Here is a 54,991-nt window from a genome sequence, read left to right on the forward strand (position 1 = left end):
TCGAATCCCGCTGGGGTCACCAACCGCACGAATGCCCCCGGTTATCCGGGGGTTTCCGCGTTCCTGGCGATGGGCCGTTTCCAGGCCCTACGCGGCCTTTGGCAACAGATTGGCAACGTCCGATTGCATCGCGGCGCGATCGATCGCCGTGGCAACGCTGTCCAGTTCGTCATCGAACAGGTCGGCGTACACGTCACCGCGTCACCGCGGCCGAGGCGTGCCCGAGCATCCGCTGAACCGCCTTGACGTTCGCCCCGCGCTGAACGCCAGCGACGCGATTGTGTGGCGCAGCTCGTGCGGCGTGAGGGCCCTTGATCCCGACCGCGGCGGCGTCATCGAACCAGCCGACGCCGTCCAGGGCGAGCGCGTGAACGGTCGTGTGGTGGATCCCGAGCAGCGCTGCCGTCTCCTCCTCGGAGTAGAACAGCGGCCCCGGCCCGGTCTGCACGACGCCCTCAGATCCCTCGCTCATGCAGGCCTCTCTTCGCGTATCAGAGAGACACCCCGAGCAGGTAGCAGGTCGCCACCACCGTCGTGAGGGCCGCCTTCGCGCGGCGGTGCTTGGTCAGCAGCCAGTCCGGGAAGAAGGTCGCCTCGCGCAGCTTCGGGATCGCCACGTCGAGGGTCCCGACCCGGGTGTCAAGGTCCCGGTGGCGGTACCCGTTGCGCCGGTTGGTCCGCTCGGAGGTGCGGGCGCCGTATTCGGCGCCGCAGACACTGTCGGCCTGCGCCGAGAGCAGCGCGTTGACGAACGTCGCCAACAGCTCGCGCATCAAATATCCGGGCTGGCCTGGGCCAGCTGCTCGTCCAGGAACGTGGAAGGGTCGATAATGGGGTTCGCGGTCATCGCTGTGCACTTTCTTCGAGGCGGTCGTGAGAGATCACTCGAAGGATTACGCGGTGACCGTACCTACGTCTGCAGGACACGCTCCCCGGGATCGTCGTCCACCAACGTTATGGACTCAACTCCAACAATGAACAGGAACGAGGGGCAGATGGCGGAGCGACAGCCGGGCGCGGCCGTGTACGCAGACGACCTCACGGCGAAGGCACGAATCCGCAACGCCGCCCTCGAACTCTTCGCCGCGCAGGGCGTCGACGCCACCTCGCTGCGCGCCATCGCCGCCGCTGCAGGCGTGACCGTCGGCCTCATCGTTCACCACTACGGAACCAAGGAAGCGCTCCGGGAATCCGTCGAGCTCGGCATCGTCCAGCAGTTCGCCGAGACCATCGCGTCCGTGCCGCTCGCCAGCCGGCCGGCAGACGAGATCGCGGCCGCGCGCGACCACGCCGTCGCCGACATGCTGTCCGCGAACCAGGCGATCGTCGACTACCTGCGCCGAGCCATTCTCGATGGCCGCGCCGAGCGCGGCGACCTGGTCAGCCGGCTCAGCCAGCTCTCCGCCCAACAGGTCCACGACCTGCGACAGGCCGGCGTCGCCTCCACGAAACACGCCGTCGGCGAACAGGTCATCACGATCATGGTCCGACAACTCGGGCGACTGTTCCTCCAGCCGCTCGTCGACCGCATCGCCGAGGAGTTCGACGACGACATGGGCTCATCCAAGAAGCCACAGCTCGTCGTGGACGTCACCCCCTGACCCGAGCACCGGGGCTGACTTCCGGCGGTGCGTCCTTCCGCCCACAAAGGCGCATATCCGCGGCGCCTTTGTGGGCGCCGGTTTTCGTTATACGATTTTGTCATGGTGAGTGATGACCAAGTGACCGAGGAGCGGATTCGGAAGTGGGCAGACGAGGTCGAGGCCGGGAATGACGTCGCGGAACTGAAGCGCCGCGGGCGGGGCCGTCCGGGGCGCGGGGCCGAGCCCACGCAGGTCATCGCCGTGCGGCTCACGGCCGAGGAGATCGCGGCGCTCGACGCGTACGCCGCGCGGGAACACGTGACGCGCTCAGAGGCGATTCGTCGCGCTCTGGGCGGCCACGCCGCGTGAAGGTGTCCACCGCAGTGCGCTCAAGCACGGGGTGTACTGGATGAGGTCGCGGTTCAGGCTGCCGACCTGTCGCTGTGGATCGAGCCCCTAGAGGAAGAGGAATGGCCACACCGCGAGCTGCGGCTCGGGTTCGACACCAGGCACGACTGCTGGAGACTGTTGTGCGACCATGTTGATCATTTCGCGCGCCGGATCATCGTGGCGGGCGCGGGCCTCAAGGTCACCGACATCGACATTTCAACCGAGATGCTCCGAGTAGCGCGCAGCCACAACCTAGACCTCCCCTTCGCAGCGGCATCACTCACCCAGCTCCCGCTGGCCGACGGCGTGGCCGCACGGGTCTTCTGCTGGTGCGTGCTGCACTACGTCCCGGACGATGACTTCGCGATCGCCGTTCGAGAACTGGCCCGCGTCGCCGCTCCGGGCGGTTTCCTCATGCTCGGTGGCGGTCATGGTCACCGTCACGCGAAATTGGCGGAGACCCTCGATCCAAAGCCGCGTCACAGCGCCGCCTGTCCGCGCGGGACTTTCACGGACATGTTCGGTGAGCGCGGGGCGACATACGCGGCGGGTCTGCGTATGGCCTGCGGCCCAGTTGGCACCCGATGGAAGCGTTGACGCGTCCTGAGTCTCCCGGATGGCTGGTTGTTTACGCGACCTCCGGGTCGAGGGTCACGGTCTTCCGCCGCGCAGGGCCAGGGAGGGATAGGTGCCGTAGCCTACGCGTTGAACGGATCTGCGGGTCGTGAGCGTCGCCCGCTCAGGTGTAAGGCGAGACCAGGAACACCACTGCGATGGCGTGCAGAACAGCGTGTCAATCTGAGTTGACGGCACTCTGCTGGACCGCTCGGGAGCGCACCAAGGATTCGACGTGGAGTTCGAGTACGGGTCGGTGATGTTGGTTGGCGAGCGCCCCGTAGATCGTGACCAGTGATCGTCCGGGACCGGCGGGGTCGACGGACCGGATGACGATGGTGCACGTCAGCGTGTCTCCGGCGCGGACCGGGCGCAGGAAGCGCATGTTGTGGATCTCTTTGCCGGCAACGACGTCGTATCGCTGGTAGACGCCGGTGGTGGCGAGCCTCTGGAAGATCGACGCGGTATGCAGGCCGCTGGCGATGAGGCCTCCGAAGTCGCTGTGCTCGGCGAGATCGCGGTCGATGTGGAAGTACTGGGGGTCCCACGTCGTGGCGAAGTCGACGATCTCCTCCTCGGTCACCTCATAGGAGCCGCAGTCGATCTCCTCCCCGACGGGCATGTCCTCGGCGGGAAGTAGGGCGGGTCCGGTGCTCGATGTGTCGCGGAAGGTCATAGGGATCGGGCCACCAGTTCCTTCATGATCTCGTTGGTACCGCCGTAGATCTTCTGCACGCGGGCGGCGGCGTACATCCGGGCGATGGGGTACTCCATAATGTAACCGTAGCCGCCGAAGATCTGCAGGCAGCGGTCGACGACCTTGTTCTGGATGTCGGTGCACCAGAACTTCGCCAGGGAGGCGCCAGCTGCGTCGAGCTCGCCGGCGACGTGCCTGGTGATGCAGCTGTCGACGAGGGTTCGGGCGGCGAGTGCGTCGGCAGCGCACTCGGCCAGGACGAAGCGCGTGTTCTGGAAGGAGAGCAGGTCCTGCCCGAAGGCCTCCCGCTCCTTGGCGTAGGCGACTGCCTCACGGACGGCGGTGTCGGCGGCGGCGGCGGCGGTGACGGCGATGATGAGCCGCTCCTGGGGTAGCTGCTCCATCAGCTGCTGGAAGCCCCGGCCCTCGACGCCGCCGAGGAGGTTGGCGGCCGGCACTCGCATGTCGACGAACGACAGCTCCCGCGTGTCCTGCCCGTGCATCCCGATCTTCTCCAGGACCCTGCCCCGCTGGAAGCCGGGCAGGTCCCTCGTCTCGGCGACGATGAGCGACAGGCCCCGCCCCCCCGGCTCGTCGCTCGTCCGTGTGACGATGACGAGCAGATCGGCGTGGGTGCCGTTGGAGATGAACGTCTTGGAGCCGTTGATGACGTAGTCGTCGCCATCGCGTATGCCGCGGGTGCGCACCCGCTGCAGGTCCGAGCCCGTGGTGGGCTCGGTCATGGAGATGGCGCCGACGAGGTCACCGGAGGCCATACCGGGCAGCCAGCGCCGCTTCTGCTCCTCGGTGCCGAATGCGGCGAGGTAGTGGGCGACGATCGTGCTGTGGACGCTGTTGGCCCAGGCGTCGTCGGCGACCCGGGCCTGTTCGGCGGCGATGACGGCCTCGTGCGCGAACGTGCCCCCTCCCCCGCCGTACTCCTCGGGGATGCTGATGCACAGCAGCCCGGCGGCTCCGGCGGCGCGCCAGAAGTCGCGGTCGACCATGTGCTGCTCGGCCCAGCGCGCCTGGTTGGGCACGACCTCCTTCTGCATGAAGGTCCGGGCCAGCTGCTGCAGGTCAGCAAGGTCCTCGGTCAGCCAAGGAGACCGGTAGTCGTCGAGAATCATCTGGGTCGTCCTATCTGCCGGTGAAGGCGGGGGTGCGTCGGTCGGTGAAGGCGGCGACGCCTTCCTGCGCATCGGACGTGCCAAGCGCGAGCAGGAAGTTGCGTCGTTCGTGGGCGAGGCCTTGGTGGAGCGGGAGGTCGTTGGCCCGGCGAGCCGAGTCGACGGCATACGCGACGGCTCGTGGGGCGTTTTCGGCAATCTGGCCGGCGAGCTCGAGAGCGCGGTGGAGGACCTGGTCGTCGTCGACGAGGTCCGCGACGAGTCCTGCGGCGTAGGCCCATTCCGCGTCGACCGGCGCCCCGGTGGCGAGCATGCGCATCGCCTTGGCCTTGCCCACGGCGTGGACCAGGCGCTGCGTGCCGCCCGCGCCGGGGATGACGCCAAGTTTGACCTCAGGTACGGCGAAGCGTGCCGATCGCCCGGCTACAGCGGTGTCGCAGGCGAGAACGAGCTCGCAGCCGCCGCCGAAGGCGAGCCCGCGGACTGCTGCGATCGTGGGGACCCTCAGGGTGGCCACGGTGTCGAAGAGCCGGTCGAAGGGTAGCGTGTCCAGCGGCGAGGCCCCGGTCATGCCGGGGATCTCGCTGATGTCGGCGCCGGCGCAGAAGGCCTTCGCCGACCCGGTGAGCACGACTGCGCGAACGGCCTCGTCTGCGGCGGCCTCTTCCAGGCGGGTGGCGAACTCGGCTACGAGCGCGCGGCTCAACGCGTTGAGGGCGGAGGGCCGGTCCAGCGTGAGCACCACGGTGGTGCCGTGGCGCTCGACGGTCACGAGCTGCTCAGGCATTGCCGTGGTCTCCTTCGTAGGTTCCTGCGTATGCGGCGCGGATCCGCTTCTTGTCGAACTTGCCGACACTCGTGCGGGGGATCTCCGAGACGATCTCGATCGCGTCAGGCAGCTGCCAGGAGGCGAAGGCGCTGGAGAGGTGGTCGCGCACCTGCTCGAGGGTGACCTCCTGACCCCGCCGGGGGACGATGAGGACGAAGGGTCGCTCCTGCCACTTCGGATGGGCCAACCCCACGACGGCGGCCTCGGCGATCGCCGGGTGGCTCAGCAGCAGGTTCTCCATGTCGATCGAGGAGATCCATTCCCCACCGCTCTTGATGACGTCCTTCACCCGGTCGGTCACCTTCAGGTAGCCGTCCGCGTCGATCGTCCCGACGTCGCCGCTGCGCCAGTAGCCGTCGTGGAACCGGTCGGCCCGGTCGTCCTCGGGCATGTTGTGGTACGTCTGGGTGATCCACGGGCCGCGCATGCAGATCTCGCCCGGCGTCACGCCGTCCCAGACCACGTCGTTGCCGATGCCGTCGACGAGCCGGATGTCGACGCCGGTGACGGGCAGGCCCTGCTTGCGCTTGAGTTCGAACAGCTCGTCCTCGCTGAGGCGCTCCCGAACGCTCGGCTTGTACCGGTTCATCGTCACGAGCGGTGTAGTCTCGGTCGCGCCGTAGGCGTGGACGATCTCGGCGCCCGTCAGGTCGTGGAAGCCGCGCATCATCGACAGCGGCGGCTCGGTCGCACCGGACATCATTCGCAGCCGGGACAGATCCGGCTTCTCCTCGAGCGTCTCGATGTAGTGCAGCATCGGCAGGAAGATCGCCGGCGCGCCGTTGGCGACGGTGACACCCTCGGCGATGATGGCGTCGGTCAGCGGCTTGGTGTCCTCGGCGGCGTAGCGGCCGGGCAGGACGATCTTGTTCGCCATCAGCGTTGCCGCCTGCGGCAGGCCCCACGCCTGGCCGTGGAACATCGGGGTGATGAGCATGGTGCAGTCGTCGAGGACCATGCCGATGTTCGTGGCGATGGCGTAGGAGTGCAGGTAGATCGCCCGGTGCGAGTAGTAGACGCCCTTGGGCCGGCCGGTGGTGCCGGTCGTGTAGCAGGCGCCGTACGCGGAGTGCTCGTCGACCTCCGGCCAGGCGATGTGCCCGCTCGCGGCGGCGACGAGGTCCTCGTAGTGGTGGACGTTGGGCAGGCTGGTCTCGATCTGCGAGAGCGGCTTGTCGCTCATGACGACCCAGGCGCGCACCCCGGGCAGCCGGGGGGCGACCGCCTCGGCGACCGGCAGCAGCGACTCGTCGACGCAGATGACGGAGGTGCCGCTGTCCTCGATGACGAACGAGAGGTCCTCCGGCGCCAGGCGCAGGTTGAGCTGGACCATGACCGCCGCGAGTCCGGGGATGGCCCAGTACAGCTCGTAGTGGCGGCGGCTGTTCCAGTCGAGGATGCCGACCCGGTCACCGGGCTGGACGCCGAGGCCGTGCAGGGCGTTGGCGCCGCGGACGACCCGCTCGTATGCCGCGGCATACGTGTAGCGGTCCCACTCCCCGTCGGGGCGGCGGTAGACGATCTCCCGCTCGGGGTGCGTGCGTGCCGCGTGGCGGATGAGGGTCGTGGTGTTGAGCTGGACGTCGTCCCCCATCGTGGAGGGGTAGCCGGTGACGATGGTGCGGCTCGGGGATGCTGTAATCATGGCGTTCTCCTTTAGCGTGCGGTCATGCGCAGGGCTCCGTCGAGGCGGATCACCTCGCCGTTGACCATCTGGTTTTCGATGATGTGGACGGCGAGGGCGGCATACTCCGTCGGGTCGCCGAGTCGTGCGGGGAAGGGCACCTGCTGGCCGAGGGAGTCGCGGGCGGCCTGGGGCAGCACGCCCATCATCGGGGTGAGGAACAGGCCTGGCGCGATGGTGGCCACGCGGATTCCGTAGCGGGCGAGCTCGCGCGCGATGGGCAGGGTCATCGCGACGACCCCGCCCTTGGACGCGGAGTAGGCTGCCTGACCGATCTGGCCGTCGAACGCGGCGACAGAGGCGGTGTTGACGATGACGCCACGTTCTCCGCTGGGGCCGGGGTCGGACTGGCTCATGGCAGCGGCGGCGAGACGGATGACGTTGAAGGTGCCGGCGAGGTTGACCTGGAGGACCTTCATGAAGAGGTCCAGCGCATGCGGGCCGGTCTTGCCGAGGACCTTCTCGGCCACACCGATGCCCGCACAGTTGACGACACCCGAGAGCGGTCCCGGCTGCTGGGTGGCGACGTCGACGGCGTGGGCCACCGCGTCGGGGTCGGTGACGTCGGTCTCGACGAAGACCGAGCCGGCGGGTGCGGTCCCGGCCAGGTCGGCGACGACAACGTGCGCGCCTCGCTCGAGCAAGGCGGTGGTGGTGGCACCGCCGAGCCCGGACGCGCCGCCGGTGACGAGGAAGGTGCGGTTGCTGATGTCCATGACGGTTCTCCTCAGGCGATGCGCTCGATGATGGTGGCGTTGGCCATGCCGCCGCCTTCGCAGATGGTGAGCAGCCCGTATCGGGCCTGCCTGCGCTCGAGCTCGTTGACGAGCTGCGTGAGCAGGCGTGCGCCGGTCGAGCCGAGCGGGTGGCCGATGGCGATGGAGCCGCCGTTGACGTTGAGCTGGTCCTCGGGGTACCCGAACTCCTCCCGCCACAGCAGCGGCACCGGCGAGAAGGCCTCGTTGACCTCGACGAGGTCGATGTCGCCGACGGCCAGGCCCGCCTGGTCCAGGGCCTTCTGGGTGGCTGGGATGATCGCGGTGAACTGGAGCACCGGGTCGTCCGCGGCCACGGCCATCGAGACGATCCGTGCGCGGGGGCGTAGGCCGGCTGCCTCGGCGGCGGCGCGCTCGGCCACGAGCAGGGCGGCGGCGCCATCGCTCATCTGCGAGGCGTTGCCGGCGGTGATGACTCCGTCCGGGGAGAACGCGGGCTGAAGGGCTGCGACCCGTGCAGGGTCGATGTCGGATCGGATGCCCTCGTCCCGGACCATGGGCGCGATCGTGCCGTCCTTGTGTGTGCCGTCGAGGGGCACGAGCGCCGACGCGAAGTGGCCGGCGTCGGTCGCCGCCGCAGCGCGCAGGTGGCTCTGCACGCTGAACGCGTCGAGCTGGTCGCGGGTGAAGCCCCATTTCTTGGCCACGAGCTCGACGGACGGGCCCTGTGCGGGCAGGTCGCCGCCGAACCGGGCGAGGGCCCGTTCGCCGTACCAGTCGCCTCGTCCGCCGCCGGGGACGAAGAGCGGGCCGAGGTCGACCCGGCTCATGGACTCGACGCCGGCGCCGATGGCGAAGTCGTACTCGCCGGACCTGATCGCCTGGGCCGCGAAGTGAACAGCCTGCTGCCCGGAGCCGCACTGCCGGTCGATGGTCGTGCCGGGCAGTCCGATGGGCAGGCCCGCGCCGAGCAGGGCGTTGCGGGCGACGTTGCCGGTCTGCTCGCCGCGCTGGATGGCGCAGCCGACGATAACGTCCGAGAGACGATCCGGGTCCACGCCCGTGCGCACGGTGAGTTGGGCGAGCGTGTGCGCGAGCAGGTCGACGGGATGCCAGGTGCGCAGCTGGCCGCCGCGCTTGCCGACGGGTGTGCGGACGGCGTCGACGATGACGGCTTCACGGGTCATGGTTGAGCTCCTTGGTAGCGGGTGCGGAAGGTGGTCAGGGCGTGGTGGAACTCGGGCGTGGAGGCGTCGGCGACCTGCGCGGCAGCCTCGCGGTGCCGGGCGTCGGCGAAGGTGTCGTCCCACGTCGTGTCGAGCAGGTGCTTGGTGCGGGCCTGGGCGGAACGGGAGAAGGCGGCGAGAGCCGACCGGCCGGGGCGAGGTTGCACCCGGCGCCGACGGCGGAGCCGCGGACCTTCGCGATGACCGGCTGGGGCAGGTCGCGCAGCGCCGGGATGATGGTGTTGAACTCGGCCATCGCGTCGCCGAGCCGGTCGGCGTCGAGGTCGATCGGGTCGGCGCCTGCGCAGAAGCTGCCACCGGCCGCTGTGAGCACGACGACGCGCGGGGCATCGTCTTCGGCGACGTCCGCCAGCGCGGCCAGCAGATCGTGCGCCGAGCCAGTGCTCAGTGCGTTGCGGCGTTCGGGGCGGGTGAGTTCGATCCTGGCGACCGGCCCATCGACGGTCAGCCGCAGGGTCTGCCACGTGTGCCGCCCGGGCGGGTGGGCGAGGGAGCGTTCGCAGGCGCGTGGTCTGGATGGCTCAGCCATGGAGCTTCTTCCGGATGCGGTGCTTGAGAATCTTGCCCGACGGGTTGCGGGGGAGCTCGTCATCGCGCAGGTCAGCAAGCGTGAGCTCGGCTCCGTCCCGTGGCGTGACGGCGACGACCTTCTCGCCGTACTCGTCGTCCGGGCGCCCGACGATGGCGATGTCCCCCACGGCCGGGTGGCCGGCCAGGGCGCTCTCGACCTCGGCGGAGTACACGTTGCGGCCCCAGTGATGATCATGTCCTTGAGCCGGTCGACCAGGGTGATGTACCCGTCCTCGTCCACGCTGGTCGAGTGGCAGAGCGGCGCGGCGTGCAGCATCCGCTTCCCCTCGTGCAGATAGAGACCGAGCGCCGTGTTGATCCCCACCCACACGATGCGGTGCTGGTCGAAGAGCGCGCCCTTGGGCCGGCCGGTCGTGCCCGAGGTGTGGATGATGAGCGCGTCGTCGTCCTCGGCGACCTCGACATCGAGCGGGTTCCCGGACTGCGTGGACGACGCTGTGAGCACGTCGTCGAAATCGTCCGCCTCCCCCAGCGCGAGGGCAGGTATGCCGCCCGGCCCCTCCTGCTGTGCCTGCCATCCGCGGACGTTCGAGACGAGCTCGGGTCCGAACAGGAGCAGCCTCGCTCCGGAGTCCGTGACGAAGTGGTCGACTTCGGGTGGCGCGGAGCGCGGATTGACGGGCACGACGATGGCCCTGAGCCGGAGCCCGGCGAAGAGCGCGACGACGAAGGCATCGCTGTTCCGCGAGAGCAGCGGGACCCTGTCGCCCTTGCTCAGGCCGTGCCCAGCCAGCTCGCGCGCTAGCTGGTTCACGCGTCGGTCGAGCGCGGCATGGGTCAGCGATGTGGAGCCGAACTGGACCGCGATCCGTTCAGGAACGCGAGTGGCCGTTCGGGAGAGGACTCGGGCGAGGCTGCGGATGGCGGGCTCCTGGCGGGTGAGGGATCAGTCGTCGGACCCGGTGTGGGACCGGGCAGGCGTCGAGTGCGCGGCGACGGGATGCACATCGTGGACCGCGACGATGGGGATGTCGAGCGAGCGGCCCAGCGACTCCCAGTGCGCGCTGGACTCCGTCGCGAAGCGGGCTGCCAGCTCTTCACGGGTACGGCCGACGGCACCGGCCAGGCGCTCGGCGAAGTGGGGTTCGATCGCGCCGACGGCCACGTGCCCGTCCATGGTCGCGTAGATGCCGTATGCCGGCAGCCCCCCGCCGAGGACGTCACCCGGGCCGGTGAGTCGGTGGCGGACTGCGGCCCCCGCATGGAAGGCGACGTCATCGAGCACGACCCGCTCGTGCACGGCCGCGCCGATGTCGCTCCGTCGGCCAAGGCCGGCAAGTGTCGCAGTCACGGCTCGCTCCGCTCCCAGCACGTCGACCAACGGCACCAGCGGCATCGACGGAGGGAGCAGGGTGCCGTGGGCCGCCTGGTAGGTCAGGTCGTGGCCGGGCTCGTCCGCGCGGTCACCGTCGTACCCGACGATCTCCACGTGCACCAGGGCGTGCCGCTCCACGCTGGCGCCCAAGTCCAGGCGATCAGACGCAGAAGGCCGCATCGCGGTCAGCAGTACGTGGGCGGTACCCAACAGCCCCTCCAGGTCCGAGCGGCCAGCAACGTCCTTGAGATCGAGGGCGATGACCTCCTGGCCAGCCACGAGCTCGTCGTACCAGCCCGGCGCCACCAGCTGGAGCGGGTCGCCCGCGGGCGGCTCGACCTTGGTCACCGACGCACCCATCGAGGCGAGGCGGGCGGCCGCCAAGGGACCTGGAAGGTTCACCGCGAGCGAGAGGACCCTGACGCCGGCAAGCGACCCTGCATCTGGACTCACCGACACGCTATTGCTCCTTCGCAACCCCGGCTATCTATACAGTTGTATAGCAACTGGTACGGTTGTGCAATAGCTAGGATCGAGCGGATCGACACCAAAGCACTGCGCGCCGCCGTCGCGCGGGAGCGGACCGCCTCACCCGAGGGCGGGAAGCGAACCGGCTGCACGTCGTCGCCGCCGACGTACGCGACGCACGCGAGCAGTTCACGGCCGCGCTCGAGCGCGGCCGTGCCGATCGCGGACTGACCGAGGCGACCGAGCGGGCGCAACTCGCCGTGGCGGGAATCGTCGCGGGCGAGCCAGTACGAGAAGTGAACGCCGAGCGCGTCCGGCTCACAGAGCGAATCGAGGACGCGGAGAAGCGGGAGGCGTGGTGGTCAAAGGCCGCCGGCCGGCTCGACCACCACGCGGACGAGCACCGCGCCGCCGACGGCGAGCCGCACACGAAGCTCCCCGCTGCACGGGAGCACGCCGAAACGGTGCGTGCCGAGACGGTGGCCCCGTTGGTCGAGCACGCCTTCGAGGACGCGGGGGCGCTCATGGCCGCGCTGGACCGAGCGAGCGAAGCCGATGATCCGCCAGCCGACTCCGCCGCCGCAGCGCCGCACGCACCCAGCAGGCCGCAGGACAGGAATCCTGCTAAGCGGCGGCCGATGTGCGCGAGCGTTGGGGATCGACGCCCGCCACCCCGCCGCGCGTCCCGAGCTGGGCGCAGGAGGACTATGCGCAGCGCGCCGAGCAGGATCGGCAGGTTCTCGCCCAGATCGAGGCCCTACCGCCCGCGCAGGCAGCAGCTCTGATCTGCGAGCGCGCCGAAGCCGAACGCCTCGCGGCGGCGGCGCTGGCAGAGCGCGCAGCACGGCTGGCAATGCCGGAACGCGACACTCACAGTCCGACTCGCGGCGGGCCGGAGCGGGGCCGCGGGATCAGCCTGTAGCGGGTTTAGGGAACCCGCTCGGCAAGGGCGTCGTCTCCGCGGCGATGATGCAGAACGGCCACGACTTGCACGAACCGTTCTTCCTCGAACAGGCGATACCAGACGAGGTAGCGGAACGTCTCGGTGCTGACGTGGCGCAGCCCGAACCGGCTGGCGGGCGGCTGGTGCGCGTGTTCCGCTATCCAGTCCATGACCGCCTCGATCGCGTCGAGACAGCGTTCCGTCTCGTGGGGAGCCTGCTCGTCGTAGTACGCCTCGATGTCAGTGAGGTCACGCTGAGCATTGGCGAGGAGTCGAACGGTGTAACTCACGTAGTCCGACGCGCGCGACGGCGCGCCTTCAACTCGTCGAGCGTGATGTAGTCGTCGGGGTTTGCGTCAGCCTCGGCGACGCGCTGCTCCAAGATCGCCCACTGACCGGAGGGCACGTCATCGCCGAGCTTGGCCTGGATCACGTCACGAAGCTCTACCAGCTCGGATGGGCTGAGCCGTTCGACCTGTTCCATGAGCGCCGTGTTCACCATCCTCCTATGATACCGGGTAGGCCCGACGTCAGACAGGATAGAGCCGCATGGAGTGCTGACGACCCCCGCGTCACGAACTGCGATCGATAGGATTCGGGCATGGTGGTGGACTAAGAGGTCGCGCCGGTAGGTGACGGCGTGGCGTTGAGGTGACGCGGGCACGAGACCTGTTGGTCACGGTTGTGTGAAGAACTCGCTGGTTTCCAGGACGCCTCGTGCCCGCCGTTTCATCATCGATCATTGAACCGATCGGGCACCAGTTCGAAGCACTCATCCCGCCGGTCTTGGATGAGCATCCGCTGGGCTGTCACCGGCCTCGCGTGCCGGACCGGGTCGTGTTCGACAAGCTCGTGCAGGTGCTCGTGCTCGGCGCCGCGTACGTCAAGGCCGTGGACGGGTGCATCGTCAAGGCTCCGTGCGGTGGCGAGGCCGCGGGCCGTTCACCGGTGGATCGCGGCAAACAGGGCACGAAACGCTCGGTCCTCGTCGACGGGAACGGAATCCCGATCGGCTGCGTGGTCGCTGGCGCGAACTGTCATGACTCACCACTGCTGGCGCCGACGCTGGAGAAGCTCGACCGGTTCGAGTTCGACCTCCCCGAACGGATCACCGTGCACCTGGATGCCGGCTACGACTCCAGCAAAACCCGCGACCTGCTCGATGTCCTCGGCTGCGACTATGTCATCAGCAAGAAGGGCGAGCCGCTCCAGGCCGGGAACCCGATGGATCGTAGAGAGAACGAACTGCTGGCATACACGCGGGTTCCGGAAACTCCAGATCTGCACCGAGGTCCGAGCCCGCGTGATCGACGCGTTCATCGCCCTCGCCACCACGATCATCACCACAAGACGCCTCATCCGAGAAGCCTGGACCCGCTACCGCTGGGACAACCGACCCACCCAAAAACCATGACCTACCGGCGCGACCTCTAAGCCGACGACGGCATGATCTGGGAGAAGAAGCTCGTGGGTCGTCCCAAGGGCACCGACTACTCGCAATCGCGTATGGGCGCTCCCGGAGACAAGAGTCCTCTTCTACGATCGGAAGGGGACTCCAGCCTCGACACGCAAGCGATCATTCGTGACCTTGATGACGAGGACGGCGAAGACGGCGAAGACGGCGAAGGGGGCGACTCGATCAACCCCGTCGTTGCGCTGGGATTGATCGCCGCGGGTGTGGTCGGAACCCTCGCCTACCAGCGATTCGTCAAGCCGAAGGTCGACGAGTACAGGGGAATGCGGTGCGCTCATCGCAGAGGAGATCGGCGGGACCGTCTCCGAGCCCGACATCGGGCGGCTCCCGACCAGGTGGATCTTGACGGAGGGGCGGAGACGGCGGGCTAGGCCGCTGGATCGCCCGGCCGATGCGTCCAAGGATGCTGCGGGGCTGTCCCGGTGCTCCAGTGTTGAGCGCGATGCGGCGGTGGACCTGCTGTTCCTGCTGCGTCCTCTTGCAGTCGCCGGTATGCGGGCACGGTCCGCGGGCCGAGGTAGCCGCGCCGTGCGTAGGCCGCGCCAAACGCCGCTTCGTAGTCTGCCAGCCACCGCGCGGCCTCGGCCGTGGTGAGCTGCAGGTTGTGCTCGCGGCGCAACGTTTCGGCTGCCGTGGGCTCCAGTGCCCAGGCGCCGACCTGGGTGCGGCGGTTGTCGTAGAGGCGGCGGTGCCGAGCGTAGATCTGGATGCGGGCGACGGCGAGTGAACCGGTTCTTGGCAATGGCTCCCTCATCTGCGAGCGACGCGGTGCGAGCTACCGCATTCGCACTCGACGCCGCTCGTTGACGCGCTACCTGGGGGTCTGTCCCGAGCGCTGCGTGCTGGCGACCGCCCCGAGCTCACTCCTGCGCGGAGGGGCGCGCCGCCGGCGTACCAGCACCACCACACCCCAGACGACGCCGCCGATCACCGCGAGCACCGCAATCCAGGGGATGAGGAACCCGAGCGCCACGACGATGCCGTTGAGCGTTGCGACCAGGCCGTTCCAGCCGGCCACGAGGCCGTCCCAGAAGCCGGCGGGGTTTGCGTCGGCCGCCTCGTGGCGGACAGTGAATGAGACGCTCAGCGACGACATCGCGACCTGGTCTTCGAGGCTTTCCAGCTGCTGCTGGTAGGACTCGAGCGTTGCCTGTCGCTCGGCAAGCGCGGACTCCGCAGCGATGAGGTCCGAAACCGATCCTGCCTGCGCCATGAGCTCGAGCAGGCGGTCGACGGATGCCTGCGCGGCATCCGCCCGTGCCTGCAAGTCAACCACTTGGTCGGTGACATCGAACCGGTCAATGGAGGATGCCGTGACCTCGCCGACCTGCTCCAGGTCGCCCATCGCGTCGGCGAGGTCATCGGCGGGAACCCGCACGATGATCCACCCGTTCGTCACGGCGACGCCCGGGTCGGCCAGATCGACGGGCGCTCCCGTGTAATCGGACCCGATACTCATCGACTCGACGTACCCGCCGCGCCTATCGGCTGCGGTCGCGATCTGGTCAGCAGCGGCACGAACGTCGTCGACCACAACGGTGGCTGATGAGGAGGCGATGATCGAACGACCGGATTCGCCGATGGCCGAATCCATCGCCTTCCCACCGACGGAACTGTCGACGACCGCTCCGTCCGTGAGTGCGATCTCACCTCCCGACATGCCGCCGTCCACGGACATGTCTGCGGACACGGTGCCCGCTGCTGCGCCCTCATTCGTGCTCAGCCCGCTGAGAACGGTCGGCGCGATGATGGCGGCGACGGCCACCACGGCAGCTGCAGCCGCACCCGCCATCCACACTCGGCCCTGAGCCACAGAGCGTCGAACGGATGCCGCGCGCTCGCTTTCGATAGCGGTGAAGACGCGGTCTTCCAGGATTGCGATGCGGTCGTCATTCATGAGAGGAAGCTGGTCTGCGGCGGGACGCTGGGGGTTCTCGGTGTTCATGTGCTCTCCTGGGCGACGGTCCGCAGACGCCTGCGGACGCGGGAGAGACGGTTGCGGACAGCGCCGTGCGGGATTCCGAGATGCTCAGCTGCGGCGCTGTAGGCGTAGCCTTCGGCCGCGCACAGGCGCAGGATCTCACGGTCGGTGTCAGAGAGGGTCGCGATCTCGGCGGCGATCAGGCGAAGGTATTCCTCGTCGATCATCTGCTGCTCGACATCCACCGTCGCCGGGAGGGCCTCATCTGCCACCGCGCCGGCGTGCTCACGATCCCTCCACTGTGCGCGCATCCGGTTCGCCGACTGGAAGCGGCAGATCGTTGCCAGCCACGGCAGCAGCGAGTCTGACGCCAGGTCGAGCTCCGGGAGCTTGCGCCAGGCGACGACGAAGGTTTCCTGCACGACGTCCTCGGCGTCTGAGGGATCGCCCAGGAGCCGGTGCGCGATCCAGTACACCGGCCGAACGTAGGCGCGATACAACAGTCGGAAGGCTTGCTCGCTGCCGCCTGCGGCTCGGGCGACGAGTTCGGCATCGCCCGTGGTCACTGAATCGGTCATCGGTTCCCCTGTATCGCACCGCGAGTCGGCGCGCCTCATTGTCTCTCACCCCGTCAGTGTCGGCATCCGGCGATTCGTCTCACGGCGTCGACATCGAGAAACCACAGGAGCGGTGCTCGGTCCTCGGGCTCATCGTCGCAGCGTTGGTGTTCGCCCCGTCGCCCGTCGAGGGGTTCGGCACGAGCAGATCGGGCTTCTGCCGTGGCGTCGCCGATGCCCGCTAGCCGTTGTGCTGGTGCTGCTGGCGGGTTTCGGCGCTGCGGCGCTGGCCGGAAACGCTCTCGCCGGGAATCGCGATCGCGGTGGCTGCCGCGGCGTTTCATATCGCGGTGCGCGGCAGCAGACGTCGGGGGTTCACTGACGGGGCATGCGTGACGGTGCCTATCGTCCTGCTGGCCCTGCTCGGATCGGTGGGAAGCATCGTCGACCCCCGGTTCACGTCGGCGACGCCCAGCTCGTGATCCTCGCCTATGAGTCGGCGCTCGTGACGTCCGGCGGGTAGTCTGGGGGAGCGAGAGGGAGTATCCCGTTCTTGCGCGTTCGTCATCACGGGCCGACGGCCCCGGGCGCGCACCGTCACCTGGCGGGGGAGAGACTTTCGATCCCTGCACCTGCCCGCCTGCCGTGAAAGGCCCTCGTGGATCTCACCCTCCCGCTCTGGTTCGAGATCGGATCGCTCGTCGTTCTGACGCTGATCCTGCTCGCCGACCTCCTCATCATCCTCAAGCGCCCCCACATTCCCTCGACGCGTGAATCGACGCTCTGGGTGGTCTTCTACGTGACCCTCGCTCTGATCTTCGCTGGGGGGATGTGGCTGATAGCCGGTGGCGAGTACGCCGGTCAGTTCGTTGCTGGTTGGCTCACCGAATACAGCCTGTCGATCGACAACCTGTTCGTCTTCGTGCTCATCATGGGCCAGTTCGCGGTGCCGCGCCGCTACCAGCAGGAAGTGCTGATGGTGGGCATCATCATCGCCCTCATCCTGCGGGGACTGTTCATCCTCGCCGGCGCCGCCATCATCGAGAATTTCAGCTGGGTCTTCTACATCTTCGGCGCGTTCCTGGTCTGGACCGCGTATCGACAGGCATTCCCCGGCGCCGACCACGACGAAGACGTGAAGAAGGAGAACTTCGTCGTGCGTTTGGTGCGGCGCACCGTCGACATCAGCGACCATTATGACGGCGCGAAGATCCGCACGACGGTCGACGGGAAGCGGATGTTCACACCGATGATCATCGTGTTCGTCGCGATCGGCGTGACCGACCTCATCTTCGCGATCGACTCGATCCCCGCGATCTTCGGCATCACCCAGAGTGCCTTCATCGTGTTCACCGCGAACATCTTCGCCCTCATGGGCCTGCGCCAGCTCTACTTCTTGCTCGGCGATCTGCTCGACCGCCTCCGCTACCTGCACTACGGCATCGCCTTCATCCTCGCCTTCATCGGGGTGAAGCTGTTCCTCCACGCCATGCACGTCAACGAGCTGCCATTCATCAATGGGGGAGAGCCGATCGACTGGGCCCCCGAGATCTCGACGCTCATGTCACTCGGCGTGATCGTGATTTCGATGGTTGTGGCCACCGCGGCAAGCCTCCTGGCGTCTTCGCGCGAGCGTCGAGCTGAGGCTCAGGCACACGCTGCCGGCGCGGCGGATGCGGCATCCGCCGTCGCGCACGAGAAGGGCACACCTTCGACGGTCGACCCGTCCGCGCCAGCCGATCGCCCCAACGAGCGTCCCTGATACCGGTGGTATTCTGAGCGAATGCGGATCGCTCGCCTCCTTCTTAGCGGCCGCGACGGGTCCTAGTTCTCAGGCCATCCCCGTCGCGGAGTTTCGTCGCGGGCTTGAACCACACCTCCTGGAACGAAAGAGCTCATGAGCGAATCCACCGTCGATGTCGGCATTCCCGATCACCCCCGCACCCTGGCCGAAAAGGTCTGGGACGACCACCTGGTCGTGAAGGGCGAGAACGGTCAGCCCGACCTCATCTACATCGACCTGCACCTGGTGCACGAGGTCACGAGTCCGCAGGCCTTCGACGGGCTTCGCGCCGAGGGTCGCCCGGTGCGACGCCTCGACCTGACGATCGCCACCGAAGACCACAACACCCCGACGCTCGATATCGACAAGCCGATCGCGGATCTCACCAGTCGGACCCAGATCGAGACGCTGCGCCGCAACGCCGAGGAGTTCGGCGTTCGCCTGCACTCGCTTGGCGACAAAGAGCAGGGCATCGTCCATGTTGTCGGCCCTCAGCTCGGCCTGACGATGCCCGGCATCACCGTCGTCTGCGGCGACTCGCACACCTCGACCCATGGCGCGTTCGGCGCGATGGCGTTCGGCATCGGCACGAGCGAGGTCGAGCACGTTCTCGCTACCCAGACGCTGCCTCTGAAGCCCTTCAAGACGATGGCGATCACCGTCGAGGGGGAGCTCAAGCCCGGTGTGACGGCCAAGGACATCATCCTGGCGGTCATCGCGAAGATCGGCACCAACGGGGGCCAGGGGTACGTCCTCGAGTACCGCGGCTCTGCGATTCGGTCCCTCTCCATGGAGGGACGGATGACGATCTGCAACATGTCGATCGAGGCCGGTGCCCGCGCGGGCATGGTCGCCCCGGATGAGACCACCTTCGCCTACCTCGAGGGGCGTCCCCACGCGCCGAAGGGCCAGGACTGGGAGGATGCCGTCGCGTACTGGCGAACGCTGCCCAGCGACGAGGGCGCCGTCTACGACGCCGAGGTCTTCATCGACGCTAACGAGCTCGAGCCCTTCGTCACCTGGGGGACCAACCCCGGTCAGGGCGTGTCGCTCAGTGACCGCGTACCCTCGCCCGAGTCGTTCACCGACCCCAACGAGCGTGCCGCGGCCGAGCGTGCCATCGAATACATGGACCTGGTCCCCGGGACGCCTCTGAAGGAGGTCCCGGTGGATGCCGTGTTCATGGGTTCGTGCACCAACAGCCGCATCGAAGACCTTCGCGCCTTCGCATCGATCATCCAGGGGCGCACAAAGGCCGAGAATGTCAGGGTCATGGTCGTTCCGGGATCGGCTCGGGTACGACTCGAGGCCGAGGCTGAGGGTCTCGACAAGGTCTTCACCGACTTCGGCGCCGAGTGGCGCTTCGCGGGGTGCTCGATGTGCCTGGGCATGAACCCCGACCAGCTGGCGCCCGGTGAGCGGTGCGCGTCGACCTCCAACCGAAACTTCGAGGGTCGCCAGGGCAAGGGTGGGCGCACTCACCTGGTCTCGCCCCTCGTTGCCGCAGCCACCGCTGTACGGGGGACGCTGTCGAGCCCGAGCGATCTCGAGCCGCTTGCGGTCAGCGAAACGGTTACTGCCAGCGGAGCGGAGGCCTGACATGGACAAGTTCACAACTCACACCGGTGTCGTTGCGCCCCTGAAGCGCTCGGCAGTCGACACCGACCAGATCATCCCCGCCGTCTACCTGAAGCGCGTCACGAAGACCGGCTTCGAGGACGCGTTGTTCGCAAACTGGCGTCAGGATCCCGAATTCATCCTGAACCAGCCGACCTTCGCGAACGCTTCGATCCTTGTCGCCGGTCCCGACTTCGGTACCGGATCCAGTCGTGAGCACGCGGTCTGGGCGCTCCGCGACTTCGGTTTCCGGGTTGTCCTCAGTCCCAAATTCGCCGACATCTTCCGCGGCAATTCGGGCAAGCAGGGCCTGCTCACCGGTGTCATCAGCGAGAGCGACCTCGAGGCGATCTGGGCCGCGATCGACGCCGAGCCCGGTGTCCAGATGACGGTGGACCTCGAGGCGCGCAGCGCGACGATCGGCGACCTTCAGGTCGCTTTCGAGATCGACGATTACACTAGATGGCGGCTCCTGGAGGGGCTCGACGACATCGGGCTCACACTGCGAAACGAAGAAGCGATCACCCAGTTCGAGTCGCGCCGCGCATCCTGGCGGCCGCGAACCCTCCCCGTTCCGTAGCCGACTACCGAGGCATCAGCAGACCCGATCGGTCCAGCGATGCCGAGATACAAGTGAGGTTCACCCCGGATGAAGACGCTTCTGAGCGACGACGCCGCGCAGGCGGCAGCTACCGAACCGACCGGCGAGGTGCTGCTGGTGCGCGGCGGACGTCCGCTCCGGGGACGGGTCACCGTCACTGGCGCGAAGAATCTCGCGACCAAGGCGATGGTGGCATCGCTGCTCGGCGACTCTCCCAGCACCCTGCGCGATGTGCCGCAGATCAGCGATGTCCGGGTCGTCCGTTCGCTGCTCGAAGTTCACGGGGTCAAGGTCAGCGACGGAGCAGAACCGGGCTCGCTCGTGCTCGATCCGACGGATGCCGTGTCGGCCCACATGGAAGAGATCGACGCCCACGCCGGTGCTTCCCGCATTCCGATCCTCTTCTGCGGTCCGCTCCTGCACCTGCTCGGTGAAGCGTTCATCCCCGACCTCGGCGGGTGCCGAATCGGCGACCGCCCGATCAACTTCCACCTGGATGCACTTCGTCAGTTCGGAGCGGTCGTCGAGAAGCTGCCGACCGGCATCCGGCTCTCGGCGCCCGAGGGGCTCCACGGCGCGAACATCGAACTGCCCTACCCGAGCGTCGGAGCCACCGAGCAGGTGCTGCTGACCGCCGTGCGTGCCGCCGGTGTGACCGAGCTTCGGGGCGCGGCTATCGAGCCCGAGATCATGGATCTGATCGCTGTGCTGCAGAAGATGGGCGCGATCATCTCTTACGAGCCCAACCGCGTCATCCTCATCGAGGGCGTCGACGAGCTCACAGGGTACGACCACCGCTGCATCTTCGACCGCAACGAAGCCGCGTCGTGGGCGTCCGCCGCACTGGCGACCGATGGTGACATCTTCGTCGAGGGCGCGAAGCAGCAGGAGATGCTCACCTTCTTGAACATCTACCGCAAGGCCGGTGGCTGGTTCGACGTGCGCGAGGACGGCATCCAGTTCCGCCGCGGCGGACCCCTCAAGCCGGTCATCGTCGAGACCGACGTGCACCCCGGGTTCATGACCGATTGGCAGCAGCCGCTCATCGTCGCGCTCACGCAGGCCGAAGGCGAGTCAGTCGTGCACGAGACGGTTTACGAGAACCGGTTCGGTTTCACTGACGCCCTGAACAAGATGGGAGCCAGCATCGCCGTGCACCGCGATGGCCTGGACGCGCCGTACCGTCGCGTTCCGCGGCGCGCTCTCGAGCAGGCAGCCGTCGTGACCGGTCCTACGCCGCTGCACGGGGCTGACGTCGTCGTGCCCGACCTGCGCGGCGGGTACAGCCACCTCATTGCGGCGCTCACCGCCGACGGGGAATCCACCGTCCGTGGCGTCGGGATTCTGAGCCGCGGCTACGAGAAGCTCTTCACGAAGCTTTCGGCGCTCGGCGCAGATTTCGATATCGTCGGCTGACATGGGCGACCCCAAACCGCGAGCCTCCTCGGAGAAGACGCGGCCCAGCCTCTTCTGGCCGTTGGCAGCCATTGTCGTGCCGCTGCTGGGAATCCTGGCGCGTGTCGACATCACCGATGGCCACAAGCTGCCCCGCGAAGGAGCATTCGTGCTCGCGCCCAACCACATGAGCGAGTTCGATCCGATCATCGTTGCGCGCGCCGTGTGGGGGATGGGACGGGCGCCTCGCTTCATGGCCAAGGAGAGCCTGTTCCGGGTCCCTGTCCTGGGCGCGATCCTTCGTGCCACAGGCATGATCCCGGTAGCGCGCGCATCGTCTGCCGGCTCTGCCAAGCAGACCATGGCGCAGGCGGAGCATTTGGTGGAGGCAGGTCGCGGCGTGATCGTCTACCCCGAGGGCAGCCTCACGCGCGACCCGTACCTGTGGCCCATGCGGGGAAAGACCGGAGCCGTGCGCCTGGCGCTCGAGGGCGGCATCCCGCTGGTCCCTGTGGCGCACTGGGGTGTGCAGCGCATCCTGCCGCGCTACGGCAAGCTCAGCCTGTGGCCGCTGCGCAAGCGTGTACGCGTGCTGGTGGGCGACCCGCTGGATCTCTCGGCTTTCGCGGGGCGGACGCGCGAGGCATCCGCCCTTGTCGCGGCCACCGATCTGCTGATGGCCGAGATCGCACGTCTCGAGGGCGTGCTGCGCGGCGAGACCCCTCCAGCGGAACGCTGGGATCCGGCATCCCACGGGCAGAAGGAGACCGGGCGTCTTGAGTCGTAAAGAGGATGCCGCCCGTCCCCGGGTGACCGTGGTCGGTGCCGGCAGTTGGGGCACGACCTTCGGCAAGGTGCTCGCCGACGGTGGTGCCCGTGTGACGATGTGGGCTCGGCGCCCCGAGCTTGCCGCTGAAATCACCGAAGCCAAGCGCAACAGCCACTACCTGCCGGGCATAAACCTTCCTCGGCACATGACCGCGACCTCCCGTCTGGAGGAGGCTCTGGCGGGGGCCGAGCAGATCTACCTGTCAGTGCCGAGCCAGGCCCTTCGGCAGAACCTGAAGACGATCCGTCCGCTCATCGCCGATGCCGGTGTTCCGGTCGTGTCGCTGATGAAGGGCGTCGAGCGCAAGACCGGTCTGCGGATGAGTCAGGTGCTCGAGCAGGAGCTGCGGTGCGATCCTGACCTCATCGCTGTCGCATCCGGGCCTAACCTGGCACTGGAGATCGCGAAAGAACAGCCGACCGCGGCGGTCATCGCATCCAGCAGCCAGGAGACAGCGGATGCCGTCGCCCGGCGAGCCCGCAACTCGTATTTCCGGACGTTCGTGAACACTGACGTCGTCGGTACAGAATTCGGCGGCGTGCTCAAGAACCTGATCGCCGTCGCGATCGGCATCGTCGACGGCGTCGGTTACGGCGAGAACACGAAGGCGTCGATCATCACGCGCGGCCTTGTCGAAATGACAGACTTCGCTGTCGCACAGGGCGCCCACCCCGCTACCCTGCAGGGACTCGCGGGGCTTGGTGACCTGATCGCGACGTGCCAGTCACCGCTCAGCCGAAACAACACAGCCGGCCGTCTTCTCGGCCAGGGCTACAGCTTCCAGGATGTGGTGAAGCAGATGGAGCAGACCGCCGAAGGTCTTGCGTCTGTTGCCCCCGTCTTGGCGCTTGCCGCCGAGGCCGGCATCGACATGCCGATCGTTGAGCAGGTGAAGATGGTTCTGGACGGCACGATGAATCCCCGCGATATCGCGCCGCACCTCACAACGGATGACGACGAACCCCAGGGCGAGAGGACGCAGAATGGCACAGGCGACGGTGGCGGTGCTGTTTGGCGGTCGCTCCAGCGAGCACTCGATCAGCTCCGTCACGGCGGGAGGGGTGCTGCGGGCACTCGACCGTGAGCGTTTCCGGGTCATTCCGGTCGGCATCACCCGCGACGGCATCTTCGTCCTCGAAGAGGACGACCCCGACAAGTTCGCGCTCGACGCTGCGCACCTTCCCGAGGTGAGCGACAACGGCACGCGCGTGCTCTGGCCCGAAGGCGGTGCCGACCGCGTGCTCCGCGTACGCCACGCTGACGGGAGCGTCGACACGCTCGGTTCACTCGAGGTTGTGCTGCCGATCCTCCACGGAGTCCACGGCGAGGACGGCACCGTTCAAGGTTTTCTCGACACCCTCGGCATCCCGTACGCGGGAGGCGGTGTGTTGGATTCGGCGCTATGCATGGACAAGCACTTCATGAAGATCGTGCTGCAGGCATCCGGGGTGACCGTCGCGCCCTGGGTGACGATCACACGCGATTCTTGGGCGGCGGATCCGGATGCTGCGCGAGCGGCTGCGCGCGCTCTCGGCGTTCCGAACTTCGTCAAGCCCTCTCGGGCCGGATCCAGCGTCGGTGTCTCGAAGGTGCACGATTGGGATGAGTTCGACGCCGCTGTCGAGCTCGCGCTCGCCGAAGATGACAAAGCGCTCGTGGAGACCGCCATCGTCGGGCGCGAGATCGAGGTCGCCGTGCTTGAGTCGCCGGGGGCGGCACCTGCACGTGCATCGTTGCCGGGCGAGATCGTGCTGACAACGCGCGAGTTCTATGACTTCGAAGGCAAGTACCTCGGCGGCGACGGTGCCGAGGTCGTGTGCCCCGCCGCGCTTACAGAAGACGAGGTTGCGGCGCTGCAGGCGGCGGCAGTCCGTGCCTTCGAAGCCGTTGGCGGGCGAGGACTCGCGCGCGTGGACTTCTTCCTCACTCCCGCGGGGATCTACGTCAACGAGCTGAACACGATGCCCGGCTTCACGCCGATCTCGATGTTCCCGAAGTGTTGGATCGCCTCGGGGATGACCTACACCGAGTTGATCAGCGACCTTCTGGACACCGCCCTCGCGCGCACCTGACCGCCACGCATCGAAGCCGGCGCGGAGTCAGCCCTCGGCGGATGAGGAGCCGCTGACCTGGTCAGTGCACTGCAGACCGTTCACGGGGAGCGTGTCGACGATGATGTTCCCGAGTGTGTCGAGGACCTCGGCGCTCGAGACTGTGTCGCTGTCGAGGTAGACCTGCACCGCGGGATCGGTGCCGAACGAGGTGATCCGGTAGTAGGGCGCGTCGGTGTCGTCGACGATCCAGTCGACACCGCTGAGGGTCGAGCACGGAAGGGTCGTCGGACCGGGAACATCAACGCCGCAGGCGACGATGATGTTGCTGCCGCCGCCCTGCTCTCCCCACGCGCCAGTCGCCTGGGCATCCGTCCAGCGACGCTCGAAACCGTCGAGGGTCTGCGGGAACCGTACCGTCACCTCAGCACAGCGCGGGTTGTTCGCGTCGGGCGCCGGTTGCAGCGAGACCGTCGTGCTGCACGCCGCGAGGGCGACCATGCTCGTCGCGCACATCACCATCACGGCGATGGTGCGACGGGCAAGAGGCATTGGTCCAATCTACCGCCGCGGTAGCGTGGGACGATGCAGGATCCCTGGGTTGGTGAGCTCTCCGAGGGCGAGATACTGTCAGCAATCCTGCGGGAGCTGGGGCCTTCGGCGGCCGAGGTGGGGCCGGGTGATGACGCGGCAGTGCTGACGGCATCCGATGGTCGCGTGGTCGCGACGGTCGACACTCTCGTGCATGGTCCGGACTTCCGCCTCGCCTGGTCGAGTGGGTTCGACCTCGGATGGAAAGCGGCAGCCGTCAACCTCGCCGATATCGCCGCGATGGGTGCGCGCCCGACATCGCTCCTCGTCGCCCTCGCAATGCCCGATGCCACCCGCCTCTCCTTTGTCGTCGACCTTGCCCGCGGGCTTCGTGCCGGGTGTGAAGCCCTCGCACCCGGTTGCGTCGTGGAGGGCGGCGACCTGACGGTATCGGATGTCCTCACCGTCGCGGTGACCGCGCTGGGCACCCTCGAAGGTCGCCCCGCGGTGCGCCGGTCAGGGGCTCGGCCTGGAGACGTCGTCGCTGCCACGGGGCGTCTCGGGGATGCCGCTCGCGGCTTGCGCCTGCTTTTCGACCGCTTCCGGGATGCCGCCGGCAACCCGGTCCCCGTGGACCGGGCGGATCTGACAGCCGACGAGGCTCGGGAACTCGACGCGCAACTGCGGCCCGCGCCGGGCATCACCGACGGGGTGCGGGCAGCCCTCGCCGGCGCCACGGCAATGATGGATCTGTCGGACGGCCTCGTCCTCGACGCCGGGCGCATGGCCGCGGCATCCGGTGTCACCCTCGATCTGCGTCGCGACGCGCTCGGGCCTCACCCCGACGACGCGCTCTCCGGCGGTGAGGACCACGGCCTGCTCGCGACGTTCCCGGCGACGGATGCTGTGCCCGACGCCTTCCAAATCATCGGGGTGGTCCGCGAGCACGGAGAGACGCCGGTCCTGGTCGACGGGGCACCCTTCGAGGGCAGCGGTGGGTGGGATCCCTATCGTGACTGGGATTCGTCGCGCGGGTGATCGTCGGCGTCAGCGACGCTGGGTGCGCACCGGAGCCACCAGATCGCGGTGTCACCGTACCGGCGGTGACGCGCGAGCGTGAGTCCGGCCGGAAGAGCGGGTTCGGGCGATCGTGCGGCACGCTCGGCCACGACGATCGCATCCGGCGCGAGCGAGGGGACGAGAAGCCGCAGGGTTTGGGCGAGGTCGTCCTCACCGAGGTCGTACGGGGGATCGATGAAGACGAGCTCGTACGGTTCGTGCGGGGCGGCGAGGTAGGCATCCGCTGCGGTTCGATGCACGCGGTACGCGCCGCCGACAGCGTGCCGCACGCGCCCCGCGTTGCGTTCGATGACGCTCGCTGCCCGCGGCGACTTCTCGACGAGGTCGACGGATGCCGCGCCGCGGCTGAGCGCTTCCAGCCCCAGCGCCCCCGACCCGGCGTAGAGGTCGAGTACCCGGGCGCCGGCGATGGCCCCTGACGCGTCGAGCGAGCCGAAGACCGATTCGCGGACCCGGTCGCTGGTCGGTCGCGTGCCGCTTTCCGGAACCTCGAGGCTCAGGGAGCCGGCGGCCCCGGCGATGATCCGTGTCACGCGTCCACTGTACAAACCGGTACAGCGCCGCCGCGGGCGCTCACCCGGTCTTCGCGCGTCGGAGGCTCTGCCTAAACTCAGGTGCATGGTCGCTCTCACGCTGTCGTCGCGACTGGACGGCGCGCTCGGCGGCAAAACGGCCAAGGCACTCGAGCGTGCGTTTGCGATGCGCACGGTGGGTGACCTGCTCGAGCACTACCCACGCCGTTACGCGCGCCGCGGAGAGCTCACACCCATCGCGTCTCTGCCGATCGGCGAACCGGTCACGATCGTCGCCGAAGTCCGCAGGGCGTCCGAGCGACGGATGCAGAATCGCCGGGGTTCTCTGCTCGAGGTGGTGATCAGCGACGGCAACGGGGAACTCACCCTGACGTTCTTCAACCAGGCGTGGCGGATGAGAGAGCTGGTCCCCGGCAGGCGCGGGGTGTTCGCCGGCAAGGTGGGCGAGTACCGCCGTTCGTTGCAGCTCGCGCACCCGGACTATGAGCTGTTCGACGACGAAGACCGAGCGAGGGCGACGGCAGAAGCCACCGCTAACCTTCCCGTACCGATCTACCCGGCCACCGCGTCGCTGGCCAGCTGGCAGATCGCGAAGTTCGTCGGGATGGTCCTCGACGGCCTCGACGATCTGCCGGAGCCGCTGCCCGAGGATCTGCGGCGGGCGCATGGTCTGCTGTCGTATCGCATGGCGTTCGAGCGCATCCATCGCCCGGACTTTCCCGACCAGGTTGAGCCCGCGCGGCAGACCTTGCGCTGGCATGAGGCGCTGGTGTTGCAGACGGCCCTGCTGCAGCAGCGACAGTTCGTGCGCGCGATGTCGGCGACCCCGCGTGAGCCCGGCGCACTCCTCGATCGGTTCGACGCCTCGTTGCCCTTCAATCGAACTCCGGATCAGATCACTGTCGGTGACCAGATCGCCCGGGATCTGGTCGGCGAGTGGCCGATGAATCGGCTCGTTCAGGGTGAGGTCGGGTCGGGCAAGACGCTCGTGGCGCTGCGCGCGATGCTGCAGGTGGCTCAGAGCGGCGGCCAGTCCGCGCTCATCGCTCCGACCGAGGTGCTCGCTTCTCAGCATCTGCGCTCGATCGCTCGGATGCTCGGCCCCGACCTGGCGGTCGAGCTCATGCCGACACTGCTGACCGGTCAGTTGACGGCGGCCGAGCGGCGTCGTGCGGCGCTGCGCGTGGCATCCGGGCAGTCGCGCATCGTCGTGGGCACGCACGCGCTCCTGAGCGACGCGACGACCTTTGCCGACCTCGGGCTGGTCGTCGTTGACGAGCAGCACCGGTTCGGTGTGGACCAGCGTGAGGCGCTGCGGGCAAAGGGGACCACCCCGCACGCTCTCGTGCTCACCGCCACGCCGATTCCTCGAACGGTTGCGATGACCGTCTTCGGTGACCTCGACGTCTCCACGATTCGGTCGATGCCCGCGGGACGAGCCGGTATCGAATCGTTCGTCGCGCCGGTCGCCGACCGCCCCGCGTGGTTCGCGCGCGTGTGGGAGCGCGTGGCCGAGGAGGTGGCCCAGGGGCGCCAGGCCTTCGTCGTGTGCCCGTCGATCGATGCCGCCGCATCCGGCAAGCCGGCAGCAGACGAGGTAGCCGAGGTTCCGGCAGCCGAGTCTGCCACAGCCGCGGCAGAGGAGTCCTCGCGTAAGACGCGCTGGGGCGTGGTGCAGGTCGCCGAACTGCTGTCGCGGCATCCGGCATTCGAGAAGCTCTCGGTTGAGATCCTCCACGGCAAGATGCCCGCAGAGCAGAAGGATGCCGTCATGCAGGCCTTCGCGGCGGGGAGTATCGATGTGCTCGTGGCAACAACTGTCGTCGAGGTGGGCGTGGACGTTCCGAACGCCTCGACGATGGTGATTCTCGAGGCCGACCGATTCGGCGTGTCTCAGCTGCATCAGCTGCGTGGCCGCGTCGGCCGCGGTTCCGTGCCGGGGCTGTGTCTGCTCGTGACCGAGAGCGAGGTAGGCACGTCGGGGCGTGCGCGCGTGGAGGCCGTGGCGGCGACCCTCGATGGATTCGCCCTCGCCGAAGTCGATCTCGAACTGCGCGGCGAGGGTGACGTGCTGGGTGCAGCGCAGTCCGGCGCCAGATCGTCGCTGCGCCTGCTGCGCGTCGTGACGGATGCCGATCTCATCGCCCGCGCTCGGTCAGCAGCTGAAGACATCCTGGCCAGCGATCCGGCGCTGCTGTCTCACCGACCGCTCTCGGATGAGATCGAGCGGCGGGTCGGCCAACAGGAGCGGGGCGGCTCTCGCCAAGAACTGATGCTGACCCCCGATAGGCTGAAGGCATGAACAGTCGGATCGCCGTGGTTCCGGGTTCCTTCGATCCGCCGACGCGGGGTCACCTCGACGTCATCCGTCGCGCGGCGAGACTGTACGACCAGTTGCACGTGGTCGTCGTACACAACCCCGGCAAAGAAGCGATGCTTCCGATTGCGCAGCGGCTGTCTCTGCTGGAGCAGTCCATCGCTGAGGCAGACATCGAGGGCAGCGTTGTCGTTGCCTCCTGGAGCGTCGGCCTGCTCGTCGACTACGCGCGCGATGTCAACGCCGGCGTGCTCGTCAAGGGCATCCGTTCGCAGGCGGATGTCGTCTACGAAGTACCCATGGCGGTCGTCAACCGTGACCTCGCGGACGTGGAGACCGTCTTCTTGCTGCCCGATCCCTCGCACGCGATGGTGTCGAGCTCACTGGTGCGGCAGGTGGCAGCCCTCGGCGGCGACGTATCGGCCTATGTCCCGCCCGCGGTAGCTCGATTCCTGCACACCGGCGGCCACGACCTCTGACCCGGCACCGAGACTGCTCTCTCCCACGCGGGTAGCATGGACCCCCGTGAGTAGGCAGCACTCCGGACCGTTCGTCGTCCCCGTCCGCGACATCACGCACCGTCCCGGCGAAATGCGGGAGTTCTCTCTGGAGATACCGGCCCCGCAGAAGTGGGGCGAAGGGTTGGTCTCCGTCGCGGAGGGCGAGCCGCTCGTTCTGGACGTGCGTGTGGAGAGCGTCCACGAGGGGATTCTCGCCACCGGCGAGGTCGACACCGAGTACACCGGGGTGTGTGGACGGTGTCTGGGGGAGGTCGCCGAGAGCGTCCGCGTCGCGTTCCAGGAGCTTTTCGCGTATCCTGGGCAGGAAGAAACTGACTTCGAGGTTCAAGACGACCACGTGGATCTTGAAACTCTGGTCAGGGATGCGGTAGTCCTGTCGCTTCCATTTCAGCCGGTGTGTCAGCCGGATTGCCCCGGCCTTGATCCGGTCACGGGTGAGCGACTGACCGAGAGCACCGGTTCGCCCGCGAGCGAACCCATCGATCCCCGGTGGGCGGCGCTCCAGGGCTACAGCACCCAGGACGACACCACAGACCACGGCGACCACGACGCACGCGCGTGAGTGGCTGCCGAGAAGAAAGAGATGAGCTGAACAATGGCTGGTAACCCCCCGAAGCGCAAGGTCTCGCGTTCGAACACCCGCTCGCGCCGTGCGCAGTGGAAGGCCGACGCGCCCACCCTCGTCAAGACCGTTGAGAACGGTAAGACCGTCTACAGCCGCCCGCACCAGGCGAAGGTCGTCACCGACTCGCAGGGCACCGAGCTGTTCCTGGAGTACAAGGGCCGCAAGGTCGCCGACGTCTGAGCGTCGTAGCGACGTGACGACTCGCGAGTCCGCTGAACTCGCGCAGAAGCTCGGGGTCGACATTGACCCCGAGCTTCTCGCGCTGGCACTGACCCACAGGTCCTGGGCGTACGAGAACGGCGGAGTTCCTCACAACGAGCGACTTGAGTTCCTCGGTGACTCAGTACTCGGCCAGGCAGTTACGGTGCGGCTGTTCCGCGCGCATCCCGAGCTCGACGAGGGTGCGCTTGCCAAGCGCCGCGCTGCCGTCGTGTCGACCGTCGCGCTGGCAGAGGTTGCCCGGGGCATCGATCTCGGCGCCTATGTCAAGCTCGGGCGCGGCGAGGAACAGACCGGAGGCCGGGAGAAGGACTCGATCCTGGCCGACACCATGGAAGCAGTGTTCGGGGCCACCTATCTGTCGGCGGGGCCGGATGCGGCATCCGACCTGGTTCTACGGCTCATTGAGCCACTGCTGTCCGACCCCGACCGGTACGGCGCCGCAGTCGACCCGAAGACCGCATTGCAAGAGCTTGCCGCCCGTCGCAGCGTCGCTCCGCCGGCGTACGAGGTCTCATCGACCGGGCCCGATCATGACCGCCGCTTCACCGCTGTCGTGGTCGTCGGCGACCACCGAGCCGAGGGTGTCGGCACCAGCAAGAAGCACGCCGAAATGGCCGCTGCCCTCCGGGCCTGGCGCGACCTCACCTCGCGTAGCTGACATCGGGGCCTGAGCACGATGCCTGAGCTTCCCGAGGTCGAGGTTGTCCGCGCTGGTCTCGCGCCGGCTGTCACGGGTGCCGTGATCGAGGCGGCAACCGTCTCCGATGATCGCGCACTGACGCGGCATCCCCCGGGAGCGTCAGACTTCGAGACACGTCTCCTCGGCCGCACCCTGGAGGGTCCGGCGAGACGGGGGAAGTTCCTGTGGATTCCGCTGGCGCCCCGTGATCCCGGCGCACCGCCGACGGAGGCCCTTGTCGCTCACCTCGGTATGAGCGGACAGATGCTGCTGCGCCCTTCCGGGGCGCCTCCGGAGCGGCACGAGCGCGTGCGGCTCGACATTCGGCATCCGAATCACGGCGACCTTGCCGTCGTCTTCGCCGATCAGCGCACGTTCGGCTCGCTCGCGATCGACCCACTTCAGGGCACGCGAGATGGACTCGCTGGCGGATACGGCACTGACGACGCCCTCGTCCCGGCTCAGGTCGCGCACATTGCGCGCGATCCCCTGGATCCAGGATTCGACGTTCGGGCCTTTCGCCGCACTCTGGAGCACAAGGCGTCTGCCATCAAGCGCGTGCTTCTGGACCAAACCGTGGTGTCGGGCATCGGGAACATCTACGCCGACGAGTCGCTGTGGGCGGCGCGGATCCACCCCGATACTTCAGCCTCGCACCTGACCACGCGGGCCGTCCATCGCCTCATCGCCGAGGTGCAGGCCGTGCTCGAGAAGGCTCTCGCCGAGGGCGGAACGAGCTTTGACGCCCAGTACGTCAACGTGAACGGGCAGGCCGGATACTTCGCGCACTCCCTGAATGCGTACGGACGCACCGGCCAGCCGTGCGCACGGTGTGGTGCCCCCATCGTGAAGGTATCGTTCACGAACCGCTCCTCCCACTTCTGTCCGCACTGCCAACGTCCGCCCCGCACGAAGGCCTCGGTTTCCGCGGGCCTTCCCTAACGGAGCCTCCATGCGCGTCGTCATCTCGGGAACCCACGGCAGTGGCAAGAGCACGCTGCTCGGCGACTTCGTGGCTTCCCACCCCGAGTGGCACGTTCTGCCCGACCCCTACGAAGACATCGATGCCGCAGCAGACGAACCCGGGGCACTGTTGTTCGCGCATCAACTCGGCATCGCGGCATCTCGACTGCTCGAGCCGGCTCCAGGGCCGGTGCTCGCCGAGCGGGGGCCCCTGGACTTTCTTGCCTACCTCTCGGCGATGCAGTCCCTGGGCAGAGCGATCGTTGACTCCGAGCTGATCGAGCGCGGATATGAGCTGACAGCGGCGGCGATGCACTCGGTGGACCTTCTGGTGATTCTGCCCCTGAACCGACGGGATGCGATATCCATCGGCGAGAGCGAAGACCTCGAGCTTCGCGATGCGATGGATATCGCTCTGCTGGAGTACGCCGATGATTCGGATCTCATCGGGAACGCAACGGTGACGGAGATCGCGGGTGATCGTGATCGACGGCTGCTCTTGCTCGAACGAGCTGTCCGAGAACACCGCGACGCGTCAGTTGCTTCCTGAGCCAGCCAGCGTCCAGGTTCCCAACCCCTGCCGGTTGAAGAACTCCATCGTCAGTGCCGTCACGGCGCCGTCTGTGCGGGAAAAGGTCGCGGACGATCTCGAGCCCGGGGGCGCATTCTCGCCCGTCGGAGTGAAGGCAAACGTGTCGGCATCCCACGGATCAAGCGTCACGACGTACGCGCCATCCGGCCCGAGAGCTGCGCGCAGTTCGCCTGCTTCTTCGCTCACCGCCAGTTCGCCGTAGTACGGGTTCGTGTATGTCCCGACGTAATCGGATGCCGGTGCAGGAGGCGACGCATCCGCAGGTGGCGTTTGTTCGACGAGGTCACCGGTCGGGGCGTAATAGGACCCGATCGCCGCGTTGAAGTCTGTCACCCAGTCCCGGGTGACATAGCCGTATTGCACCAGATCCAGGAACTCCGCGTTGATGGCCTCCGGTACGCCCTGGGGTCCACCGTTGGTCAGGGTCACGATGCCCAGATCAAGACTCGGGACCAGCCGATAGCTCGTTGCCGCGCCCAGGATGAAGGCGCCCGAGTGACTGATCGAGGTTCGGCCACTCAGCTCCGTGCCCGTGTTGAACCCGAAGCCGTACATGCTCGTGCGCGCCGTGTTCGATACCGGATGCCCGCTGATCATTTCGCCCGTGGTGGCAGCTGTCAGCGCTGCCGGATCGATGTACTCGGCCCCGGCGATCTTCCCGTCCGAAAGCACGACATTCATCCAGGTGGCGAGATCGAGCACGGTGGACGAGACCCCTCCCGCGGGGGACTGGGGATCAGGATCTCGCTCGGAGAGCGGGACGAACTCGCCATTAACGAGGACGTGGATCGTTGCGCGGTTCGACTGCGCGAGAAAGTCGGCGTACCGGGCGCTCGAGGACGTCATACCTATCGGCTCGAAGAGCAGCTCGTCGATGGCATCCTCCCACGGCTTGTCGAGAGCGGCGGCTGCCGCTTCGGCACCGACGGTGATCCCGAAGTTCGAGTAGTTGTAGGTCGACCGGAACGCTGACAGCGGCTGCAGGTACAGATGTTCCATGATGTAGTCGCGGTCGTAACCGAGGTCCTCGAGATCGTCGCCGGCTCCGGTGGCAAGTCCCGTCCGGTGCGAGAAGTAGTCGCCGATTGTGGCGTTGCGGGTCACGTACGCATCAGAGAGCGCGAATCCTGGCAGTTCCTCGACCACGGGAGTGTCCCAGGTCACGGCGCCCTCCGTGATGGCCTTGGCGACGGCGGTCGCAGACAGGGACTTCGATACCGAGGCGATTTGGAACACGGTCTGCGCGTCGACCGTGTCATCGGTGCCCGCCGTCTTGACGCCGAAACCATCGCTGTAGACGATCTCGCCATCGTGGACCACCGCAACGGCGAGCCCCGGGACCCCGCTTTGCTCAAGCGCTGCGTCGATGAGGCCCGGCAAGGCATCAACGGCCTTCGTCACCGCCGCTGAGACCGACTCAGCCGGGAGGGCGATGGCATCTTCTCCCGGGTTGGGTTGGGTCTGCACCGGGATCGTCGCCGGTGGCGAGGTATCCGTGCAGCCGGTCAGGGCGACGAGAACGCTCGCTGACAGTGCGAGAACGGTGCAGCGTGCCGAAAGTCTGGACATCGGGTGCTCCTTGACGGGGTGCGCGGGGGCTTCATCAAGTCTTTTGTGTTGTCCGCGCCGCCTCCATAGACGTAGGTCCATGGGAACCCGCGGGTTGGGGCGCGATAGTTGTCTGCGTGGTCGATGTGTCAGGCTCGAGGCTCATGAGCTCGAGTCCGCCCGGCATCCGTGCCCAGCCGAATCCGTCCCATGCGCCGGGTGCGTTTCTGGTGGCGCTCGTCGCGAGCCTGGGCATCCTGCTCGCGGGAATGCAACTTGCCGTGATCCTGCCGGGATCGCAGCAGCCCGTCACAGCCGTCCTCATCGTGTACACCGCTGTCTTCGTCGTGTACATCGGGGCGGGAGTTCTGGCCTGGATGCGGCGACCGTCCAACGGAATGGGACCTCTGCTGATTGCGGCCAGTCTCGCGGTGTATGCCGGAAACCTCGGCAACGCTTCGGTTGTAGTTCTCGCGCTGGTCGGTGACGTTTTCGCGACTGTCGTGTTCGCGGCGATCGTGCAGCTGCTGTTGGCTTTTCCCTCCGGACGGCTGCGCGGCACAGTGTCGCGCGTGGTGGTTTCTGCTGCGTACGCGGTTGCGGTGCTCCCTGGAGTCGGTGCTCTCATCGCCCCGGGAGATCCGCAGGCTCAGGACGTCTTCGTGCTGACGCAGCGCCTGGGCGGGCTCGCCGTCATGGTGGTGACAGCTGGGCTTCTCGCGCGTACGGTCCTGGCAGCCGACGCCGTCTTCCGGCGGCTCCTTCTGCCGCTGTACGGGTACGGCATTTTCGCGGTGCTGGCTGTGCCGGCAAGCGCGGCGCTCTTCGACGTCCTCGGCGCCCAGGGCTCTGTGGCGCTCGCGACGATACAGCTCATCATCCTCGCGGGCGTTCCCGTCGCTTTTGTCGCGGTCATCCTGCGTGGCGGTTTTCCGCGCAGCGGCGGGTGGGAAGAGTTGAGTGAGGCCCTCGCGGTGGTCAGGGAGGGCAAAACGCCCCTGCGGGATGCGCTTGCTCGCACGCTCGGAGACGAGACCTTGCGCCTCGTGTTCACGGGCGAGGACGGTGCGTGGATCGACGAGCGCGGCGAGATCATCGATCCGCCGCCGGTCGGCGGTCAGCGCGCGCTCATCCCCGTCATGGTGGAGGGCCGCACCGTTGCATCGATCGAATACGATCCGCGGCTCACGGTCGATGGGGACTACGTCCGCCGAGTCGGTCAGGTCATTGCCGTCGCGATCGATCGCGCACGCTTGTCGGTCGAACTGCTGCGCAGCCGGCGCGAACTGATGGCATCCCGGGCGAGGTTGGTCGACGCCGCCGACCGGGAGCGGCTGCGGATTGCCCAGGACCTTCACGATGGGCTGCAGATGCAGCTGGTGCTCCTCGCGCTCGAAGCGCAGCAGATCGCGAACGCTGCTGAGGAAGGCGAGGCGACCAGTGCCCGCTCGCGAGTGCTCCGCGTGAACATCGATGCTGCCGCGAGTGACTTGCGCCGGCTCGTGCACGATGTTCTGCCGTTGCCCCTGGTCGGTCGCGGACTCGGCAACGCCATCGAGGATCTCGTTGACCGGATGCCGATTCCCACGGCGTTGGAGATGACATCGCTTGAGGAGATTCCCACGGCGGCGGCGACCACGGCGTACTTCGTGGTTGCCGAGGCGCTTACCAATGCCGTGAAGCATGCTCACGCCGACCGCGTCACGGTGACCGTCGCCCGAGTCGATGACGTGCTTCGCGTGTCGGTGACCGATACCGGTGTCGGTGGAGCGCACGTCGAGGGGCGAGGACTGGGCGGTCTCGTCGACCGCGTTGAGGCTGTCGGCGGCTCGCTGACCGTGACCTCGGTGGTGGGGGCGGGTACGAATCTGAGGATGGAGATCCCGTGCGGGTAGTGATCGCTGAAGACGAAGCGTTGTTGCGGCAGGGACTTGCCCTGGTTCTCGAACAGGACGGGTTCGAGGTCGTCAGCGCGGTGGGAACCGCCGCCGAGCTCGAGGACGCCGTTGGTGAACATCAGCCCCAACTGGTGATTACAGACATCCGGATGCCGCCGACGTTCACGGACGAGGGACTCGTGGCCGCGCACCGCATTCGCGCATCGTCGCCCGATGTAGCAATCGTCGTTCTGTCCCAGCACGTACAGCGCCGCTACGCGATCGAACTCGTCGGCACGGGTCAGGGCAAGGTCGGCTACCTGCTCAAGCAGCGCATCGCGGATGTTCGTACCTTCACGCAAGACTTGCGACGCGTCGTTCGCGGGGGGACGGCGCTGGACCCCGACGTGGTCGAGATTCTCCTCTCACGTGCCCAGGTGCTCGGCGGTGGTGTCGAGCGACTGACGCCTCGTCAACGCGAGGTGCTCGGCTACATGGCCGAAGGGCGCAGCAACAGTTGGATTGCGGGCGCCATCGGGTTCTCCGAGAAAGCTGTCGTCCAGCACACGTCGAAGATCTACGACGCCCTCGGTCTCGCGGTCGATGCGGACGACCATCGTCGCGTGCTTGCCGTGCTTCGCTATCTCACCCGCTGACGGCGTCGGTGCTGGCGTCGGATGCGGGCGCGAGCGTCTTCTTCCACGCGCCGATGTAGGCGACCGGGCGGAACCCGATCTCTTCATTCACGGCCAGCATGGGCCGGTTCTCCTCGGCGTTGTAGGTGAGAATCCGCTGCGTGTGTGGCGCCAGTTCGCGCCAGCGAAGCAGCGCAGCGGTCTTGATCAGCATCCCGAGTCGGTGACCGCGGTGCTCGCGAAGCACCAGTGTGTCCTCCTGGTGCGTCACGGGGTGCCCAGGGCTCGACGCCAGCTCGGTGAAGGCAACCAGTCGACCCGACGCGCGATCGCGCGCCGCGACAACGAGCACGTCGCGCCCGCCCTCGATCCAATGGGTGTCGTGTTCGAGTATCCGGGCCGCATCCCAGCTTTCCTCGGCGATCTCCATGCCCGCGCTCGGTGCGTCCACACTCATTCGCGACTTCATCCAGGCGTAGTCGGCCACGAACTCCGGGGGAGTCGGCGGACGCCACGAGACGAGCTCGTACCCGGCTGACGCCACGGACGCCTGCTGATGGAGCTCGCTCACCAGATCGACACTGGTGGCCGAAAGGTCGAGGATGCTCTTGCGTTCGACCTGTTCCAGCGCGTAGCCGTGGCGAAGTGCGAATCGCGCAGCGTGATCGAGCGGAATCCGCCCGAAACCGGTCGGCGGAGCAAGTTGCTCACCGTCTGCGGTCGGGTGTTCGATCCATGACTCGATGACGCGACGCTCGTTCTCGGCGGCAGCCGCCTCGAGGATGCCGAGTGCCGCCGTTCCGACGCCATGACTCCACGCGTGGCGGCGAAGTTCGATCTGCGCGTAGGCAGCCGTGGCGTCCTCGTCGTGAGGGAGATCAAGCCCCGCGCGTCCCACGAACTCACCGCCGGACCACACCCCCCAGATGAGTCGCTGCGCGAACGGAGATGGCCGATAGAGGGGGAGAAGCACGGCGGGATCGAGTTCCTCGTCTCGGTTGCCGCTGATCTCGTCATAGACGATGTTGCGGACCCTCACCATCTCGAGGAAGTCTGCCGCCTCGGGGGCGTGGAGACTGCTCGGGATGGTGAGGGGCCGGATGTCGGGTGATGCGGTTGTCACGTCGGATCCTTCGATCAGCGGGCGTTCAGATGCCAGGCGGCCAGGCGGACGGCCTGAGCTGCGCGCTCTTCGCGCGCACGCTCCTGGTCGTACCGGAGGCGTGCGACTTCGCGCTGTTCCCGGGAAGCAGCACGACGGAGGTGCTGCGTGAGCACCCAGACGGCTACCCGAAGGCTTGCGCGCTCGGCGAGCGTCAGATGTCGACGGACGTGGGGGTGGGTGGTGAGAGCCTCGACGGGCTCGAGCGTGGTGTACATGAGAGACCTTTTGGTCGGCTGCGAATGCCGGTGTTCTTCCGGCATGCAGCGGGGAGGCATCCGTGCGCTGGCCAGCGGGTCAGTGCAGATGCGGAGAAGTGAACGGACAGGTAGTCCGTGGGGCCGGAACCGACGAGGTCCGGTGGCTCAACCAGCGCGCGTTACGCGGCGGTGGGAGCGGCGAGCAGTCCCAGGAAGGTCAGTCCCATGGGAGCGCGCAGCGGGGTGTGTCCGAACACTGCATTGCGAATCATCATGGCTGTCCTCCTCTCGTGACGTGTCGCGATCTGGAACGTTAGCGGGTCGAAGCAGCGTTCGTCAAGCAAGCTCCCAGAATTCGAGGACCTCCGGGCGTGTCGCCAGTCCTGGGCCTGGCTCCCTCGGTGAAGCGGCCTAGCAGGGTAGCGTAGGTCGACGGTCGGTGGTGGGGGTCGATACGCCACACGTCGGGAAGGAACGCGCATGCACCTGAAGAGCGTCACGCTCAAGGGGTTCAAGTCATTCGCCCAGCCGACCACCTTCGCCTTCGAACCGGGGGTGACCGCGATCGTCGGACCCAACGGCTCGGGCAAGTCCAACGTCGTCGATGCGCTGGCCTGGGTCATGGGGGAGCAGGGCGCCAAGACCCTGCGCGGCGGCAAGATGGAAGACGTCATTTTCGCCGGTACCTCGACTCGCGGGCCGCTGGGTCGCGCCGAAGTGCAACTCACGATCGACAACAGCGACGGAGCTCTGCCGATCGAGTACTCCGAGGTCACGATCAGCCGGACGCTGTTTCGCAACGGAGCGAGCGAGTACGCGATCAACGGCGAAGGATGCCGTCTGCTTGACGTACAGGAGCTCCTGAGCGACTCGGGACTCGGGCGCGAGATGCACGTCATCGTCGGGCAGGGTCGGCTCGACACAGTGCTGCAGGCCTCTCCCGAAGACCGACGCGGGTTCATCGAAGAAGCCGCGGGAATCCTCAAGCACCGGCGCCGCAAAGAGAAGACGCTTCGCAAGCTCGAGGCGATGGAAGCGAACCTCACGCGCCTGAGCGATCTGGCCGGTGAGCTGCGCCGACAGCTCAAGCCTCTGGGCCGCCAAGCCGAGATCGCCCGGGAAGCTGCCACGATCGCCGCTGTCGTGCGCGACGCGAAGGCTCGCTTGATAGCCGACGAACTCGTCGGCTTGCGTGCGGAGCTGGCAGATCACATGCGGACCGAGCATGAGCGCCACGCCGAGCGGCTTGTGTTGCAGGATCGATCCGATCAGCTGCGGGTACGGATCGCGCAGCTCGAGGCTGAGCAGCGGTCCGAGGCTGTCGATGGTGCGCGGCGGGTGCTGTTCTCGCTCGAACGCGTGCAGGAGCGCCTGCGCGGGCTGTACTCGCTCGCCGGCCAGCGGTTGACGCTTCTCGGGGAGTCGTCCGATGACGACGGTGCGGCAGTCCGAACCGTCACGAGCGCAATGATCGATGACGCGCGGGCTGAGATCGACGAGGTTTCTGCAGGTCTCGTGGATGCGGAGGATGCGGCATCCGAGGCTGCCCGTGACGTCATGCGAGCTCGAGCCGAACTCGACGCCCTGGATGTCGACATCGCCGAGCAGAGCGCGCTGGTTTCGCAGCATGAGATGAAGCTCACCGCTCTGCGGGGGTCGGCGGACGCCGCAGCGTCAGCGCTGGCGGCCATCGACGATGCGCTGGCACGGCAGCAACGCGCATTGGATGCCGCGACGGCTCGTCGCGAGTCGGCGGCGGCGGAGCTTGCCGGGGTCGATCCCGAGCTCGTTCCCGAGGGCAGCTCGGCGCAGTACGCAGCCGAGTACGACGAGGCTGGCCGCCGGGCGACGGATGCCGAGACCCGCGTCTCGGAGCTCCGGGACCGCCTTCACGAGACCGAACGCGAGATCGAAGCGCTCACCGCCCAGACCACGGCGCTGACGCGCGCGCTGGGCGTCAAGAACGCCTCAGCTGACCTGATTGCTGAGGAAGCTCCCGGGGTTCGGGGCCTGGTCGGTGACGCCATTCAGATCACGCCCGGGTATGAGGCCGCGATCGCCGCCGTGCTCGGTCCCCGCGCCGAAGGTGTGCTGGTGGACAGCCTCGAGGATGGCTTTGCGCTGGCCGAGCGAGTGCGTGACGCCGATCGCGGGGTGGTCGATTTTGTCATCGGCGAGGTCGCGGAAGCGGTTGAGGATCTTTCTGGATTCGGTTCGCTGCGGCCCGCCCCAGATGTTGTCACCGGTCCCGCCGGTGTGCGGGCGCTTCTGGCGCGTGTCGTCATCGCGGACGACCTCGACGCAGTTCGGAAGAGCGCGCCGCAGGTGGTCGCCGACCCGCGCACGATCACCGTCGTCACCCGGGCGGGTGAGGTGTTCACAGGCTCGTCGCTGCGAGCAGGCGCGGGAGCCTCTCGATCCCGACTTGAGCTCCTGGCCGAACGAGACGCTGCCGCCGACCGTCGCGATGAACTCGTCGTGGTGGCCGACTCCCTGCGGGAGGCGCTCGCCGATGCACGCGCCGAGGCCGAGGAGGCCAAACGCCACACGAGCGCGGCGCTGACCCGGCTGCGTGAGCACGACGCAGCGGTGGCTGCGCACGCGGAACAGGTCAACCGCGCCACCGTGCAAGTCGAGGCTGCCAGCGCGGAGTGTGAACGGCTTGAGGCAGGACTCGCGCAGGCGCAGGCTGCCCGGGATGATGCTGCGGCAGCCGCAGCGTCGGCTCAGGCGCAATTGCAGCATGCCCTGGAGGCGCCGCGTCCCATTCTTGACGCATCGGCTCGCGACGGGCTTCTCGAGGCACTCGAGGGTGCGCGGGAGCACGAGATGCGGGCGCGGCTCGAGGTCGAAACGCTCCGTGAGCGGGTTCGCGCCGGACAGGCGCGTGTGCAGCAGCTGGAACGCCAGCGCGAGCGCGAGGCCGCGGCTGCCGCCGAAGCGGCGCGACGCGCTGTCATTCGTCGACGCCAACATCAGGTTGCCGCCGATGTCGCAGCGACCCTGCCGGCCGTCCTGGATTCGGTCGACCGATCGGTCTCGGCGGCGCGTCTCGAGCTCGCTGAAGCCGAGTCGGCCCGCTCCGCCGTCACGTCAGAGCTGTCGGCAGTTCGGGCCGACGAAGCCGCGGTTCGGGAACGTCTGGCAGGACTCACCGAAAGCGTTCACGGGCTCGAGCTGCAGATGCACGAGAAGCGACTTCACGTGACGAGCATCCTTGACCGGGCGCGATCGGAACTGAGTCTTGAGGAAGACATTCTCGTTTCCGAATATGGGCCCGATCAGCCGATTCCTGCTGACGACGGCGAAGAGCCGGTGGCTTTCGACCGCGCGAGTCAGCGGAAGCGGCTCCAGGATGCCGAACGCAAGCTAGCGCAACTCGGTCGGGTGAATCCGCTTGCGCTCGAGGAATTTGCCGCGCTCGAACAGCGACACACGTTCCTCACGGAGCAGCTCGCCGACCTCACCAGCACGCGAAAGGACCTCGTCACGATCATCGAGGACCTCGATGAGCGGATGCAGACGATCTTCCTCGCCGCGTTCGACGACACCCGGACCGCGTTCGACGAGGTCTTTCCGATCCTGTTCCCCGGGGGCTCGGGGAGCCTGAGCCTGACCGATCCGGACAACCCGCTGACTACCGGAATCGAAGTTGCGGTGCGGCCGGTCGGAAAGAAGATCGAGCGGCTCTCGCTGCTGTCTGGCGGCGAGAGATCCCTCGCGGCGGTCGCGCTGCTGACGGCGATTTTCAAGGCCCGTCCGAGCCCGTTCTACATCCTCGACGAGGTGGAGGCGGCGCTCGACGACGCCAACCTCGGGCGACTCCTGGGTGTGTTCGAGCAGCTGCGCGCCAGTAGTCAGCTCATCGTGATCACCCATCAGAAGCGGACGATGGAGATCGCCGACGCACTCTACGGTGTCTCGATGCGACAGGACGGCGTCTCGGCTGTCGTTGGCCAGCGGATCGCCGATCGCGCGGCCAGCTGACCGTAGGCTGGAGCTATGGCCGAATCATCCTGGTCGCTCGGACGAGCGCTTCGCGGCATGTTCGTCAAACCCACGATCGATGAGACGACGTGGGAGGACCTTGAGACGGCGCTCCTGACAGCCGACTTCGGCCCTGACATCACCGAGCGCATCGTGGATGAGCTGCGCGAGAAGGTCGACCGGTATCGGACCACTGATCCGCGTGACCTGCAGCGGATGCTCAAAGAAACGCTCGAAGAACACTTCGCGAGATTCGACACCACGCTCAAGCTCACCGAGCGCCCCGCCGTCGTGCTCGTGGTCGGGGTCAACGGGGTGGGAAAGACCACGACCATCGGCAAGTTCGCGAACTTCTTGCGCCGCTACCAGCGCAGCGTCGTCGTCGGCGCTGCCGACACCTTCCGCGCCGCTGCCGTCGACCAGCTCGCGACCTGGGCTGAGCGTGGAGGCGCGCATATCGTCCGGCCGCAGCATGAGGGGCAAGACCCGGCATCCGTGGCCTTTCAGACGATCGAGTACGCGAAGAACACCGGAACCGAGATCGTGCTCGTCGACACGGCAGGGCGCCTGCACACCAAGGGCGGCCTCATGGATGAGCTCGGCAAGATCCGCCGGGTCATCGAGAAGCAGGCGCCGATCAGTGAGGTCCTCCTCGTCCTGGACGCAACAACGGGGCAGAACGGCGTCATGCAGGCCGAGGCGTTCCTGGAGCACGCCGGCGTCACCGGCCTCGTTCTCACCAAGCTCGACGGCTCAGCGAAGGGCGGGTTCGTCCTCGCTGTTCAGGAGCGCACCGGCATCCCTGTCAAGCTGCTCGGGCAGGGCGAAGGAATCGGCGATCTCACCGGCTTCACCCCGCACGTTTTCGCTGCCGCCCTCGTCGATTGACGCCGCGCCGGGCGCGGGGACTATCGGTCGGCCCCCGGGGCTGGTTTCATGGGGTCATGGCGATCGAGCACGACTTCTTCGGCCTGCTGGAATCTGGTCCGGACGGTTCGATCTTCTGGTCTGAGAACGTCGAGTTCGCAGACCAGTCGGTCACCGTCGATCTGACCGCGCCCGATCAAGACGATGTCTCTCCGGACGCGCTCGATGTAGCCGCGAGCCTCATCTCGTCTCTCGAGACGATTGATCGGATCGCGCGCGAGGCGATGGTGTCGCAGCTGAGCGAGCGCACCAGCGAGGTAACCGAGTACATCCTGCAACAGCAGGAAATGCTGGGCGAGGAGTTGGAGTCGTTCCTCGTCGACATTTCCGGAGACACGCACATCGACGTCATCCGTGCCCTGCAACTGATGAGCATGACGATCCTGGCCGACGAACACGGCGGATCCGACCCGTTCGCCGTGCTCGAGTACGCCCTCGACCCGGATGCCACCGACGACGTGCTCCTGGTGAACATCGCCTCGGACGGCACGGTGCTCTCGGTCACCAGCGCTGATTGACCGCGCCCAGCTCGCTCACACGGCTTGAGCGAAGCTCAGGCCTTCGCGCGCGATGTCGTCGGCGAGGTGCGACAGGTTGTCGGGGATCTGTCGTCCCTTCGACAGCATCGACTGTGCCCACAGCCGCCCGGCGCGGTACGACGAACGGACGAGGGGCCCCGCCAGCACGCCGAGGAATCCGATCCGCTCGGCCTCCTCTTTGAAGGCGACGAACTCGTCGGGTTTGACCCAGCGCGCGACAGGCAGGTGACGCGGTGAGGGCCGCAGGTACTGCGTGATGGTGATGATGTCGGTGCCGGCTTCGTGGAGGTCGCGCAGAGCCTGAACCACTTCCTCGGGCTCCTCGCCCATTCCGAGGATGAGGTTGGACTTGGTGATCAACCCTGCCTGCCGTGCCTGGGTGAGAACGTCGAGCGAGCGCTCGTAACGGAACGCGGGGCGGATGCGCTTGAAGATCCTCGGGACGGTCTCGACGTTGTGGGCGAAGACCTCCGGGCGCGCCGCGAACACGTCATCAAGAAGGGCAGGCTCGCCGTTGAAGTCGGTAGCGAGCAACTCGACACCGGTGCCGGGATTCACGGCGTGAATCTGCCGCACCGTTTCTGCGTTCAACCATGCGCCCCCGTCGGGCAGGTCGTCGCGGGCGACGCACGTGACGGTGGCGTACCTCAGCTGCATCCGCTGGACACTCTCGGCGACCCGCCGCGGCTCGTCGGTGTCGTAGGCGGCGGGCTTTCCCGTGTCGATTTGGCAGAAGTCGCAGCGTCGGGTGCACTGAGATCCGCCGATGAGGAAGGTTGCCTCGCGGTCTTCCCAGCACTCGTAGATGTTGGGGCATCCGGCCTCTTGGCACACCGTGTGAAGACCCTCATCTTTCACCAGGTGCTGCAGCTGGGTGTACTCCGGCCCCATCTTGGCTTTCGTGCGGATCCACTCTGGCTTGCGCTCGATGGGAGTCTGCGCATTGCGGACTTCGAGCCGCAGGAGTTTTCTGCCCTCGGGGGCAGTCTGCGCTCCGGTGGCGGAAGCGCCGCCTGTCGATCCTGTCCCGCATGCACTCATGCTGTGACCTCCGCGTACTCTCGCTCGAACTGTTCGACGACGGTGGCCAGGACGTCTGCTGGTGCGACGGGCGCGCCGACCACCTCGCTGACCGTCGTGACGCCGGCATCCGTGATCCCGCAGGGGATGATCCCGCGGAAACCGGCGAGCGTGTTGTCGCAGTTGACAGCGAAACCGTGCATCGTCACACCCTTTTCCACGCGCACCCCGATGGCCGCCACCTTGTCTTCGGACAGGGGGCGGCGAACCCAGACGCCGCTGCGACCCTCGACCTGGTACCCCTCGACGCCGTGCTGCGAGAGGGCGGAGATGAGCAGCCGCTCGAGGCGACGGACGTGGGCCACGACATCGATCGGATCGGGAAGCCGCACGATCGGATAACCGACGAGCTGCCCGGGACCGTGCCACGTGATCTTCCCGCCGCGATCGACGTCGATCACCGGTGTCCCGTCGGCGGGACGCTCGTGCGGCTCCGTCCGCTTGCCAGCCGTATAGACCGCGTCGTGTTCGAGCAGGACGAGCGTGTCGGGGCGGGAACCTGCGACGACCTCGCGGTGGATGCGGCGCTGCATCTCCCAGGCGTCGAGATAGGGAACTGTCGCGGGAGACAGGCCCGCCACCACCACATCGAGCACGCAAGCCTCCGCAGTTTCTGGACTGCGTCCAACAATACGCTGAATCCTGGAAACGCCGACGTGTACCCTTCCTCCATGTCCGGAGGCAGGCCACATGCGGTATCGCGGGATTCAATCGCTGAAGCGGCATGCGAGCTCTTCCTCGAACAGGGCTACGAGCGCACGACTGTCGCGCATATCGCTCGCCGTGTCGGAGTGAGCAGGTCGAGCTTCTTCAACTACTTCGAGTCGAAGTCCGAAGTGTTCTGGTCGGGCCTGGATGAGCGGATCGAGTTTCTCGACGGATTCCTCGCTGCGGCGTGCCCGTCTTCGCGGCCGGCAGAGGTCGTGGCGGATGCTGTGCGTGAGGCCTTCTCGCGGTTCACCCCCGATGCGCTGGCGCTTGCGCTCGTGAACTCTGAAGCGATGGGAGTCGTTCCCGAGTTGACCCAGGAGATGGCGACGCGGCAGTGGCGTATCGCTGCGTCCATCAGCCCCTACCTGCGTCGAACGGGAGAGGAAGCGCTCGCCGCCGAAGTGCACGCCGCAGCCTACGCGGGGGCTGTCGTCGCTGCGCTGCGGGCCTGGGCGCTGGCTGGTGCGGGGCGCGAGAGCCTTGACGATCTGCTTCGTCGCGCCCTGGGAGTGCTTCGCTGATCCCCGGGGGCACGCTCACGTAGAATCGGACGATCATGGCAACCTTCGGCACGCTCTCGGATCGCCTTACCGAAACCTTCCGCAACCTCCGCACCAAGGGCAAGCTCACGCCCGCAGACGTCGATGGGACCGTCCGCGAAATCCGGCGCGCACTTCTGGATGCCGACGTCGCGCTCCCTGTCGTCAAGGAGTTCACCGCGAAGGTGCGAGAGCGCGCGCTCGGCGACGAGGTCAACCGTGCCCTCAACCCGGCCCAGCAGGTCGTCCAGATCGTCAACGAGGAGCTGATCGGCATCCTCGGCGGGCAGCAGCGGCGACTGCAATTCGCCAAAACGGCTCCGACTGTCATCATGCTGGCGGGCCTGCAGGGGTCGGGAAAGACGACCTTCGCGGGCAAGCTCGCGAAGATGCTCGAGAAGGACGGTCATACACCGCTTCTTGTGGCCTGTGACCTGCAGCGCCCCAATGCCGTGAACCAGCTCCAGGTCGTCGCCGAGCGGGCCGGAGCCGCGATCTACGCGCCCGAGCCCGGCAACGGCGTCGGAAACCCCGTGAAAGTCGCCAAGGATGGCGTCGAGTACGCGAAGCAGAAGCAGCACGACATCGTCATCATCGACACCGCAGGTCGGCTGGGTGTGGATGCCGAGCTGATGAAGCAGGCTGCCGACATCCGGAAGGCGACTGACCCCGACGAGGTGCTGTTCGTCATCGACGCGATGATCGGCCAGGACGCCGTCAACACCGCGAAGGCTTTCCAGGAGGGCGTCGACTTCACGGGAGTTGTCCTCTCCAAACTCGATGGCGACGCACGCGGTGGCGCCGCCCTGTCTGTGGCATCGGTCACCGGTCGCCCCATCATTTTCGCGTCCACGGGCGAAGGGCTGGACGACGTCGAGCCTTTCCACCCCGACCGGATGGCGAGCCGGATCCTCGATCTCGGTGACATCCTCACCCTCATCGAACAGGCGCAGAGCGCCTTCGATGAGGCCGAAGCGGCCAAGATGGCCGAGAAGCTCGCGACTGAGCAGTTCACGCTCGAGGACTTCCTCGAGCAGATGCAGCAGCTCAAGAAGATGGGCTCGATGAAGAAGATGCTCGGGATGCTTCCGGGCATGGGCCAGATGAAGCAGCAGCTCGACGACTTCGACGAGCGCGAGATCGATCGCACCGAGGCCATCATCCGGTCGATGACGCCCGGCGAGCGGCGCAACCCGAAGATCCTCAACGGATCGCGGCGCCTGCGTATCGCGCGCGGTGCGGGGATGACGGTCACCGATGTCAATCAGCTCGTGCAGCGGTTCGATCAGGCGGCCAAGATGATGAAGACCGTCGCGCGCGGCGGTGTTCCCAACATCCCCGGCATGGGTCCGGTTCCCGGCGGCGGTCGGCCCGGTGCGTCAGCCAAGCGCGGCAAGCAGTCCAAGGCGCAGAAAGCACGCCAGGGTTCCCGATCGGGCAACCCCGCGAAGCGCGCTGCCGAAAACGCCGGTCTCGCGACGCAGAACGCGACACCCACCGGTTCGGGCTTCGGCCTGGGCGGCGGGCAGCAGGCTCCGACCGAGGCCGACCTTGCTGAACTCCAGAAAATGCTCGGAAAGAACTGACGCCCGCGCACTGACATTGCGCAGCTGAACTCTCGCCGCGGGACCGGGGCGTTCGCTACAATCCGCACGTCATCTGTCTTCCCCGGCGAGCGGAACCGAGAATGTCCGTGCTCAGCGGTCAGCACCTGTTCGACCGTGATGTGCCGCGCTTTCTCGAGAGCCCCGCGGGCGTGCTCCCGCCCTACCCTCGGCGCACATGGCTGCGCTGGGCGATGCGGGGAGTGCTCGCTCTCCCGCTGATCGTCGTCGTCGTGCGCTACGCGCTGCTGGCTCCCGAACCGTGGCACGACACGGCCAATCAGGCGCTGCTGCCCCGCGTGCGCGACGGAGCAGGAGCCTCGGATTTCAGCCAGCTCTTGACGACGTTCTCGCCGCCGCTGGGCGCGCTGCCGGCCCTGGTCCTCCCGTCGGAGTTACTCCTGGCGCTCGGTGGAGCGCTGCTGGGAGGTTTCTTCCTCCAGGGTCTTGACCAGGCGATGTTCCGCCGCGGGCTGCATGGCATCATCCGTCTCGTCGTCCTGGTCTCGCTGCTGATCTCGCCGGTGTTCGTTCTGCTCGCGGCAACCGACATCACAATGTTCGGCGCCGTCGTCCTTTTCGGCTTCGGACTCATCGACATCGTGCGTTTTGAGAATCTCGCCAACACCCAGGCGGGATTTCGTGCAGGGCTGTTGCTCGGGGCAGCGGCGATGACCGACGTACGGGCCATCCCACTCGTTCTCACCGTGGCGATCGTGGGTACTCTTCTCATCCACTCCCGCCCAAAGGCCCGGGCGGCGAACGCGGTGATCGTGGCCTTTCCCACCGTCGCGGTCACTGTCGCGCTCGCCCTCGCCGGCGTGATCATCGGCTCGGGACCGCTCACTTTTCTCCGCACCGATGCGACAAGTGCCGCCCGCGCGATCGAGGCGCTGGTCTCGGATCCGCTCAGCGAGCCGCTCATGCTGTATCTCGCGCCCGTGCTTGTTGTGGCGATAACCGCGGGAGTGTTCGGATTCGCGCGCTCGGGCGTCATGATGCTCTTGATCGCGGTGGGTGCTCTGGCGGGTGTGCTGGTGGGTTCCCCGCTGATCGCCGCTGCAGCGCTCGCCTATCTGCTGGTGCACATCTCGGTCACCATCCTTCCGACCGAATCGCCAGCCCAGCATGCGGCGATCGTCGTGATGTGTTCCGTTCTCGTCGGCATCGTCGGGTGGGTGGTCGCCTCGCGACTTCCCGAAGCCCAGGAGTGGTCGGTCGTCTTCACCGGTTTCGGTTCGGTTCCGTCTGGCGGGGGCGACGGATGACGGACATCGATGTGAGCCTCCTGGATGTCGGCTTTCGCGCGGTGTACGCCCGTGAAGGGTGGATTCCGCTCGCGGCCGGTGAGGACGGCACGATCCTGGTCGGGGCCTCTCGCGAGTTGAACCCCGCGCAGGGGGAAGCGATCGCAGACGATCTCGGCGCACCGATCGAGGTGGTTCCGGTGAGCCAGCAGTTCATCGTCGATGCCGTGATCGAGGTGTTCGCGGCAGAGTTCGCTGCCGAGGCGGCAGATGGTCTCGCAAATGCCAATCCGGTGCGCTCGGCACGCACCGTGCTCTCCCGAGGCCAGGTCATCGGGTTCGCGATCGCGGCGAGCGTCGCCGTGCTCGGTGCACTCTTGCTGACCGGCGCGACACTCGTCGTCATCCTCGCCGCCATCAATCTCTTCTTCCTGGCCAGCGTGCTGTTCAAGTTCGTCGTGGCCTTCCGGGGATCCCGCTACGACCTCGTGAACAAGGTGTCGCAGTTCGAACTGGCGATGCTCGACGAAGACGAGCTGCCGTTCTACACCGTGCTGGTGCCGGTCTTTCGCGAAGAGAAGGTCGTCGCGCAGCTCATGACCAATCTCGGTCGCCTGGACTATCCGCGCGACCGCCTCGAGGTGCTGATCCTCGTCGAGGAGGGCGACGACGCAACCCGTGCGACGATCGCTCGGTCAGTAGTCCCGGAGCACTTCATCGTCGTTCCGGTTCCGGCCGGGGTGCCGCAGACCAAGCCCCGCGCGTGCAACGTCGGCCTCGAGCTGGCACGGGGGGACTTCCTCGTGATCTTCGATGCCGAGGATGCGCCCGAGCCCGACCAGCTGAAGAAGGCGGTCATCGTGTTCTCGCGAACCGATGAATCGACAGCCGTCGTGCAGGCCTCGCTCAACTACTTCAACGCGCGGGAGAACGCCCTCACGCGTCTGTTCACGCTCGAGTACGGGGCGTGGTTCGACTACATGCTCATGGGTCTCGAGGACTCCGACCTTCCGATCCCGCTCGGTGGAACGTCCAATCACTTCCGGATGACGGCGCTTCGACGCCTCGGGGGATGGGACCCGTACAACGTCACCGAGGATGCCGACCTCGGCATCCGCGCCAGCGCACTGGGCTATCGGGTCGGTGTCGTCGATGCCACGACGATGGAGGAGGCGACCTCGCGGGTCCCGCAGTTCATCAAACAGCGCAGCCGATGGATCAAGGGATACATGCAATCCGCTCTGGTGCACTCGAGGCAGCCCATCGCGCTGATCCGTCGGATCGGCCTGCGGCGCTTCGCAGCGTTCGCTCTGCTGATCGCAGGCACGCCGTTCACGTTCCTCAGCGTCATCCCGTTCGCGATCCTGCTCGTGCTCGCCCTCGCGCTGCCGTTCTATGTCGTTCCCGTTGAGGTTCCGCCGATCGTGATCGTGTTGAGCGCCTTGAACTTCTTGCTCGGCTACTCCCTGCTGATCTACATGAACATGATGGGCCCGTATAAACGGGGATTGTTCGGGCTCGTGCCCTGGGCCCTCTTGAAACCGGTGTTCTGGGTTCTGCACTCCATCGCGGCGTACAAGGCGCTGTGGCAGCTGATCACCAGGCCGCACTACTGGGAGAAGACCGAACACGGAACCTCCCGGTTCGCTGCGCCGCACGTCGACACCGCGGAGCATCCCGATCCCGCGCTGCCTGAGGAACCAGCCTCCGATGATCCGGAGGCGGGCCTCAGCCCCGAGGAGCGGGACGCGCGCAGCGCCGGGGAGCGTCAACGCCGGATGTCGTGGTGAATCTCCCCGCTAGCGCAGAGCGTTCAGGTGATCGCGTAGCGTCGGCCCGTCGCGGAACTCGGTGACGAGGTGACGCACGACTGCTCGCAGGTCTCCGCCGTTCTCGTCCGCCACCCTCAGTTGCCGTTCGTAGCTGGCACCGGTGGCGAGGATCTTCTCGACGCCGGCGAATTCCTTGGCGCATTTGAGCTGGACAGAGATCTCGGCGAGGTCATCCAGAACGTCGCGGAGGTGCTGACCAACTGGCGCGAGTGTTCCGTCCCGGTCGACGATGATCTCGGCATCCAGTCCGTACCTGGCCGCCCGCCACTTGTTCTCGCGGAGGAACCAGGGTTGGATGCCGGTCAGTTCTTCCCCGGCGTCGAGTCGCCGTGAGAAGTGCTCCACCAGCACCTGGATGAGCGCCGCGACCGCTGCAAGCTCGGGCAGCGTCGACATCCCGTCGCACGCGCGCACCTCGATCGTGCCCCAGCGTGGTGCGGGCCGGATGTCCCAGCGCACCTCGGTCGCATCCTCCATGACGCCCGTGCGCACCATGTCGTCGAGGTAGGCCTCGAACGCTGCCCAGTCATCGAGCAGCCAGGGCAGTCCCGCGGTGGGCAGTTGCTGGAAGACGAGCGCCCGGTTCGACGCGTAGCCGGTGCGGTCGCCAGCCCAGAAAGGACTCGACGCCGACAGCGCCTGAAGGTGGGGGAGATACGTCGATAGGGCGCGGATGAGCGGCATGACCTTGTTGACGTCCTCGACACCCACATGGATGTGGATGCCCCAGATCATCATGTTCCGGCCCCACCACTGGGTTCGCTCGATGAGCGCCTGGTACCGAGTCTTGTCGGTGACCTCCTGGTCGTACCACTGCGCGAAGGGGTGCGATCCGGCGCACATCAGGTCGAGGTCCCGCGGCTCGGTCGCCGTCCGGAGTGCACGGATGCCGTCCACCATGTCTTCGGCGGCGGCGGCCACTGTCGCGCCGATTCCGCTGGTCACCTCGACCGTGTTCGTGAGCAGCTCGCTCGTGAGCGAAAAGCGTTCGAGCTCGATTGCTGGCGCGAGCTCGTCGAGGATCTCGGGAGCGCGACCGACAAGGTCACCCGTGCCGCGGTCGGCGAGCATGATCTCCCACTCGAGACCGACGGAGGAGCGAGCGGATGTCGCAAAGCCGAGCGTCATGGCGTCAGTTTCGCATGCGTCGTGTCACCGGGCGCCCATTGCGGCCCGGTGCATCGACGATCAGGAAGCGCCGATCTCGATGAGCAGGACGCCTCCGGCGATCGCCACGACCCCCAAGCCCATCAGCCAGGTGAACGGCTCATCGAACAGAATCTTCGCCAACACCGCCGTCAACGCGACACCGGTAGCCGACCAGATTCCGTAGGCCACGCCGACAGGCATCCCCTCGGCAAGACACAGGAACAGCAGTGTGAAGGCGATGACGTATGACGCGATGACCGGCGCGATCCAGACGGTGCGCCGAAAGCCCTCCGATGCCCGGAGGGACATCGTGCCGGTGACTTCGAAGACGATGGCGCCCACGAGGTACACCCACATCACTGTGCGTCCTCCGGATCACTCGCCGCCCGTCGCGGTACCGTGCGTGCAGCCCCGGCTCCGAACTCCACGAGAAACACCCCGGCGACGACCACGACGATGCCGAGGCTCATGAGCCACGTCAATGGATCCCCGAACAGCACCGATGCGAGCACTGCCGTCAGCGCGACTCCGGAGGCCGCCCACACTCCGTATGTCAGGCCGATGGGCGCACCGGCCCGCAGCAGGAGCGTGAGGCAGGCAAAAGCTCCCACGTAACCGATCCCGACGCCGACGAACCAGATAGCCGAGTCGACCGAAAGGCGAAGCGAGAGAGTGCCGCCCACCTCCAGCACGATCGCACCGATCAGATAGAGCCACTTCGTCACGCTGCACCTCCGCCTGGGGCAGTCTCTTGTCGTGTCACGGCTCACACGCTACCGGCGACGTGTGTCGACATCGGACGACAATCGGCGCGGTTCTCGGCATCCGGTCGGATCTGGCAGAATAGAGGGTCGGACCGCGCTCGACCCTCTATCCAGCGCGTCCACCCCCTGAGCTTCCGCCGGGTGTGCACCCCACGCTCCAGGCGATCAGTTCGTTCGAATCCACCACACAGGAGAATCGTGGCTGTCAAGATCCGCCTCAAGCGGCTCGGTAAGATCCGTGCCCCGTACTACCGCATCGTCGTCGCAGACTCGCGCACCAAGCGTGACGGGCGCGTCATCGAAGAGATCGGCAAGTACCACCCGACCGAGGAGCCCTCGTTCATCGAGGTCGACTCTGCTCGCGCCCAGTACTGGCTGAGCGTGGGCGCTCAGCCCACCGAGCAGGTGCGTGCCATCCTCAAGATCACCGGCGACTGGGGAACCTTCAAGGGCGACAAGAACGCCACCTCGACCCTGAAGACTGCAGAGACCAAGGAGGCCTTCGAGGCCGACTCGGCCAAGAAGTCGGTCATCAAGCCCAAGGCTGAGAAGAAGGCTGAGGAGGCCCCCGCGGCCGACGCCGACGCCGACGCTGCACCCGAGGCCGCTGAGTCGGCCGAGACCGCAGAAGCCTGATCCGTGCTCGCCGCCGCGCTCGAACACGTCGTCAAGGGAATCGTCGACAACCCGGATGACGTGCGTATCCTTTCGTCGGAGTCCTCACGTGGTGAGGTGCTCGAGGTGCACGTGCACCCCGACGACCGAGGACGCGTCATCGGGCGCGGCGGTCGCACGGCCAAAGCTATCCGCACCCTGATCTCGGCCCTGGCCGACGGGCGCCGCGTGCGGGTTGACGTCGCGGACGACTGACGTGGTCGATTCGGACGGGCGTCCGGCGCCGCCCCCTTCGGCAGGAACCCAGCTTCGGGTCGGACGCCTGGTGAAGGCGCACGGGCTGAAGGGTGCACTGAAACTTGAGCTCTACACCGATAACCCCGACGGCCGATTTGTCCCGGGAGCGACGTTCACCCTCCAGGTTCCCGACACCTCGCCCTGGCACGGCAAGCCGTTGACCGTTCGGGAGTTCCGCTGGATGAACTCCCACCCCGTCGCCTTCTTCGAAGGTGTCGATGATCGGACCGCCGCAGAGAGCCTCGTGCGTGCCATCCTCTGGGTCGATGAGGCAGCCGACGCGGCATCCGAGGAAGAGGATGCCTGGTTCGATCACCAGCTCGTCGGCCTCGACGTCCGCCGCGGTGACGCCTCCGTCGGCCGCGTTATCCGCGTTGAGCATCTGCCGGCGCAGGACCTGCTGATCGTGCGCACCGAGGCCGAGAGCGAAGTGCTCGTGCCCTTCGTCAAGGCGATCGTTCCGGTGGTCGATCCCGCTGCGGGGTATGTCGTCGTCACGCCGCCGGCTGGCCTGTTCGAGGAGCTCGTCGACGAGGATCCCGAACCCGCCGCATCCTCTGACGATTCCCCCGAGGACCCGGCTGCCGACACCGACGGGAACTGACGTGCGGATCGACGTCGTCACGATCTTCCCCGGGTTCTTCGACGTCCTCGAGGTTTCGCTGATCGGCAAGGCTCGCGAGCGTGGCCTCCTCGATGTCCGCGTTCACGATCTGCGTCAGTGGACGCATGACCGTCACCGCACCGTCGATGACACGCCCTACGGGGGCGGTGCCGGGATGGTCATGAAGCCCGAACCCTGGGGCGAGGCGCTGGACGAACTCGCTCCAGTCGATGCGTCACCTCGGCCGACGATCGTGTTCCCGTCGCCGGCTGGGGAACTGTTCCGCCAGTCGACCGCGCGTGAGCTCGCTCTCGAGGAGCACCTCGTCTTCGGGTGCGGACGGTACGAGGGCATCGACGAGCGCGTGTTCGAGGAGGCCTCCGCGCGCGGCTCGGTTCGCCTCATAAGCCTCGGTGACTACGTTCTCAACGGGGGCGAAGTGGCGGCCATGGCGATGATCGAAGCCGTCGGACGCCTCATTCCTGGGATGGTCGGCAACCCGGCGAGCATCGTCGAGGAGTCCCACGAAAATGGGCTCCTGGAGTATCCGTCGTACACGAAGCCCGCCGTTTGGCGAGATCGCGCCGTGCCCGACATCCTGCTCAGCGGCAATCACGGTGCGATTGCGCAGTGGCGCGCAGAACAACAGATCGAGCGCACCCGGACGCGCCGCCCTGATCTGCTACCGGAGTGAGCGGGCGCCGCTGAGGCGGCCCTCCGCCAGCGTGGGGAGTCACCGACTTGTCACATGCGAGAAACCCGCCGGCCGGTTCAGCGCGACAGACTGAGAGTCCGTCACCCGCTGAAGGGACCGTTGCCATGCGCCGCGCCAAGATCGTCGCCACCCTGGGACCAGCAACATCCTCATACGACCAGATCGAGGCTCTCGTTCGCGCGGGGATGGATGTCGCGCGGCTGAACATGAGCCACGGCGAGTGGGACATTCACGAGCGGTCGTACGCCAACGTGCGCCGCGCGGCTGACGCCACGGGGCGTGCGGTCGGCATCCTCGCGGATCTGCAGGGGCCGAAGATCCGGCTCGGACGCTTCGCAGACGGCCCGCACCACCTCGAGCCAGGCGACATCTTCACGATCACCACCGAAGACGTCGAGGGGACGCGCGAGATCTGCGGGACCACGTTCCCGCAGCTGGCCTCGGATGTCGTCGCCGGCGA

58 protein-coding genes and 5 pseudogenes (1 of these 63 cut by a window edge) are annotated in these 54,991 nt (G+C 67.1%); 35 read left to right on the forward strand and 28 right to left on the reverse strand.

The window, feature by feature from the left end; translation table 11 throughout:
• Nucleotides 1-87: 87 nt before the first annotated feature.
• Together B3587_RS01685 and B3587_RS01690 are read right to left on the reverse strand one after the other, a co-directional pair.
• Nucleotides 88-306 (reverse strand): annotated as a pseudogene (locus B3587_RS01685) (tyrosine-type recombinase/integrase); the annotation flags it as partial.
• Nucleotides 307-497: 191 nt separating this feature from the next.
• Nucleotides 498-847, reverse strand: a pseudogene (locus B3587_RS01690) (transposase); the annotation flags it as partial.
• 127 nt (nt 848-974) lie between these two features.
• Here B3587_RS01690 and B3587_RS01695 point away from each other — a divergent pair.
• The 3 genes from B3587_RS01695 to B3587_RS01705 all read left to right on the forward strand — a co-directional run bounded on the left by B3587_RS01695 (nt 975) and on the right by B3587_RS01705 (nt 2,570).
• Nucleotides 975-1,601: a TetR/AcrR family transcriptional regulator gene (locus tag B3587_RS01695; protein WP_292726065.1), complete on the forward strand. Its 627-nt coding sequence runs from the start codon at nt 975-977 to the stop codon at nt 1,599-1,601.
• Nucleotides 1,602-1,703: 102 nt separating this feature from the next.
• Nucleotides 1,704-1,952 (forward strand): ribbon-helix-helix protein, CopG family, encoded by a 249-nt coding sequence (locus tag B3587_RS01700; RefSeq protein ID WP_292726067.1) that lies wholly within the window; start codon nt 1,704-1,706, stop codon nt 1,950-1,952.
• Nucleotides 1,953-2,111: 159 nt separating this feature from the next.
• Complete coding sequence (locus B3587_RS01705; RefSeq protein WP_292726069.1) at nt 2,112-2,570, forward strand: class I SAM-dependent methyltransferase; 459 nt, start codon at nt 2,112-2,114, stop codon at nt 2,568-2,570.
• Nucleotides 2,571-2,766: 196 nt separating this feature from the next.
• Here the strand turns inward: B3587_RS01705 and B3587_RS01710 are convergent, their stop codons facing one another.
• From B3587_RS01710 to B3587_RS01760, 11 genes and pseudogenes are all read right to left on the reverse strand, one after another.
• Entirely contained in the window at nt 2,767-3,264 is a 498-nt protein-coding gene (locus B3587_RS01710; RefSeq protein ID WP_292726071.1) for a MaoC/PaaZ C-terminal domain-containing protein, read from the reverse strand.
• Nucleotides 3,261-4,415: an acyl-CoA dehydrogenase family protein gene (locus B3587_RS01715; RefSeq protein WP_292726073.1), complete on the reverse strand. Its 1,155-nt coding sequence runs from the start codon at nt 4,413-4,415 to the stop codon at nt 3,261-3,263. Before B3587_RS01715 ends, B3587_RS01710 begins: the two co-directional genes overlap by 4 nt.
• 10 nt (nt 4,416-4,425) lie before the next feature.
• Nucleotides 4,426-5,202, reverse strand: coding sequence for an enoyl-CoA hydratase/isomerase family protein (locus tag B3587_RS01720; protein WP_292726075.1), 777 nt, complete (start codon nt 5,200-5,202; stop codon nt 4,426-4,428).
• Nucleotides 5,195-6,889, reverse strand: a complete 1,695-nt coding sequence (locus B3587_RS01725; protein ID WP_292726077.1) for a long-chain-fatty-acid--CoA ligase — start codon at nt 6,887-6,889, stop codon at nt 5,195-5,197. The genes B3587_RS01720 and B3587_RS01725 overlap by 8 nt, the downstream gene beginning before the upstream one ends.
• A gap of 11 nt (nt 6,890-6,900) precedes the next feature.
• A complete protein-coding gene (locus B3587_RS01730) occupies nt 6,901-7,644 on the reverse strand; it encodes an SDR family NAD(P)-dependent oxidoreductase (RefSeq protein ID WP_292726079.1) in 744 nt (247 codons plus the stop codon).
• 11 nt (nt 7,645-7,655) lie between these two features.
• On the reverse strand, nt 7,656-8,831 hold the full coding sequence (locus B3587_RS01735; RefSeq protein WP_292726081.1) for a thiolase family protein: 1,176 nt from the start codon (nt 8,829-8,831) through the stop codon (nt 7,656-7,658).
• Nucleotides 8,832-8,865: 34 nt separating this feature from the next.
• Nucleotides 8,866-9,420: an enoyl-CoA hydratase/isomerase family protein gene (locus B3587_RS01740; RefSeq protein ID WP_292726083.1), complete on the reverse strand. Its 555-nt coding sequence runs from the start codon at nt 9,418-9,420 to the stop codon at nt 8,866-8,868.
• On the reverse strand, nt 9,413-9,634 hold the full coding sequence (locus tag B3587_RS01745) for an AMP-binding enzyme (RefSeq protein WP_292726085.1): 222 nt from the start codon (nt 9,632-9,634) through the stop codon (nt 9,413-9,415). The genes B3587_RS01740 and B3587_RS01745 overlap by 8 nt, the downstream gene beginning before the upstream one ends.
• Nucleotides 9,635-9,741: 107 nt before the next feature.
• A pseudogene (locus B3587_RS15870) lies at nt 9,742-10,344 on the reverse strand (AMP-binding protein); the annotation flags it as partial.
• Nucleotides 10,345-10,368: 24 nt separating this feature from the next.
• A complete protein-coding gene (locus tag B3587_RS01755; RefSeq protein ID WP_292726088.1) occupies nt 10,369-11,256 on the reverse strand; it encodes a CoA transferase in 888 nt (295 codons plus the stop codon).
• 371 nt (nt 11,257-11,627) lie between these two features.
• A complete protein-coding gene (locus B3587_RS01760) occupies nt 11,628-11,858 on the reverse strand; it encodes a hypothetical protein (RefSeq protein ID WP_292726090.1) in 231 nt (76 codons plus the stop codon).
• Nucleotides 11,859-11,905: 47 nt separating this feature from the next.
• Here B3587_RS01760 and B3587_RS01765 point away from each other — a divergent pair, with 47 nt between their 5' ends.
• Nucleotides 11,906-12,187, forward strand: coding sequence for a hypothetical protein (locus tag B3587_RS01765; protein ID WP_292726092.1), 282 nt, complete (start codon nt 11,906-11,908; stop codon nt 12,185-12,187).
• A gap of 5 nt (nt 12,188-12,192) precedes the next feature.
• On the opposite strand, the gene B3587_RS01770 is transcribed toward B3587_RS01765, so the two are convergent.
• Both B3587_RS01770 and B3587_RS01775 read right to left on the reverse strand, forming a co-directional pair.
• Nucleotides 12,193-12,498, reverse strand: coding sequence for a type II toxin-antitoxin system RelE/ParE family toxin (locus tag B3587_RS01770; RefSeq protein ID WP_292726094.1), 306 nt, complete (start codon nt 12,496-12,498; stop codon nt 12,193-12,195).
• Nucleotides 12,495-12,710, reverse strand: a complete 216-nt coding sequence (locus tag B3587_RS01775; RefSeq protein WP_292726096.1) for a hypothetical protein — start codon at nt 12,708-12,710, stop codon at nt 12,495-12,497. Before B3587_RS01775 ends, B3587_RS01770 begins: the two co-directional genes overlap by 4 nt.
• Before the next feature lie 215 nt (nt 12,711-12,925).
• Between B3587_RS01775 and B3587_RS01780 the strand changes: the two are divergent.
• Both B3587_RS01780 and B3587_RS01785 read left to right on the forward strand, forming a co-directional pair.
• Nucleotides 12,926-13,622, forward strand: a pseudogene (locus tag B3587_RS01780) (transposase).
• Between the two features lie 32 nt (nt 13,623-13,654).
• Entirely contained in the window at nt 13,655-14,053 is a 399-nt protein-coding gene (locus B3587_RS01785; RefSeq protein WP_292726098.1) for a hypothetical protein, read from the forward strand.
• Here the strand turns inward: B3587_RS01785 and B3587_RS01790 are convergent.
• From B3587_RS01790 to B3587_RS01800, 3 genes are all read right to left on the reverse strand, one after another.
• Entirely contained in the window at nt 14,050-14,424 is a 375-nt protein-coding gene (locus B3587_RS01790; protein ID WP_292726100.1) for a hypothetical protein, read from the reverse strand. The two genes, B3587_RS01785 and B3587_RS01790, sit on opposite strands and share 4 nt — an antisense overlap.
• Before the next feature lie 69 nt (nt 14,425-14,493).
• A complete protein-coding gene (locus tag B3587_RS01795; RefSeq protein WP_292726102.1) occupies nt 14,494-15,627 on the reverse strand; it encodes a DUF4349 domain-containing protein in 1,134 nt (377 codons plus the stop codon).
• The gene (locus B3587_RS01800; protein ID WP_292726104.1) at nt 15,624-16,181 is read right to left on the reverse strand and encodes an RNA polymerase sigma factor; all 558 of its coding nucleotides are present in this window, start codon (nt 16,179-16,181) and stop codon (nt 15,624-15,626) included. The genes B3587_RS01795 and B3587_RS01800 overlap by 4 nt, the downstream gene beginning before the upstream one ends.
• 637 nt (nt 16,182-16,818) lie before the next feature.
• On the opposite strand from B3587_RS01800, the gene B3587_RS01805 reads away from it, so the two are divergent.
• The 7 genes from B3587_RS01805 (at nt 16,819) to B3587_RS01835 (ending at nt 24,457) form a co-directional block, all read left to right on the forward strand.
• Nucleotides 16,819-17,922: a TerC family protein gene (locus tag B3587_RS01805; RefSeq protein ID WP_292726106.1), complete on the forward strand. Its 1,104-nt coding sequence runs from the start codon at nt 16,819-16,821 to the stop codon at nt 17,920-17,922.
• Nucleotides 17,923-18,057: 135 nt separating this feature from the next.
• On the forward strand, nt 18,058-19,542 hold the full coding sequence (leuC, locus tag B3587_RS01810) for a 3-isopropylmalate dehydratase large subunit (protein ID WP_292726108.1): 1,485 nt from the start codon (nt 18,058-18,060) through the stop codon (nt 19,540-19,542).
• Between the two features lies 1 nt (nt 19,543).
• A complete protein-coding gene (gene leuD / locus B3587_RS01815; RefSeq protein ID WP_292726110.1) occupies nt 19,544-20,140 on the forward strand; it encodes a 3-isopropylmalate dehydratase small subunit in 597 nt (198 codons plus the stop codon).
• Nucleotides 20,141-20,209: 69 nt separating this feature from the next.
• Nucleotides 20,210-21,577 carry a UDP-N-acetylglucosamine 1-carboxyvinyltransferase gene (gene murA / locus B3587_RS01820; protein ID WP_228178116.1) on the forward strand — a complete coding sequence of 456 codons (1,368 nt, stop codon included), beginning with the start codon at nt 20,210-20,212 and terminating at the stop codon, nt 21,575-21,577.
• A gap of 1 nt (nt 21,578) precedes the next feature.
• Nucleotides 21,579-22,343: a lysophospholipid acyltransferase family protein gene (locus tag B3587_RS01825; protein WP_292726113.1), complete on the forward strand. Its 765-nt coding sequence runs from the start codon at nt 21,579-21,581 to the stop codon at nt 22,341-22,343.
• On the forward strand, nt 22,333-23,469 hold the full coding sequence (locus B3587_RS01830) for an NAD(P)H-dependent glycerol-3-phosphate dehydrogenase (protein WP_292726115.1): 1,137 nt from the start codon (nt 22,333-22,335) through the stop codon (nt 23,467-23,469). Before B3587_RS01825 ends, B3587_RS01830 begins: the two co-directional genes overlap by 11 nt.
• Nucleotides 23,369-24,457, forward strand: coding sequence for a D-alanine--D-alanine ligase family protein (locus B3587_RS01835; RefSeq protein WP_228178119.1), 1,089 nt, complete (start codon nt 23,369-23,371; stop codon nt 24,455-24,457). The genes B3587_RS01830 and B3587_RS01835 overlap by 101 nt, the downstream gene beginning before the upstream one ends.
• A gap of 27 nt (nt 24,458-24,484) precedes the next feature.
• Here B3587_RS01835 and B3587_RS01840 read toward each other — a convergent pair whose 3' ends face one another.
• Entirely contained in the window at nt 24,485-24,988 is a 504-nt protein-coding gene (locus tag B3587_RS01840; protein ID WP_228178120.1) for a DUF3515 family protein, read from the reverse strand.
• A gap of 33 nt (nt 24,989-25,021) precedes the next feature.
• Here B3587_RS01840 and thiL point away from each other — a divergent pair, with 33 nt between their 5' ends.
• Nucleotides 25,022-26,005 (forward strand): thiamine-phosphate kinase, encoded by a 984-nt coding sequence (gene thiL / locus B3587_RS01845; RefSeq protein ID WP_292726119.1) that lies wholly within the window; start codon nt 25,022-25,024, stop codon nt 26,003-26,005.
• Here thiL and rsmD read toward each other — a convergent pair.
• A complete protein-coding gene (gene rsmD / locus B3587_RS01850; protein WP_292726121.1) occupies nt 25,975-26,580 on the reverse strand; it encodes a 16S rRNA (guanine(966)-N(2))-methyltransferase RsmD in 606 nt (201 codons plus the stop codon). The genes thiL and rsmD overlap by 31 nt on opposite strands.
• Before the next feature lie 85 nt (nt 26,581-26,665).
• Here rsmD and B3587_RS01855 point away from each other — a divergent pair.
• The 7 genes and pseudogenes from B3587_RS01855 (at nt 26,666) to B3587_RS01885 (ending at nt 32,457) form a co-directional block, all read left to right on the forward strand.
• Nucleotides 26,666-28,853: pseudogene (locus B3587_RS01855) on the forward strand (ATP-dependent DNA helicase RecG).
• Nucleotides 28,854-28,878: 25 nt separating this feature from the next.
• A complete protein-coding gene (gene coaD / locus B3587_RS01860) occupies nt 28,879-29,376 on the forward strand; it encodes a pantetheine-phosphate adenylyltransferase (protein ID WP_228178124.1) in 498 nt (165 codons plus the stop codon).
• A gap of 112 nt (nt 29,377-29,488) precedes the next feature.
• Nucleotides 29,489-29,980, forward strand: a complete 492-nt coding sequence (locus tag B3587_RS01865; protein WP_228178234.1) for a YceD family protein — start codon at nt 29,489-29,491, stop codon at nt 29,978-29,980.
• A gap of 33 nt (nt 29,981-30,013) precedes the next feature.
• Nucleotides 30,014-30,223, forward strand: coding sequence for a 50S ribosomal protein L32 (gene rpmF / locus B3587_RS01870; RefSeq protein ID WP_195691641.1), 210 nt, complete (start codon nt 30,014-30,016; stop codon nt 30,221-30,223).
• A gap of 13 nt (nt 30,224-30,236) precedes the next feature.
• Nucleotides 30,237-30,923 carry a ribonuclease III gene (gene rnc, locus B3587_RS01875; protein WP_228178125.1) on the forward strand — a complete coding sequence of 229 codons (687 nt, stop codon included), beginning with the start codon at nt 30,237-30,239 and terminating at the stop codon, nt 30,921-30,923.
• Between the two features lie 18 nt (nt 30,924-30,941).
• Nucleotides 30,942-31,886, forward strand: coding sequence for a bifunctional DNA-formamidopyrimidine glycosylase/DNA-(apurinic or apyrimidinic site) lyase (gene mutM, locus B3587_RS01880; protein WP_292726126.1), 945 nt, complete (start codon nt 30,942-30,944; stop codon nt 31,884-31,886).
• A 10-nt stretch (nt 31,887-31,896) separates the two neighbouring features.
• The gene (locus tag B3587_RS01885; RefSeq protein ID WP_228178127.1) at nt 31,897-32,457 is read left to right on the forward strand and encodes an ATP-binding protein; all 561 of its coding nucleotides are present in this window, start codon (nt 31,897-31,899) and stop codon (nt 32,455-32,457) included.
• On the opposite strand, the gene B3587_RS01890 is transcribed toward B3587_RS01885, so the two are convergent.
• On the reverse strand, nt 32,443-34,068 hold the full coding sequence (locus B3587_RS01890; RefSeq protein ID WP_292726129.1) for a serine hydrolase: 1,626 nt from the start codon (nt 34,066-34,068) through the stop codon (nt 32,443-32,445). The genes B3587_RS01885 and B3587_RS01890 overlap by 15 nt on opposite strands.
• Before the next feature lie 143 nt (nt 34,069-34,211).
• Here B3587_RS01890 and B3587_RS01895 point away from each other — a divergent pair, with 143 nt between their 5' ends.
• Both B3587_RS01895 and B3587_RS01900 read left to right on the forward strand, forming a co-directional pair.
• Nucleotides 34,212-35,942 carry a sensor histidine kinase gene (locus tag B3587_RS01895; RefSeq protein ID WP_292726131.1) on the forward strand — a complete coding sequence of 577 codons (1,731 nt, stop codon included), beginning with the start codon at nt 34,212-34,214 and terminating at the stop codon, nt 35,940-35,942.
• On the forward strand, nt 35,933-36,580 hold the full coding sequence (locus B3587_RS01900; protein WP_228178130.1) for a response regulator transcription factor: 648 nt from the start codon (nt 35,933-35,935) through the stop codon (nt 36,578-36,580). Before B3587_RS01895 ends, B3587_RS01900 begins: the two co-directional genes overlap by 10 nt.
• Here B3587_RS01900 and B3587_RS01905 read toward each other — a convergent pair.
• Together B3587_RS01905 and B3587_RS01910 are read right to left on the reverse strand one after the other, a co-directional pair.
• The gene (locus B3587_RS01905; RefSeq protein ID WP_292726134.1) at nt 36,570-37,682 is read right to left on the reverse strand and encodes a GNAT family N-acetyltransferase; all 1,113 of its coding nucleotides are present in this window, start codon (nt 37,680-37,682) and stop codon (nt 36,570-36,572) included. The two genes, B3587_RS01900 and B3587_RS01905, sit on opposite strands and share 11 nt — an antisense overlap.
• 14 nt (nt 37,683-37,696) lie before the next feature.
• Nucleotides 37,697-37,939, reverse strand: coding sequence for a hypothetical protein (locus tag B3587_RS01910; RefSeq protein ID WP_228178132.1), 243 nt, complete (start codon nt 37,937-37,939; stop codon nt 37,697-37,699).
• Nucleotides 37,940-38,401: 462 nt separating this feature from the next.
• Here B3587_RS01910 and smc point away from each other — a divergent pair, with 462 nt between their 5' ends.
• Genes smc through B3587_RS01925 form a run of 3 tightly spaced genes read left to right on the forward strand, consistent with a single transcriptional unit; the run spans nt 38,402 to nt 43,353 of the window.
• Entirely contained in the window at nt 38,402-41,908 is a 3,507-nt protein-coding gene (gene smc, locus B3587_RS01915; RefSeq protein WP_292726136.1) for a chromosome segregation protein SMC, read from the forward strand.
• Between the two features lie 15 nt (nt 41,909-41,923).
• Nucleotides 41,924-42,796: a signal recognition particle-docking protein FtsY gene (gene ftsY / locus B3587_RS01920; protein ID WP_228178134.1), complete on the forward strand. Its 873-nt coding sequence runs from the start codon at nt 41,924-41,926 to the stop codon at nt 42,794-42,796.
• A 56-nt stretch (nt 42,797-42,852) separates the two neighbouring features.
• Nucleotides 42,853-43,353, forward strand: a complete 501-nt coding sequence (locus B3587_RS01925) for a DUF2004 domain-containing protein (RefSeq protein WP_228178135.1) — start codon at nt 42,853-42,855, stop codon at nt 43,351-43,353.
• 15 nt (nt 43,354-43,368) lie between these two features.
• Here the strand turns inward: B3587_RS01925 and lipA are convergent, their stop codons facing one another.
• On the reverse strand, nt 43,369-44,415 hold the full coding sequence (lipA, locus tag B3587_RS01930) for a lipoyl synthase (protein ID WP_228178136.1): 1,047 nt from the start codon (nt 44,413-44,415) through the stop codon (nt 43,369-43,371).
• The gene (gene lipB, locus B3587_RS01935) at nt 44,412-45,050 is read right to left on the reverse strand and encodes a lipoyl(octanoyl) transferase LipB (RefSeq protein WP_292726138.1); all 639 of its coding nucleotides are present in this window, start codon (nt 45,048-45,050) and stop codon (nt 44,412-44,414) included. The genes lipA and lipB overlap by 4 nt, the downstream gene beginning before the upstream one ends.
• 75 nt (nt 45,051-45,125) lie before the next feature.
• Between lipB and B3587_RS01940 the strand changes: the two genes are divergently transcribed.
• The 4 genes from B3587_RS01940 to B3587_RS01955 all read left to right on the forward strand — a co-directional run bounded on the left by B3587_RS01940 (nt 45,126) and on the right by B3587_RS01955 (nt 50,345).
• On the forward strand, nt 45,126-45,686 hold the full coding sequence (locus tag B3587_RS01940; protein ID WP_228178138.1) for a TetR/AcrR family transcriptional regulator: 561 nt from the start codon (nt 45,126-45,128) through the stop codon (nt 45,684-45,686).
• Nucleotides 45,687-45,721: 35 nt separating this feature from the next.
• On the forward strand, nt 45,722-47,290 hold the full coding sequence (gene ffh / locus B3587_RS01945) for a signal recognition particle protein (protein WP_228178139.1): 1,569 nt from the start codon (nt 45,722-45,724) through the stop codon (nt 47,288-47,290).
• A gap of 101 nt (nt 47,291-47,391) precedes the next feature.
• Nucleotides 47,392-48,576: a hypothetical protein gene (locus B3587_RS01950; RefSeq protein WP_292726141.1), complete on the forward strand. Its 1,185-nt coding sequence runs from the start codon at nt 47,392-47,394 to the stop codon at nt 48,574-48,576.
• Nucleotides 48,573-50,345 (forward strand): glycosyltransferase, encoded by a 1,773-nt coding sequence (locus B3587_RS01955; protein WP_292726143.1) that lies wholly within the window; start codon nt 48,573-48,575, stop codon nt 50,343-50,345. Before B3587_RS01950 ends, B3587_RS01955 begins: the two co-directional genes overlap by 4 nt.
• 9 nt (nt 50,346-50,354) lie before the next feature.
• Here the strand turns inward: B3587_RS01955 and B3587_RS01960 are convergent, their stop codons facing one another.
• Genes B3587_RS01960 through B3587_RS01970 form a run of 3 tightly spaced genes read right to left on the reverse strand, consistent with a single transcriptional unit; the run spans nt 50,355 to nt 52,261 of the window.
• A complete protein-coding gene (locus tag B3587_RS01960) occupies nt 50,355-51,515 on the reverse strand; it encodes a glutamate--cysteine ligase (RefSeq protein ID WP_292726145.1) in 1,161 nt (386 codons plus the stop codon).
• Between the two features lie 60 nt (nt 51,516-51,575).
• The gene (locus tag B3587_RS01965; protein WP_228178143.1) at nt 51,576-51,896 is read right to left on the reverse strand and encodes a DMT family transporter; all 321 of its coding nucleotides are present in this window, start codon (nt 51,894-51,896) and stop codon (nt 51,576-51,578) included.
• Nucleotides 51,893-52,261 (reverse strand): DMT family transporter, encoded by a 369-nt coding sequence (locus B3587_RS01970; RefSeq protein WP_228178144.1) that lies wholly within the window; start codon nt 52,259-52,261, stop codon nt 51,893-51,895. The genes B3587_RS01965 and B3587_RS01970 overlap by 4 nt, the downstream gene beginning before the upstream one ends.
• 237 nt (nt 52,262-52,498) lie before the next feature.
• Here B3587_RS01970 and rpsP point away from each other — a divergent pair, with 237 nt between their 5' ends.
• The 5 genes from rpsP to pyk all read left to right on the forward strand — a co-directional run.
• Entirely contained in the window at nt 52,499-52,936 is a 438-nt protein-coding gene (gene rpsP / locus B3587_RS01975; RefSeq protein WP_228178145.1) for a 30S ribosomal protein S16, read from the forward strand.
• 3 nt (nt 52,937-52,939) lie between these two features.
• A complete protein-coding gene (locus B3587_RS01980; RefSeq protein ID WP_228178146.1) occupies nt 52,940-53,170 on the forward strand; it encodes an RNA-binding protein in 231 nt (76 codons plus the stop codon).
• Nucleotide 53,171: 1 nt separating this feature from the next.
• Complete coding sequence (gene rimM / locus B3587_RS01985) at nt 53,172-53,816, forward strand: ribosome maturation factor RimM (protein ID WP_292726148.1); 645 nt, start codon at nt 53,172-53,174, stop codon at nt 53,814-53,816.
• A gap of 1 nt (nt 53,817) precedes the next feature.
• Entirely contained in the window at nt 53,818-54,510 is a 693-nt protein-coding gene (trmD, locus tag B3587_RS01990) for a tRNA (guanosine(37)-N1)-methyltransferase TrmD (RefSeq protein ID WP_292726150.1), read from the forward strand.
• Between the two features lie 125 nt (nt 54,511-54,635).
• Nucleotides 54,636-54,991, forward strand: the beginning of a protein-coding gene (pyk, locus tag B3587_RS01995; protein ID WP_228178149.1) for a pyruvate kinase. 1,066 nt of this gene lie beyond the right edge of the window; the window shows 356 of its 1,422 coding nt (coding positions 1-356); it begins with the start codon at nt 54,636-54,638; the stop codon falls past the right edge of the window.

The organism is Microbacterium sp. UBA837 (genome assembly GCF_002296025.1).
In the GTDB taxonomy this organism is placed as follows: domain Bacteria; phylum Actinomycetota; class Actinomycetes; order Actinomycetales; family Microbacteriaceae; genus Microbacterium.

What these genes read in the sequence shown, in the direction of transcription:
- B3587_RS01895 (WP_292726131.1), top strand. Translation starts at nt 34,212, where the DNA reads ATGAGCTCGAGTCCGCCCGGCATCCGTGCCCAGCCGAATCCGTCCCAT.
- B3587_RS01700 (WP_292726067.1), top strand. Translation starts at nt 1,704, where the DNA reads ATGGTGAGTGATGACCAAGTGACCGAGGAGCGGATTCGGAAGTGGGCA.
- B3587_RS01795 (WP_292726102.1), bottom strand. Translation starts at nt 15,627, where the DNA reads ATGAACACCGAGAACCCCCAGCGTCCCGCCGCAGACCAGCTTCCTCTC.
- coaD (WP_228178124.1), top strand. Translation starts at nt 28,879, where the DNA reads ATGAACAGTCGGATCGCCGTGGTTCCGGGTTCCTTCGATCCGCCGACG.
- ftsY (WP_228178134.1), top strand. Translation starts at nt 41,924, where the DNA reads ATGGCCGAATCATCCTGGTCGCTCGGACGAGCGCTTCGCGGCATGTTC.
- B3587_RS01910 (WP_228178132.1), bottom strand. Translation starts at nt 37,939, where the DNA reads ATGTACACCACGCTCGAGCCCGTCGAGGCTCTCACCACCCACCCCCAC.
- leuD (WP_292726110.1), top strand. Translation starts at nt 19,544, where the DNA reads ATGGACAAGTTCACAACTCACACCGGTGTCGTTGCGCCCCTGAAGCGC.
- B3587_RS01775 (WP_292726096.1), bottom strand. Translation starts at nt 12,710, where the DNA reads ATGGTGAACACGGCGCTCATGGAACAGGTCGAACGGCTCAGCCCATCC.
- thiL (WP_292726119.1), top strand. Translation starts at nt 25,022, where the DNA reads ATGCAGGATCCCTGGGTTGGTGAGCTCTCCGAGGGCGAGATACTGTCA.
- B3587_RS01950 (WP_292726141.1), top strand. Translation starts at nt 47,392, where the DNA reads ATGTCCGTGCTCAGCGGTCAGCACCTGTTCGACCGTGATGTGCCGCGC.
- B3587_RS01865 (WP_228178234.1), top strand. Translation starts at nt 29,489, where the DNA reads ATGCGGGAGTTCTCTCTGGAGATACCGGCCCCGCAGAAGTGGGGCGAA.
- B3587_RS01695 (WP_292726065.1), top strand. Translation starts at nt 975, where the DNA reads ATGAACAGGAACGAGGGGCAGATGGCGGAGCGACAGCCGGGCGCGGCC.
- B3587_RS01940 (WP_228178138.1), top strand. Translation starts at nt 45,126, where the DNA reads ATGTCCGGAGGCAGGCCACATGCGGTATCGCGGGATTCAATCGCTGAA.
- B3587_RS01955 (WP_292726143.1), top strand. Translation starts at nt 48,573, where the DNA reads ATGACGGACATCGATGTGAGCCTCCTGGATGTCGGCTTTCGCGCGGTG.
- B3587_RS01825 (WP_292726113.1), top strand. Translation starts at nt 21,579, where the DNA reads ATGGGCGACCCCAAACCGCGAGCCTCCTCGGAGAAGACGCGGCCCAGC.
- B3587_RS01730 (WP_292726079.1), bottom strand. Translation starts at nt 7,644, where the DNA reads ATGGACATCAGCAACCGCACCTTCCTCGTCACCGGCGGCGCGTCCGGG.
- B3587_RS01960 (WP_292726145.1), bottom strand. Translation starts at nt 51,515, where the DNA reads ATGACGCTCGGCTTTGCGACATCCGCTCGCTCCTCCGTCGGTCTCGAG.
- mutM (WP_292726126.1), top strand. Translation starts at nt 30,942, where the DNA reads ATGCCTGAGCTTCCCGAGGTCGAGGTTGTCCGCGCTGGTCTCGCGCCG.
- B3587_RS01735 (WP_292726081.1), bottom strand. Translation starts at nt 8,831, where the DNA reads ATGACCCGTGAAGCCGTCATCGTCGACGCCGTCCGCACACCCGTCGGC.
- ffh (WP_228178139.1), top strand. Translation starts at nt 45,722, where the DNA reads ATGGCAACCTTCGGCACGCTCTCGGATCGCCTTACCGAAACCTTCCGC.
- B3587_RS01835 (WP_228178119.1), top strand. Translation starts at nt 23,369, where the DNA reads ATGGCACAGGCGACGGTGGCGGTGCTGTTTGGCGGTCGCTCCAGCGAG.
- smc (WP_292726136.1), top strand. Translation starts at nt 38,402, where the DNA reads ATGCACCTGAAGAGCGTCACGCTCAAGGGGTTCAAGTCATTCGCCCAG.
- B3587_RS01725 (WP_292726077.1), bottom strand. Translation starts at nt 6,889, where the DNA reads ATGATTACAGCATCCCCGAGCCGCACCATCGTCACCGGCTACCCCTCC.
- B3587_RS01710 (WP_292726071.1), bottom strand. Translation starts at nt 3,264, where the DNA reads ATGACCTTCCGCGACACATCGAGCACCGGACCCGCCCTACTTCCCGCC.
- B3587_RS01885 (WP_228178127.1), top strand. Translation starts at nt 31,897, where the DNA reads ATGCGCGTCGTCATCTCGGGAACCCACGGCAGTGGCAAGAGCACGCTG.
- murA (WP_228178116.1), top strand. Translation starts at nt 20,210, where the DNA reads ATGAAGACGCTTCTGAGCGACGACGCCGCGCAGGCGGCAGCTACCGAA.
- lipA (WP_228178136.1), bottom strand. Translation starts at nt 44,415, where the DNA reads ATGAGTGCATGCGGGACAGGATCGACAGGCGGCGCTTCCGCCACCGGA.
- B3587_RS01740 (WP_292726083.1), bottom strand. Translation starts at nt 9,420, where the DNA reads ATGGCTGAGCCATCCAGACCACGCGCCTGCGAACGCTCCCTCGCCCAC.
- B3587_RS01720 (WP_292726075.1), bottom strand. Translation starts at nt 5,202, where the DNA reads ATGCCTGAGCAGCTCGTGACCGTCGAGCGCCACGGCACCACCGTGGTG.
- leuC (WP_292726108.1), top strand. Translation starts at nt 18,058, where the DNA reads ATGAGCGAATCCACCGTCGATGTCGGCATTCCCGATCACCCCCGCACC.
- B3587_RS01890 (WP_292726129.1), bottom strand. Translation starts at nt 34,068, where the DNA reads ATGTCCAGACTTTCGGCACGCTGCACCGTTCTCGCACTGTCAGCGAGC.
- B3587_RS01715 (WP_292726073.1), bottom strand. Translation starts at nt 4,415, where the DNA reads ATGATTCTCGACGACTACCGGTCTCCTTGGCTGACCGAGGACCTTGCT.
- B3587_RS01800 (WP_292726104.1), bottom strand. Translation starts at nt 16,181, where the DNA reads ATGACCGATTCAGTGACCACGGGCGATGCCGAACTCGTCGCCCGAGCC.
- B3587_RS01785 (WP_292726098.1), top strand. Translation starts at nt 13,655, where the DNA reads ATGATCTGGGAGAAGAAGCTCGTGGGTCGTCCCAAGGGCACCGACTAC.
- rpmF (WP_195691641.1), top strand. Translation starts at nt 30,014, where the DNA reads ATGGCTGGTAACCCCCCGAAGCGCAAGGTCTCGCGTTCGAACACCCGC.
- B3587_RS01840 (WP_228178120.1), bottom strand. Translation starts at nt 24,988, where the DNA reads ATGCCTCTTGCCCGTCGCACCATCGCCGTGATGGTGATGTGCGCGACG.
- B3587_RS01925 (WP_228178135.1), top strand. Translation starts at nt 42,853, where the DNA reads ATGGCGATCGAGCACGACTTCTTCGGCCTGCTGGAATCTGGTCCGGAC.